The organism is Thermobifida fusca NBRC 14071 = JCM 3263 (assembly GCF_001592045.1).
GTDB classification, from domain to species: Bacteria; Actinomycetota; Actinomycetes; order Streptosporangiales; family Streptosporangiaceae; genus Thermobifida; species Thermobifida fusca.
In genome coordinates this window covers 1-43,779 of the sequence record NZ_BCWB01000018.1, presented here as the reverse complement: position 1 = coordinate 43,779, position 43,779 = coordinate 1, and the positions used below count along the sequence as shown (strand labels likewise).

31 protein-coding genes and 2 CRISPR repeat arrays are annotated in these 43,779 nt (G+C 63.8%); of the genes, 17 read left to right on the top strand and 14 right to left on the bottom strand.

Going from position 1 to position 43,779, the window contains the following annotated elements:
• Positions 1-33: 33 nt before the first annotated feature.
• Positions 34-367: direct repeats of the CRISPR family, unit length 29 nt; unit sequence CGGTCCATCCCCACGTGCGTGGGGCTCTC.
• 163 nt (positions 368-530) lie between these two features.
• The 8 genes from TF1_RS04280 (at position 531) to cas2e (ending at position 10,224) form a co-directional block, all read left to right on the top strand.
• Positions 531-3,365, top strand: a complete 2,835-nt coding sequence (locus TF1_RS04280) for a CRISPR-associated helicase/endonuclease Cas3 (RefSeq protein WP_061783661.1) — start codon at positions 531-533, stop codon at positions 3,363-3,365.
• 644 nt (positions 3,366-4,009) lie between these two features.
• Positions 4,010-5,599: a type I-E CRISPR-associated protein Cse1/CasA gene (gene casA / locus TF1_RS04275; protein WP_255266138.1), complete on the top strand. Its 1,590-nt coding sequence runs from the start codon at positions 4,010-4,012 to the stop codon at positions 5,597-5,599.
• Positions 5,596-6,330, top strand: a complete 735-nt coding sequence (gene casB, locus TF1_RS04270; protein WP_061783659.1) for a type I-E CRISPR-associated protein Cse2/CasB — start codon at positions 5,596-5,598, stop codon at positions 6,328-6,330. Before casA ends, casB begins: the two co-directional genes overlap by 4 nt.
• The gene (cas7e, locus tag TF1_RS04265; protein ID WP_061783658.1) at positions 6,327-7,448 is read left to right on the top strand and encodes a type I-E CRISPR-associated protein Cas7/Cse4/CasC; all 1,122 of its coding nucleotides are present in this window, start codon (positions 6,327-6,329) and stop codon (positions 7,446-7,448) included. Before casB ends, cas7e begins: the two co-directional genes overlap by 4 nt.
• Entirely contained in the window at positions 7,445-8,209 is a 765-nt protein-coding gene (cas5e, locus tag TF1_RS04260; RefSeq protein ID WP_061783657.1) for a type I-E CRISPR-associated protein Cas5/CasD, read from the top strand. Before cas7e ends, cas5e begins: the two co-directional genes overlap by 4 nt.
• The gene (gene cas6e, locus TF1_RS04255) at positions 8,206-8,904 is read left to right on the top strand and encodes a type I-E CRISPR-associated protein Cas6/Cse3/CasE (protein ID WP_061783656.1); all 699 of its coding nucleotides are present in this window, start codon (positions 8,206-8,208) and stop codon (positions 8,902-8,904) included. Before cas5e ends, cas6e begins: the two co-directional genes overlap by 4 nt.
• A complete protein-coding gene (gene cas1e, locus TF1_RS04250) occupies positions 8,897-9,895 on the top strand; it encodes a type I-E CRISPR-associated endonuclease Cas1e (RefSeq protein WP_061783655.1) in 999 nt (332 codons plus the stop codon). The genes cas6e and cas1e overlap by 8 nt, the downstream gene beginning before the upstream one ends.
• Positions 9,895-10,224: a type I-E CRISPR-associated endoribonuclease Cas2e gene (gene cas2e, locus TF1_RS15755; protein WP_081430411.1), complete on the top strand. Its 330-nt coding sequence runs from the start codon at positions 9,895-9,897 to the stop codon at positions 10,222-10,224. The genes cas1e and cas2e overlap by 1 nt, the downstream gene beginning before the upstream one ends.
• A 39-nt stretch (positions 10,225-10,263) precedes the next feature.
• A CRISPR array of direct repeats spans positions 10,264-10,902; the repeat unit is 28 nt; unit sequence GTGAGCCCCACGCACGTGGGGATGGACC.
• 746 nt (positions 10,903-11,648) lie between these two features.
• On the opposite strand, the gene cmr1 is transcribed toward cas2e, so the two are convergent.
• The 7 genes from cmr1 to TF1_RS04215 form a co-directional block, all read right to left on the bottom strand.
• Entirely contained in the window at positions 11,649-12,884 is a 1,236-nt protein-coding gene (gene cmr1, locus TF1_RS04245; protein ID WP_061783654.1) for a type III-B CRISPR module RAMP protein Cmr1, read from the bottom strand.
• Positions 12,885-13,243: 359 nt separating this feature from the next.
• Positions 13,244-14,131 (bottom strand): type III-B CRISPR module RAMP protein Cmr6, encoded by an 888-nt coding sequence (cmr6, locus tag TF1_RS04240; protein WP_255266137.1) that lies wholly within the window; start codon positions 14,129-14,131, stop codon positions 13,244-13,246.
• Positions 14,132-14,241: 110 nt separating this feature from the next.
• The gene (locus TF1_RS04235) at positions 14,242-14,721 is read right to left on the bottom strand and encodes a type III-B CRISPR module-associated protein Cmr5 (protein WP_011292012.1); all 480 of its coding nucleotides are present in this window, start codon (positions 14,719-14,721) and stop codon (positions 14,242-14,244) included.
• Entirely contained in the window at positions 14,714-15,616 is a 903-nt protein-coding gene (gene cmr4, locus TF1_RS04230) for a type III-B CRISPR module RAMP protein Cmr4 (RefSeq protein WP_061783652.1), read from the bottom strand. Before cmr4 ends, TF1_RS04235 begins: the two co-directional genes overlap by 8 nt.
• Positions 15,613-16,761, bottom strand: a complete 1,149-nt coding sequence (locus tag TF1_RS04225) for a type III-B CRISPR module-associated Cmr3 family protein (protein ID WP_061783651.1) — start codon at positions 16,759-16,761, stop codon at positions 15,613-15,615. The genes cmr4 and TF1_RS04225 overlap by 4 nt, the downstream gene beginning before the upstream one ends.
• Positions 16,758-18,521, bottom strand: coding sequence for a type III-B CRISPR-associated protein Cas10/Cmr2 (gene cas10 / locus TF1_RS04220; RefSeq protein WP_255266139.1), 1,764 nt, complete (start codon positions 18,519-18,521; stop codon positions 16,758-16,760). The genes TF1_RS04225 and cas10 overlap by 4 nt, the downstream gene beginning before the upstream one ends.
• Before the next feature lie 1,199 nt (positions 18,522-19,720).
• Positions 19,721-21,028 carry an SUKH-4 family immunity protein gene (locus TF1_RS04215; RefSeq protein WP_061783649.1) on the bottom strand — a complete coding sequence of 436 codons (1,308 nt, stop codon included), beginning with the start codon at positions 21,026-21,028 and terminating at the stop codon, positions 19,721-19,723.
• 246 nt (positions 21,029-21,274) lie between these two features.
• On the opposite strand from TF1_RS04215, the gene TF1_RS04210 reads away from it, so the two are divergent.
• From TF1_RS04210 to TF1_RS04195, 4 genes are all read left to right on the top strand, one after another.
• Positions 21,275-23,611 (top strand): lysylphosphatidylglycerol synthase transmembrane domain-containing protein, encoded by a 2,337-nt coding sequence (locus tag TF1_RS04210; RefSeq protein ID WP_082797690.1) that lies wholly within the window; start codon positions 21,275-21,277, stop codon positions 23,609-23,611.
• Between the two features lie 31 nt (positions 23,612-23,642).
• Positions 23,643-25,079, top strand: coding sequence for a xylulokinase (locus TF1_RS04205; RefSeq protein WP_016188712.1), 1,437 nt, complete (start codon positions 23,643-23,645; stop codon positions 25,077-25,079).
• Positions 25,080-25,169: 90 nt separating this feature from the next.
• Positions 25,170-25,913, top strand: coding sequence for a hypothetical protein (locus TF1_RS04200; RefSeq protein ID WP_011292005.1), 744 nt, complete (start codon positions 25,170-25,172; stop codon positions 25,911-25,913).
• A 206-nt stretch (positions 25,914-26,119) separates the two neighbouring features.
• Positions 26,120-26,494 carry a DUF1330 domain-containing protein gene (locus TF1_RS04195; RefSeq protein WP_011292004.1) on the top strand — a complete coding sequence of 125 codons (375 nt, stop codon included), beginning with the start codon at positions 26,120-26,122 and terminating at the stop codon, positions 26,492-26,494.
• 152 nt (positions 26,495-26,646) lie between these two features.
• Here TF1_RS04195 and TF1_RS04190 read toward each other — a convergent pair whose 3' ends face one another.
• The 4 genes from TF1_RS04190 to TF1_RS04175 form a co-directional block, all read right to left on the bottom strand.
• Positions 26,647-27,873, bottom strand: coding sequence for an amidase family protein (locus TF1_RS04190; protein WP_218016128.1), 1,227 nt, complete (start codon positions 27,871-27,873; stop codon positions 26,647-26,649).
• Between the two features lie 754 nt (positions 27,874-28,627).
• A complete protein-coding gene (locus tag TF1_RS04185) occupies positions 28,628-29,041 on the bottom strand; it encodes a methyltransferase family protein (protein ID WP_255266136.1) in 414 nt (137 codons plus the stop codon).
• 411 nt (positions 29,042-29,452) lie between these two features.
• A complete protein-coding gene (locus tag TF1_RS04180; protein WP_041428026.1) occupies positions 29,453-30,040 on the bottom strand; it encodes a hypothetical protein in 588 nt (195 codons plus the stop codon).
• A gap of 480 nt (positions 30,041-30,520) precedes the next feature.
• Positions 30,521-31,492: an arsenic resistance protein gene (locus TF1_RS04175; RefSeq protein WP_011292000.1), complete on the bottom strand. Its 972-nt coding sequence runs from the start codon at positions 31,490-31,492 to the stop codon at positions 30,521-30,523.
• Positions 31,493-31,624: 132 nt separating this feature from the next.
• Here TF1_RS04175 and TF1_RS04170 point away from each other — a divergent pair, with 132 nt between their 5' ends.
• Positions 31,625-32,008, top strand: coding sequence for an ArsR/SmtB family transcription factor (locus TF1_RS04170; protein WP_016188710.1), 384 nt, complete (start codon positions 31,625-31,627; stop codon positions 32,006-32,008).
• A gap of 900 nt (positions 32,009-32,908) precedes the next feature.
• Here TF1_RS04170 and TF1_RS04165 read toward each other — a convergent pair.
• Complete coding sequence (locus tag TF1_RS04165; protein ID WP_011291997.1) at positions 32,909-34,000, bottom strand: NAD(P)-binding domain-containing protein; 1,092 nt, start codon at positions 33,998-34,000, stop codon at positions 32,909-32,911.
• A 142-nt stretch (positions 34,001-34,142) separates the two neighbouring features.
• Here TF1_RS04165 and TF1_RS04160 point away from each other — a divergent pair, with 142 nt between their 5' ends.
• Entirely contained in the window at positions 34,143-35,414 is a 1,272-nt protein-coding gene (locus TF1_RS04160) for an FAD-dependent oxidoreductase (RefSeq protein WP_051122466.1), read from the top strand.
• Between the two features lie 242 nt (positions 35,415-35,656).
• On the top strand, positions 35,657-37,222 hold the full coding sequence (locus tag TF1_RS04155; protein WP_011291995.1) for an OmpA family protein: 1,566 nt from the start codon (positions 35,657-35,659) through the stop codon (positions 37,220-37,222).
• 63 nt (positions 37,223-37,285) lie between these two features.
• Here the strand turns inward: TF1_RS04155 and TF1_RS04150 are convergent, their stop codons facing one another.
• Positions 37,286-37,927, bottom strand: coding sequence for a hypothetical protein (locus tag TF1_RS04150; RefSeq protein WP_016188706.1), 642 nt, complete (start codon positions 37,925-37,927; stop codon positions 37,286-37,288).
• Positions 37,928-38,439: 512 nt separating this feature from the next.
• Here TF1_RS04150 and TF1_RS04145 point away from each other — a divergent pair.
• Together TF1_RS04145 and TF1_RS04140 are read left to right on the top strand one after the other, a co-directional pair.
• A complete protein-coding gene (locus tag TF1_RS04145; RefSeq protein ID WP_038043712.1) occupies positions 38,440-38,832 on the top strand; it encodes a DUF488 domain-containing protein in 393 nt (130 codons plus the stop codon).
• Positions 38,833-39,163: 331 nt separating this feature from the next.
• Positions 39,164-41,554: an ATP-binding cassette domain-containing protein gene (locus TF1_RS04140; RefSeq protein ID WP_061783648.1), complete on the top strand. Its 2,391-nt coding sequence runs from the start codon at positions 39,164-39,166 to the stop codon at positions 41,552-41,554.
• A gap of 87 nt (positions 41,555-41,641) precedes the next feature.
• Here TF1_RS04140 and TF1_RS04135 read toward each other — a convergent pair whose 3' ends face one another.
• Positions 41,642-42,682, bottom strand: coding sequence for an alpha/beta hydrolase (locus TF1_RS04135; RefSeq protein ID WP_016188703.1), 1,041 nt, complete (start codon positions 42,680-42,682; stop codon positions 41,642-41,644).
• Between the last annotated feature and the right edge of the window lie 1,097 nt (positions 42,683-43,779).

Below are 43,779 nucleotides of genomic sequence, written 5' to 3'. Positions count from 1 at the left end.
CCTCCTCGGCGTGGGAGTAGTAGGTCTCTACCTCGGTCCATCCCCACGTGCGTGGGGCTCTCTCATCTAGGTCGCTAGCCATCCTGACCACGCGCGGTCCATCCCCACGTGCGTGGGGCTCTCAACTATTCTGTGTGACGTGGGTCACAAAAACCCGGTCCATCCCCACGTGCGTGGGGCTCTCCCACCGCCGATTTCTACCGGCCTGCCCACCAGCGGTCCATCCCCACGTGCGTGGGGCTCTCCGACCCGATCACCCGGGCGGCGTTCGGTGAGGCGGTCCATCCCCACGTGCGTGGGGCTCTCACCCGCGGCGGTGCATCCGGATCCGCTGGATCCGGTCCATCCCCACGTGCGTGGGGCTCTCAGTTGTTGACCTGCAGTTTTGTGGGCTGTTATCTTCGCGTTATCTGTCTGGTGGGCGTGCTTCCCTCTGCGGGCACTCTAATCCAATTTTGTGGAATTGCCTCACTCAAGTTGCTTGGAACGCTATGTTCTGCGTGCTAAGGCAGCAGAACTCAGGAGGAAACGTGCCCGAACACGATTCTACAGATGACAAGCACGGTATCCCACCGCTCGACTTGAGGTTCTGGGCGAAAGAACGCGGCCTTCGCGGCAAGACCTACCCCTTGGTGTGCCATTCCCTCGACGCTGCTGCCGCGGCATTGGTGTTGTGGAACGAATATCTCTCTCCCGGGCTGCGAGACACGATCGCTTCGTCTATGGAGACTGACGAAGAGCACGCGGGACACTGCATCGCTTTCTGGGCGGGGTTGCATGACATAGGGAAACTAACCCGAGAGTTCCAACAGCAGATCGCTATCGACCTTTCCGCTTATCCCGGGGAGGAGCTCAGTGGGGAACAAAGGTCCCATGCTGCCGCGACCGGTAAATGGCTGCCGTTCGCGCTTCCTTCACTCGGCTATCCCAACGGAGGACTAGTCACCGGCCTCGTTGCCCAGATGCTTGGGGGCCATCACGGTACGTTCCACCCACACCCCTCTTTTCAAAGCCGCAATCCGCTAGCGGAGTTCGGCTTTTCCTCGCCGCACTGGGAGAAGCAGCGCCACGCCCTGCTGCACGCAGTTTTTGATGCGACGGGGCGTCCCACACCTCCTGACATGCTTGACGGGCCTACAGCATCGGTCGTGTGCGGCCTGGTCATCCTTGCTGACTGGCTGGTCAGCCAGGAGGATTTTCTCCTGGAACGTCTCACCTCCCTGCCCGCAGACGGTTCCGCGTCTGCACTGCGCGCCCACTTTGAAACGTCGCTACGGCGCATCCCCTCACTTCTCGACGCCGCGGGTCTACGGCCGATCACAGTTCCTCCGGCCACGTTCACTGAGTCGTTTCCGCACCTGAGCAAGCCCAACGGCCTTCAAGCATCGTTGGCGAAACACCTTCCTTGCCTGTGCACCGGTCCGGGATTAGTGCTGATCACCGCGCCCATGGGTGAGGGCAAGACCGAAGCCGCCTACCATGTGGCGGATCTGCTGGGGAAGGCAACGGGGCGCCCTGGACGTTTTCTTGCGCTTCCCACCATGGCCACTGCTGACCAGATGCACACCCGGCTCAAGGAGTACGCACGCTACCGGGTGGAGAACACAGACCTTCCGCGCTCCTCCACGCTGGCCCTCCTGCATTCAATGGCGTGGCTGAATCCCGACTACGCCCCCGCCGACCTGCCAGGCGTGTCGAAAGTGCTCTCTAATCTCGGGCACCGCGATCCGTTTGCCGCAACTGACTGGCTGATGGGGCGTAAACGGGGCCTACTCGCTCCCTGGGCAGTCGGCACAATCGACCAAGCACTCATGGCGGTGCTGCGTGCGAAACACAACGCGCTGCGCCTGTTCGGGCTTGCTGGGAAAGTGGTGGTTGTCGACGAGGCGCACGCGGTCGACCCTTACATGCAGGTCCTCTTGGAACAGTTGCTGCGCTGGCTGGGCACGCTTGATGTGCCGGTAGTGCTGCTGTCGGCGACCTTGCATCACAGCATCGCGAACTCACTTGTCAAGGCGTACCTGGAAGGTGCCCGAGGCAGAAGGTGGAACAGGTCTGAACCGCAGCCTGTTTCGGAGGTCTCCTACCCTGGCTGGCTGCACGTTGACGCTCGGATCGGAAAAGTGACTCGCAGCAGCGACGTCGACCCCTTGCCTATCGCTACGACTCCCCGCAAGCCCTTGGAGGTGCGGCTTGTGGACGTGCCGGTCAAGGAGGGAGCCCTAAACCGGTCCACGGTGCTCGCTAAGGAGCTGACTCCACTAGTGAAGCAGGGAGGATGCGCAGCGATCATCTGCACCACGGTTGCTGAAGCCCAGGGAGTCTACGATCTGCTTTCCCAGTGGTTTGCGACGCTCGGTGAGGACGCCCCCGACCTTTACCTGCTGCATTCGCGGTTCCCTAACCGGCAGCGCACGGAGATCACCGCGACCATCGTTGACCTGTTCGGTAAAGAAGGTGCACAGAGCGGACGGAGACCCACTCGCGGCGCTGTCCTGGTAGCCACCCAAGTGGTGGAGCAGTCCCTCGACTTGGACGTGGATTTGATGATCAGCGACCTCGCTCCAGTGTCGCTGTTGCTGCAACGGGCGGGACGCTGCTGGCGGCACGAACACCTGGGCATCATCAACCGTCCCCAATGGGCCAAACAGCCCGAGCTTGTGGTACTCACCCCGGAACAGAACGGCGACGCTGATGGGGCTCCGTGGTTTCCGCGTTCCTGGACATCGGTGTACCCGCTGGCATTGCTCCAGCGCACGTACACACTGCTGCGCCGCAGGAACGGGGCCCCGGTGCAGATTCCTGAAGACGTGCAGCAGCTTGTGGACGACGTGTATGACGACGACTCGCTCGCTGAAGATCTAGAAGCAGACATGGAGCGCATGGGGGAGGAGCTGGCACAACGCGGCTTGGCGCGCAACGCGGTCATCCCCGACCCAGACGATGTGGAAGACAACCTGAACGGGCTCACCGAGTTCAGCTTTGATGTGGACGAGCACGTGCTCGCGACCCGGTTCGGTGCCGGTTCAGTCCGGGTGTTGTGCTACTACGTGGACACGGCGGGGAACCGCTGGCTTGACCCTGAATGCACGGTCGAGTTTCCTGAACAGGGCACGGGGCGAGAGGGCCGGTTCACCATGGCAGACTGCCGCGACCTGGTGGCCCGCACGATCCCGGTGCGTATGGGTCCCTGGGCGAGTCAACTCACCGAGGACAACCATCCTCCTGAGGCATGGCGGGAGTCGTTCTACCTTCGCGACCTGGTTCTTATACCTCAACGTGTGACAGACGAGGGCGCGGTGCTCCCCACTGAAACCGGTGGACGAGAGTGGTTGCTTGATCCCTGTAAGGGGCTGATCTTTTGACCCTAGAAGTGGGTGTGGTGCCGTGGCCTGGTTGGCCGGAGGATTGACCGCGGCACCGTGCCCTACCGCCTTCCGCCCTTTCGGGCTCAGGAGTTGGGCCTCGGACGTCCAGTCGAAGGTGTCCTCCAGTGTGGGTGTCTGGGCGTGTGGGGGGAGACAAGGAAGGGTCCGGGGCAGCCGTCCTGCCTCGCCTGTGGACAGCTGACTTTCTGAGTTCTAGGAATCTCGGACTGCGAGTAGTAGCAGGGAAAATCGCTCCGTAGCTAGCACGTCAAGAACACCCTCGAAAAATAACTCTCCGCAAAAAGAAAATCACATTCAGCGAGAGAATGGGATTCTCAAGATAAGGGATTAGGTCCCGATCTGGAAGAACGGAGCAAACCGTTCCTCGCAGGTCTATCTATCACAACAAATTCCCATTTTTTGCTGTCCGCTTCTGTGGCAGTCTGGCAGTGCAGAGAGACTTCTTAGTCAAGTCAGATGATTTTTTGCTGTTGTCCATGATTTCAGAGAGATTCATGCTATTCTAGTCGCTACTAGAAGCTACGATGCTGGCCTGTCCTTAGTCGGTCTAGCCGACAGTGCTGTCGGTTGCCCTGTGTTTTCTTGTGGGAGGAGCCATTCCTTCACCGCCGTCATTTGATGTGACCATCGCTCCTTGGCTGATTGCGCGCAGCCGCGACGTCCTGGCCGCACCCGAAATGCTGGGACTGCGTGACGTTCTCATCCGCTCCCACGAACTCTCCGACGTGGAGATTCCGCTTCCGCCTGGCGCGGCAGTACTGTGGCGGATACTCGCACTGATCACCGCCCGCATCACCGGCCTCGACCAGCCGCCAAACAAGAATCCGAAGCGGAAATGGCAGGCTCGCCGCAGCCAGATCCTCAGCAAAGGACGACTCGACCCGGAAGCGGTCGACGCCTACTTCGCCGACTACTCGGAGCGCTTCGACCTGTTCCACCCTGAGCGGCCCTGGTTGCAAGATCCTCGCCTGCGTGAAGAGTGTCCGAAAACCTCGGGTGTCAACAAGCTGGCATGGGGGCGCACCGCGGGAGAGAACCAGGTGTGGCTCGGCGGCCACCACCATGACCTCGACCCGCACCCCCTCGACTCCGCTGAGGCTGTCTGGCACCTGCTGGCAACTCTCGGCTACGGGCCTTCAGGGACGTGCACGCCTCGCGTTGTCCGGGGAAGAAGCGAAGGCAACGTCACCGCGGGGCCGCTGCGCGGCACCGTCTCCTACCACCCGTTGGGCCGCACCCTGTTCGAAAGCCTGATCCTCAACATTCCCTACCCCGGCACTGGTGCAGCCGACCTCGCCTTCTGGGAACAGCCAGAGCTCAACGACCCGCTCGGTCTTCCCGAAGAATCCGCGGGACTCGCCGGGATTCTGAGGCTCGACCACTTCCGCCATGCTGTCCTGCTGCACCCCTCGCCAGATGGTTCACACGTCGTGGATGCATGGGTGACCTGGGCGTGGCGGGAACGCAACATTTCGCCAGAACTCGACCCTTACCTCATCTACCAGACAAGCAAGGAAGGCAGTGTCCGTCCGCGGCCAGCCAAAGCGGAACGGGCCATATGGCGGGACCTCGACGCCTTGCTGCACTACGGCGAAGACGGCAACTACCGGCCGACAATTTTGGACAACTGCACGCCTTTGGCGCAGGTTCCCCAAGAAGTCCTGGACTCCCTGCGGCTGCGCGCCTTCGGGTTCGACCAGGACCGTCGTCAGGCCCGTGACAAACAGTGGTTCACCGCCACCACCCCGGCCGTGCTGCGCTGGCTAGCAGACCGGGAAACCGACGACAACGAGAACGCCCGAATCGTGCGTCGTATCACCCTGGCTCGCAAAGCCGCGGAAGCACTCGGCCGCCGCCTAGAAAAAGCGTGCAAAGAAGCGTGGAAGGAAAGTAACAGCCCTAGCTCCACTAGCTCCGGCACCAACGCTAAGACCGAGACCGGTGTCGGACCCTGGGTGCAGCACGGCATGAGCCGCTACTGGGCGAAAGCCGAGCCGGTCTTCTGGAACATCGTCTACGACCGGCCCGCTCAAGGCTACACCCCCGGCATGGCAGGCCCCGGAAACGCCTTCAACCTGGTCGCGTTAGCTGCCTACGACGAGGTGACCGGTCCCTACTGTGAACGGCCCCGCGTGGCCAAAGTCGTGGAGCGGCACCGCAGCACCCTGTTCAGCAACTGGACACCGAAACAGGACAAGGAAGCCGCGTGAACAGCGACTACATACTCCAGCACGCTGATGCCCTCGTGAAACAGGTGAGCAAGCTCATTGTCAACGAACCAGCGGCACGGGCCGCACTGCGGCGCGGTGTGGGACTGGCCCCCGAGGATCCGCGCATGCTGGCCGCTCACCGCGTGGTCGCCCCTTACGTTCCCGTCCCCACCGACTACGACGTCGACCGTCGCCGGGCCGCGTCCCTATGGGACGTCCACGCTGTGGAGCGCGCCTTCTACGCAGTCGCAGCAATCATGGCCGCACAGCCCAGAAGCGCCCGCGACCAGGAAGCGGAAGCTACCGAAGAACAAACCGGAGAACCACAGGACAGCGAGGCACTCACTGAGCCAACCCCTGCCGAAGAAAGCAGCGCCACCAAGGATGGAAAGCCGGACCGGCGGCCCAACCTGGGAGTATCCCTCGCTCAAGCCGTCTTCGACAAAAGGCTCAACGCTGACAGCACCGAGCAGCGCCTGCACCTGATCGCCCGCCAGAACCTCGACGGCGTCCACCGCCACCTGCCGCGCCTGGTCCTATACCTGCGCAGCGACCAAGTCCACATCGACTGGGGGATCCTCATCCGAGACCTGGCCCGCTGGGGCCACACCCCCCGCCACGTCGCCCGCGAATGGGTCCAGGACTACCACCGCACCCTCGAAACCCTGACCCGTCAAGCAGAGCAGAAAAACAAGAACAACACCACCGATGAGGAGGCCGAAGCAGCATGACTTTCGTTGACATTCACGCCATCCAGACCCTGCCCTACTCCAACATCAACCGCGACGACTTGGGCTCCCCCAAGACGGTCGTCTACGGCGGCAAGGAACGCACTCGCGTGTCCAGCCAGAGCTGGAAGCGCGCCGTCCGCCACGAAGTGGAAGCCCGGCTCGGCGACAAGGCGGTCCGCACCCGCCGTATCATCAGCGAGATCGCCAAGCGGCTTCGGGAACGCGGCTGGGACGCTGACCTCGCTGACGCCGGAGCACGCCAAGTCGTGCTGTCTGTCGGTAAGAAGAGCCGCATCAGACTGGAAAAGGAGAAAGACGGCGAGGCCCCTGCCACTTCTGTCCTGTTCTACCTCCCGGTCCCCGCAATCGACGAACTCGCCGCCATCGCCGATGAGCACCGGGACGCCGTCGCCAAAGAAGCAGCCAAGAAGACTCCCAAGGGAATCCTCCCCGCTGACCGCATCACCGAAGTACTGAAGAGCCGCAACGTCTCAGTCAACTTGTTCGGTCGGATGCTCGCTGAACTGCCCTCCACCGAGGTCGACGGCGCAGTGCAGTTCGCGCACGCGTTCACCGTGCACGGCACCACCGTAGAAGTCGACTTCTTCACCGCTGTCGACGACATCCCCAAAGAAAACGACCACGGTAGTGGCCACATGAACGCGGGCCAGTTCAGTGCCGGAACGTTCTACCGCTACGCCAACGTCAACCTCGACCGACTGGTGGAAAACACCGGTGACGCCCAAACCGCCCGCACCGCCGTGGCCGAGTTCCTCCGCGCTTTCCTGAGCACGGTCCCCTCCGGGAAACAGAACGCTACCGCTGCCATGACCCTGCCCGACCTGGTACACATCGCGGTACGCTTCGACCGACCCATCTCTTTCGCTCCCGCGTTCGAAACCGCGCTATACGGCAGCGACGGCTACACCCTCCGCGCCTGCCAGGAACTCAACAACTACGCCGAACGGCTCCGCGAAGTCTGGCCCGACGACGCGATCCGCGGCTACGCGACCGTGGAAAACAAGACCGACCTCGCCGCGTTGGGGGAGCGGTACGACTCCTACCCGGCGCTCATCGACGCCATGGTCGCGGCAGCCTTCGAGGGGGAGCGGGAGTGAGTGGCTTCCTGCTGCGGCTAGCTGGCCCCATGCAAAGCTGGGGCGAACACAGCATGTTCGGGGAACGCGACACCCTGCCTTACCCGAGCCGCTCCGGTCTGATCGGAATGTTCGCTGCCGCCCAGGGGGTGCGCCGCGGCGACCCTCTGGACCGCTACAAGGAACTGAAGTTCACCGTTCGCGTCGACCGGCCAGGGGTGCGGCTCGTCGACTTCCACACGATCGGCGGCGGCCTTCCCAAAGAGCGCACCGTGCCCACCGCTGCAGGTGAACGGCGCGACCTTAAGAAAGCCACCATCCTCACCAGCCGTTCCTACCTGGCCGACGCCGTGTTCACCGTCGCTGTCACCGGACCGGAAGCAGACACTATCGCCGACGCGTTAGCCGCCCCCTACTGGCAGCCCTACCTGGGGCGGCGCGCGTTCGTTCCTGACCCGCTACTGGTCCTGCGCCGCAGGGTCGCTGACCCGGTGCGAGAACTAGTGGAAGCGGTGCCGCTCCCCCATCGCAGGGTGGAAGAAGACGCTGCAACTGTGCTTGTGGACTTGATCTATGAAGAGGGCGAATACCCAGATACGCGCACTCTGACGGTGCTCAACGACGTTCCGCTCTCGTTCGACAGCAAGAGCCGCCGCTACTCCACCCGACAGATCCGAGTAGTTCCCACCGAGGTTCCCGCGACACTCGTGGCCGGTCCCGGCAGGGACTACCAGAACAAGCTTTTCACATACGTCAAGCAGTGCGCCGAGGAGGCAGCATGATGTGGCTGACCAAGATCGTTCCTGACCTGCGCTACCGCCAGACCCGAGCAGACTTCCGTACCGCTGGAAATCTACATCGTAAACTCATCCGGCTTTCTTCTGACCTCGGTGAGGAGCGGATCGCTAACCCCCGTCAGCAATCCGGCTTACTGTTCCGCATCGAAGAAACCAGAAACGAGCTCTACCTGCTGGTACAGAGTTACTCCCCCCTGCGGGTTGACCGGCTTGGCCCCGGATACCACGGGGTCCAGATGCGTAACCTCGACCCTTTCCTGGCTCGGCTAGACAAAGGCAGCCGTGTCCGCTACCGGATTGTGGCCAGTCCCACCAAACGACTCGGCCGGTCCGAGAACAACACCCAACGCCTTGGCCTGAAAGAGCCGCCGAAAAAACCAAGAGAGTACACCTGGGCTCTGCGCGGGGCCGCAGCCGAGGCGTGGTGGCATTCCCGTGCGGCAGCCAACGGACTGGAACTCCTCAGCACCTACGCGCAGACACTCGATGACGTCCGCGACCCTGGGACCGCTGACCGCAGCCGCAAAATCCGCCACCCAGCCGTGCGCTTCGACGGTGAAGCCGTCATCTCTGACGTCGACGCCGTGCGTCATGCGGTACTTAACGGCATCGGCCGCGGCAAATCCTACGGCTGCGGGCTGCTCAGCCTCGCCCTAATCGAGGAAGGAGAACATGGATAACCCCCGTAAGGCGCTAGCCCGTCCGACACTGGCGATGCTGCCCCGGGTATCGGACGGCCTCTCCTTCCTCTACGTGGATGTCTGCCGAATAGTGCAGACCGACACCGGCGTATGCGCGGAGGTCGAAACCGAAACCGGAAGAATACATCGAGTCCCAATCCCCACCGCTTCACTCGCATGCGTCCTACTGGGACCGGGAACCTCAATCACCAGTCCTGCCATGGCGACTTTCATGCGCCACAACACAACGGTCGTAACCTGCGGGGCGGGAGGCATCCTCAACTACGGAAGCTTTCCCGCCCCTAACCGCACCACGAAATGGACCGACCGGCAGGCACGCGCCTACTCCGACGACAGACGCCGACGAGACGTCGCCGTGCGGATGTACGAGATGCGCTTCGGAGAAGAACCTCCTCCCGGTGCGTCCATCGAAAGGCTGCGCCAGCTTGAAGGGGCACGGATGAAAGCCCTCTACCGAAGCCTGGCGGCTAAGAACAGGGTGAAACCATTCAAACGGAACTACAACCCGCATGACTGGGATGACCAAGACCCTGTCAACAAGGCGCTTTCGGCAAGCAACGCTGCCCTTTACGGGGTGGTGCACTCGGTACTGGCGCACCTGGGCTGCCACCCCGCGCTCGGGTTCATCCACTCCGGAAAACAAGACGCGTTCGTCTACGACATCGCCGATCTCTATAAAGCACGGACCACTATCCCGCTCGCGTTCTCCTTGAGCAGGACAGCCAACCCGGAGCAAGAAGCGCGCCTGCGGCTTCGTCGAGACCTAAAGCTGTACCGGCTGATTCCGCAAATTGTGCGGGATGTGCAGACCCTCCTCTCCTTAGACGACCCTGAGGAGGCCGTTTCGGAAGAGGAGCCGCCGAGCTCGGGAGGGCCGTGGCAAGTCGTTGACTTGTGGGACCCGGTGGTCGGGGCTGTCTCCGGCGGTGTGAACTATGCCAATCACATCGCGGACAGCGAGGAGCCCTGATGGCCAAGCTCGTCATGATTGCAACTACAGCGGTTCCTAATCATGTTCGGGGTGCGTTGTCACGATGGATGATCGAGCCGGTCGCCGGAGTGTATGTAGGAACGATGAGTGCCCGAGTCCGCGACGAGCTGTGGTCCGCGGTGAGTGCTTCAGTGGGGGACGGGGCTGCCCTATGCGTTCACCCCGACGATAACGAGCAGGGTTTCACCGTTCGCACAGCGGGGGAGCGTCGTCGTGCGATTGTGGACTTCGACGGGCTTCAACTTGTTCAACTATCGGCGTCGGAAGGTGCGGAACAAGAGATGCCGCCGATCCCGGAAGGGTGGTAACGAGAAGATAACGCCTTGCAAAGTTGCAGGTAAGTAACTGTGAGCCCCACGCACGTGGGGATGGACCGTGGTCAAGACACACGAGTCCACGCGTAAGCTTGTGAGCCCCACGCACGTGGGGATGGACCGTCCTCACGCAGCCGCTCGTTGGCCTCCAGTTCGTGAGCCCCACGCACGTGGGGATGGACCGGAGGACGAGAACACCGTCCTCGCAGCCGCCGCGTGAGCCCCACGCACGTGGGGATGGACCGTCACCTGCCACCAGTGCGGCGCCGTGGCCTACCGTGAGCCCCACGCACGTGGGGATGGACCGCCCGACCGCTGATTCGTGAGGCCGCCGGTCGGGTGAGCCCCACGCACGTGGGGATGGACCGGAGAACAGGTGAGCGAAACCGTTGGCAGCATCGTGAGCCCCACGCACGTGGGGATGGACCATCGCCAGTCCGGAGATAGATAGTCGCCTCAGTGTGAGCCCCACGCACGTGGGGATGGACCGACCCCTACTTCGACACCGACCCCGACGACTGGGTGAGCCCCACGCACGTGGGGATGGACCGACCGGGACCACCAGACTGCCCTGGAACTGCTGGTGAGCCCCACGCACGTGGGGATGGACCGCCCGACCGCTGATTCGTGAGGCCGCCGGTCGGGTGAGCCCCACGCACGTGGGGATGGACCGTGGGTGACCAGTCGCTGGGGCGTCCCTAAGTGCTGGTCTAATTTTGCTGTTGGACGAATTGCTAAGAAGGCGAAGGCTGGCATGCAGAAACACGATGAGATATGGATCCGCTATTTCAAGTCCCAAGGCTAACCCAATGCTGTGGGGCTGGCAGTAGGAATGGAGGGCGCCGCCTACGCCCTAAACGACGACTTGGTTGCAAAAGTTTGGAAAAAGCGATCGGGTGAAGAGCTGAGGCGGATTCAACTCTTCTATGAGGATCTCTCTGAAGCGCCACTGAGTTTTCATACACCGCGTATCAACGAGGTGTTGTACGTCAACGCTTGGCTCTCTGGTTGGTCGAATGCCTGCGGGAGAGTACAAGGAGGGAGAGGATACGCTGGCTCCTCTCTTTGATGCGAGGAACTCCCAAAGCTCCCAAGTGTCATAGCACCATGTTCAGGCTGGTGTGGACATGGATCCTGCGATGATCAGGCTTGGGGGGACCACAGAACAAGGAAGCGTTCGGGGCGTGCAGACCGTGAGTGTGCCCTGTGTGATGGCGAGGTGTGTGACAGCACTCCGTTTCTGGAGAACCGACACCCTTGGATCCCGCAACATCCCTGTTGTTGGGCTTCCACCTTCTGCCGGGGTGAGAGGCCTGCCTGCCCCGAAGCAGCATTCGTTTACGCTAAGCGCTTAGCTAGTAGATCCAGCCAATTCGCCTAGCTCCTGCAGAGCAGGGACACGGATTTTCACGGCACAGTTAGCCTTCTTCTCCAGGGAGACGGTAGGGGGCCGGATCGTGTCGCATGTGCTGAATCCAGTCACTGGTGCGGTTCACAACATCATCGTCCGTGATGATGACACTCTTGCGAATTTTTCCGCTGAGCCGAACTTCTGTCTCCGCCGGGAGGAAAGTGTTGTGGAAGGCGAATGAGAACAGCCGCCATTCTCCATCCTCCATAACGGGATGCATCCACAAGGGGGAGGCACGGCGTTCACCCACGGTCACTTTGTCTTTGCTGTAGACCACAGGCAAGCCTAGGGCGCCTAGGGGGAAGCGGTTGGAGTTTCCGTGGAGGACAGCGTCCCGTTCTGGGGTTTTGACTTTGGGCCAGTAGTTGGTCCTGGAAGCGCTGTTGTCGGCTGTCGCCCGTGACAGCCGGTACTGCCGCCCGACGTGGGCCAGCAGTTCTGCCCATGAAGAAGCGGAATAGGCGCTGAGCCCGGCGCACGTCCACTTACTGCTGAACACTGGATAGGTAGGTATCTCGTCGTCACGCCAAGGGCGAGCCTCATCAGGGGCGCCTATCTGCTTGAGCAGGTCATCGATGGGCTCCAGGCAGTCATCGAGAGGGCCAATGGGCTGCAGTCGTTGCCGATCGTCTAGCTCCTTGTAATGAGTGAGACCTGGAGTTTGAAGTGACGACTCTGTCCAGGGAGTAACCGATTTTTGGTCGTGGAGAGTCGCTCCAATGATGCGTATCTTGCCGAAACCACGCCGGACACGGGACCCCACCCCACCGTAGGCGCACACCATCCACAGTGACGCCAGGGTGAGGGCGTTGATGCGAGAGTCCTCCGACAGAGCCATCTTGAGTTCGAAGTATTTGTGGTCTGGGAATACGTAGGGGCGGGTGATCTGGTACCTGCCTTTGACGATGGTGCCGAGGCCTTGCCCCATCAGATAGCCGATGGCGGGTTCTTTCCGCAGCTGGTCAGGAAACCGTGTCGAGTCAAGGAACGAAAGGCAGGGATTCCTGCGGGTTTGGGGCAGTTTGCCCAGTCGCATCCGTACCGGGGATGGATTGGTGGTGCTGCCGAAAACTTCGTCTTCGAGGCGACGCAGAGTCCGAATACTGGGGCCGACCTTGGTTCCGGCGAGTGCGCGGAACCAGTAGCGCATGGCTCCCCGCAGGGAACTGACTCGGAGAGGTTCGTCGTCATGTCCGTTGAACAGCGGGGTGGTGACACGTAGGCGCAGGGTGATCCAAGACATGAGTGTGCTCCTTAACGAATGTTTGCCGCGCTGATGCGTGTGCCGAGGTACGCGAAGACTCGCTCAGAGGCCGAGACCAAGGCACGGAAAACAGGGCTGCGGAGCAGACACGATCAGCGCGGTGAACAAGGAATGCTCGAGACATCCGGCATGCTGGCGCTGGCAGGGTTGGCCAGTTTCGTCGCAACTGGCCAACCCTGCCAGCACAGGTGGACACCTCAGGACGGCGCCAGCGGGTAGGGCTCCGCTACTGTGTCCCACCACACGAGGATCGCTGATGGGAGACCGAAATATGCCCGCGCGGCAAGCGTCCGCCACGTGCTTCAGCGGGATGACCGTGGTGTGGCCCGGAGAGAAGGTCACGGGGAGTCCCATTGATCGGTGATGTTGACGGTGAAGTAGCCGTAGCCTGCCGTGGTGCGTGCACCGATTCCGTACTCTTCACAAGCCTGCTTGAGCCAGTCAGCTGCCTTGGCGGTGAGGTCGGGGTCCTCCCCGATGAGGTGAGTGACGAAAGTACCGCTGAGGGAGAGGAAAGGCAGCGGCACAGGCTGATGGTGTTCCCCGGGGGCGCACGGTTCCGCGGACTGATCGGTGTGGTAGGCGTGCTGGTGCGGGGTGATCACATCACTATGGACGCGCAGACCTTTGCGGTGGTTACGGGGATCGGATAGGGGAAGGGCGTCAAAGAAACGCACTCCGCACCGGGGGTTGTCTCGGTCCTCCTCGTCTTCAGGGGAGGGCAGGGGCCCGAAGACCAATGTGTAGAGTTCAGAGGGAACCTTTTGCCGAGAAGCCCAGGCCGCTGCGGCTCCTTTGAGTGTGGAAGCGGGGATGAGCGGCCAACCGTAGGTGCCGTGCAGGCTGAGCCCGAATTCGTGGTCTCCGGTCTGCTCTCCTAGTCCGGTCACGAAGCGCCAGTCTGCGGTCAGTTCCACCCGGTAGATGTGCCGTTTTCGGGCGTTGAGAATGCTTAGAGCGTGCGCGCGGCGTTGCTCAACTGCCTGTGCCCACTCCTTCTGGTAGCCGAGGCAGTACTCGCTTGCCCAGCCGAGCACGGGATCCTCGGGGCGCGCATCCGCGGTGGGGGGAGAGACGTCGCTGATAGCTAAACGTCGCAGGATGATCAGCGAATTCGCGGAAGCGTCGAGCGTAGAGCGCTGATCGTAGCGGATTTTTTTGACGTATTTCGGCGAGACGCTCTTGCAATGGTGGGCATCCTGCGCACTGTCTGGCTTCTGGGTCACTCTTCCGCAGAGGACTCGGCCTATCGCCCCAGAGTAGGAGACGCACAGGATTTCTTTCGGTTCTTCCTGCGAGAAGGTGTCCTGAGCTCCCCGTCGACCGTGGGGAAAGGTCATTCTCGCTCCTCTCCCGTATCGCTGTCAGCGGACTCGCCGGGGTTTTCCTGGTTGGCGTGCTCCGTAGCAGCGGCCGCCAGTTTGCCGTAGCGGGCTTCTGCGATTCGGCTGAGCCATCCGGCGAGCAGGTCGATTTCGGCGCTGAGTCGACTATGGGTGGGAAGGTCCGCTTTGGTGAGCACGTCCAGGAATTCGCGGGGGGTGGACTGGGGGGTGAGGCCAGGGAGAAGCTTACGTTTAGCAGCGTGCTCGATGATGGCCTTGCACAGTCGGCTATAGGCCTGCTCGAGGGGGTCGGCGCTTCCGCTTTTGCTTTCAGCGAATGCGAACGCAGCAACCAAACCTGAAGAGCGCAGCCGCATCGGGAATTGGCGCATCCGGGTACGGATGCGCTGGGCGAGTTGCGGGTCGGTCACCAAAGGCCCGATGACTTTCTCCGCTTGGGCGGCCATCTGCTGGTCTACTCGCTCAGCCATTGCGTTCTCCTTCGACGATCCGGGTCCACACCAGCCCTTTGCCGAGGGTTTCGTCTCCGCCCACTTGGAGGAGGGAATGGTTCACCAGGTCCCGCAGCTGCTGGACTTCTTCCGGAGCGTATTTCCCACGCAGGGTCAGCACGGAGGCGAGAATCGTTTCGGCAGGGAGGTATTCGCTGACGAAGGGACCGTTTTGAACCAGCTTCTGTTGACGGTGGAGTTGGACCCGTACCGCGAACTCGGTGCACTCGCGCAGGAGAACAGACATCGGCTCGGAGCCGACAACCAGCAGGTCTTCTGCGAGTTTGCTAGCGAAAGGGCGCAAATGGGGGGCGTCGCCAATAGCGTCGGCAGCCAAGAGCCGTGCCCAGTCAGTGACGGGATCAGGGGCGTCACCGCCTCCACGAGGATTGTGAAGCTTGATGAGGCATGGGCCGAGCACCTCCGGCGTTTCCCCGCCCCAGAACCCTCGACCGCAGGAGCCCTCCCCGTCGGCGGGGTTGGGGACTTCAGGAAGCACGACGTGGGGGCCGTTGATGATGGCGTATTTGCGGGCCAGACGGCTGAGAGCAAGCCGGGAAGTGACCCAGGCAAAGGAGCGGCGCAAGGTGGGGACCGGAAGCGCAACAAGTTGAGCATCGCCCACTGCGAGTTTTCCAGGGGTGGTTTCTTCTCCTTCGCCTGGCTCGGATCCGAACACCTCCTTCAAGGTGTCTTCGCTCCAGCCAGCGTCGCGGGCGGTCTGCCGCAGCGCACCCTTGAGGCTCTGCCCCCAGATGAGCGGATAGTTGGTGCTGCTTTCTCGTTGAATCGGCAGGTCGAGGACGCCGTCGCTGGCTGCGGCGCCGGCATGCAGCGGGGATTCCGCGTACAGGTACAGCAGAAAAGCGGTCATGTCCAGACTCCTGTGAGGACGACTCCGAATCCAGCAGTGTGGAGCGGGGGTGCATCAGTCGGCGGATGATCGCCTTCGTGGGTATGGATCCAGTCAGCGGAAGGGGCAAGGGCCCGGCCATGCCAGGAGGATGCAACGGCGGCAGCGGTCTCCTCATCAGGGAAGTGCAGGAGGTAGACCGAGCCGGGTGGGACCGCCCAGCGCAGGGTACGGGTACGGAAGAACCCTCGTTTGGGTGATGCAGTGGCCACGGGGAGTGGACTGCCTACAGCCGCTGCTACGAGAGTGGCTTCCGGTGGAAGAGGTGGACGCCAGCCGTCGTGCCACAACGCGGGTGTGGCCACATACAGCAGCATTCGCCCGCCGGGGAAGGAAGCAGGCCTTGACGGCCACGCCACAGAGCCGGCCGGGAGTTCGGCGACCTCGGCAAGCCGGGAGATTCCCCCCAGCGTCACTGTGGTGTGCTCCGGTTTCGGCCGTTCCGGGTGCGGAACGACCTCGGCGAGGAAAACCCACCCATCGCGAGGACGCAGGTGGGTGGCGTGGTACAGGTATCCCGAGCGTATCCGCCGGTCCTGAAGAGCGATGCCGATCCGGTGTTCGGGCACGAGCGGTTCCTCGCCGGCCAGCATGGTCTCCAGGTAGTCGGATGCCACAGTGGAGTCCTGGAACAGCGTGCCGTTGAGGTAGGACGACAGGCCTTCGCTGGAGATCCAGCCTTGGAGCGGCTCTGCTTTGGCCGTGACCTGTGGAGGGAGCTCCAGCAAGGACTCGGGGGCGCCAGGGACGTGGGCGAGATCGGTCCCGTCTACGGCGGATCCTTTGACAAGCCGGTAGTAGGCCCTTTCCTGCGCTGTGGTTTCTTTGCCTTCCACCACCACGATGTCTGAGGGGACAGGAAAGTAGGGGCACCACCTCCCGTCAGGGTTCTGCTTACCGAGGATGGGGCCACGCACAGCCGTCAGGTCGCCGCCGTAGGCGCTGGCGGCCGCCCCGGCAATGGTGCTGGGTCGGGGAATGACGGTCTCTGCCAGGGCCGTGTTGCTGTCTCGGGAACTGAACTGTCGACCGTCTCGTACGTGGACGGTGTCATGGGGCTCGAAGGCTATCCATGTGGTGGCGTTGTCTGCTTGGCCTGTGCTCATCGGCACTCCTGACGCAAGAACACTGCGACTCGAGCCGCCGCGATCAGTGATTGTTCGGAAATCTTTTCTGAGTCTTCTAGGGCGCTGGTGGGCCGTCCCAGAAGGCGGAGCTGCTCTGCAGCCTTGAGGGCAAATGCTTTTTGTTGCTCGCTGGTGGGCGCGAGAGTATGCCGGTGGACGAGGCGCTGGAGCTCAGCGGTAAAGAGGTCCAGACTGAGCGTGCATAGGGCGTGACTGTCGCGTTCCAGGTCCCGCAGTAGCCTGGGGGATAGCCGTGCTCCCGTCTCACTCCTGGTGAAGAGGGACAGGCGGTCACACACCAAGGCCTCGGGATCGTTGTGGTCAGGAAGAGCCCATTTCTGGACGTATGTTTCCTGGGTTCCGGAGCGGCGCAGGTAGCTCACGGCGAGAGCGTTCTTTCCAGGAACGTTTTTGGCGGCAGCCAGGGCTTCCCGGCTCGCGGCCAAGGCGAGCCGCAACGGGTATTTGCGGTGGAAGAACAGTAAGGCACTGCTCGCCGTGGGCAGTTCCGGGGATACTTCGGTGACTGCCTGTCTGCAGGCGCGTGCCCCCGCAAGGGCTGTCGCTGCGGGAAGGAACGCCAGCAGGTCGTCTCCGCCGGCATAGACTGCAACGCCCAGCAGCGCCGAGTCGTGCAGCAGTTCTGTCTGCCTTTCAGCGACTCTCCGCAACTGGTCAGAAATTTCGGTGTGCCGCTTGTGCGACAGGTTCTTTTCCTCGGAGAGGTAGGAGCCCATGCCGTCCAGGTCTTGGACAAGAATCGCCAGGTAGGAGGAGGGAGGCGCTACCTGGAACTTGTCCCGCATGATCTTTTGAAGATCAGCGGCAGCAATACGGCCTATCTCTACTGTTCTGGAGAAGTTGTCGAATGCTTCTCCAGAAGTCGGCTTCCTGAATTCGCGGGCCAGCGACTCTGCGGACCATGAGTCTGTGTAAACCCACTGTCCTCCGTGCCGCCACAGCCACTGGGCTAATTCTCCCTGAGGTTTCGGCATGCCTGGCAGTGGCCAGTTGGGGATATGTATGCCCGTATCTTCGTCCTGGACTACTTGATGCAAGTAGTCCACCTGTTCAGTTACATCCGGATCGTTGATATTTTTCAGAACTTCGATGCGGAATGGGGCCGACGCGATCCCGTAGGTCGAGGGGATCCCGTAAGGTGACACGCTCTCCTTATCATTGGGGCGGCCAAGCTTGCGTTTCAGCCAGTTGGCAGCGCTCAGCGTGTCACGCTCAAAAGAGGGAAGACCTTTCGGTGGCTTCGTGGTCGCGGGCCAGTGAGGACTCAGCTGGCAGGGGCCGTTGCGTGCCTCCAGGGCGGTGAAGTTCCGGACCTGTTTGCGTGCGGCTAGGCGACGTTGGGCTTCTTTCCACTGTTCGGGGTAGCCGCCTGGCCGTGGGGGAGCTACGGCCCACGTCACGGCGGGCATACCGGGGGTTTCTTCGATACGGCCAAGAGTCTTTTGCAACCACTCCTTCCACTTCTCATTCACCCGTGCGGTGGCTCGCTGAGCAAGTGTCGTCCCCTGCCCTGCGGGGGCGAGTGCCACCACCCGGTTAGGCATTCCCACGTCTTTCCTTTTCTTGCTCGGGGCGGGGAAGACGAGTTCGGCAGCGGACTCCTGGCACACGGACACGGCTTGTTCGGTGAGCTCAGCGATGATTCGGCTGCCTGCCCGCAGGTCCGAGGTGCTTCTGGATTCTTCGATGAATCGCTGGACTCCGGACAGTGCGATCACCACGAGGTCTTGGCCGTCCACGCAGTCTCCATCTGACGCCTTGTTTTCGCTGGAAACCGGGTATGTCCTCTGGTCTCCAGATCGGTGCTCCCTGTCTTGAGTGCGGCTTCGGGGGAGCAGCCGCTGTGGCAGAAGTCTCTTGAGGGGCAGCGCAGGAGTAACCACAAGCGCAGTGGCCCGAACATTCCTGCAGTTCCGTGCGAGAAACACCAAGTACTCAAGACAGCAGAAGGTGACATTAGCGGCAACTCACCTGATCCGTGGAGAGAATGCAGGTAATTAGTCAAACCTGGGGATAGGTGTCCTTGATGTGAAGTGTCTGAAGTAGGTGTTATTTCACGTCCGAAATTAACTCAGAGGTCAAGAAAAATCTAAACATTGTCAGAGTTTCTGGTGGGGGTAGCCTCAAGGCTTCATCTCTGGGCAGCACAGGACGGTACGTCAGGAAGGCTCAAGATGGAGCGTGTCCGCCTGGAAAGTGACGAAGGAGAACACTGCCACTAAGTGGAACATATGACAGGGCTTCCCTCGCTGAGAGCAGGTTCAACAGCACGTAGTGAATCGGCTTCTTTAGTTCTCTTTCGAGAAAGAAAAGCGCTGCGCATTTTCGTGCTTCTCAGGCTGTCCCAGCGAGACTAAACGGAGTGTGCGCCAGACTCCGCGCACGTAGATCCGAGGTGGAGCACTGTCACGGAGAGCAGCGGCAGGAAGCCGAAGATATCGAGATCGCCTGCAACCGCTTTGCCCCCACGCAAGCAGCATTGATGCCGCCTGTCAGCAGCGTTGTCGAGACCACTCCGGCTATTCCTTGAAGGCTGGGTTGATCGGGGATCCTTCGGACACTGGTGATCCCACTGTTGCGGGGAGTGGCGCGCCCGCGGGACTGTTGAAAAACGCCCGCACCTGGGTGAGAAACACCAGGTGACCGGACGCATTTATGCCCTGCCTGGTGAGGCAGCACAGTTGTCAAGGCGGTTCCCGGATGACACGGAGGTAGAAGAGCCCAGCGTCGCCTCACGACGTGATGGCGGCTTCGACCTGCCAGACAGAGAAAGAACTCACCACAATAGCTATCGGAGGGCTGCTGGCAGGGTCGAGCCGGGAAGTTCATGGGGACAGCGCGGCCGCAAAGCAGGGGAGAAGAACCGCTCAGTCAGCGAACCCCAATGCGAGGCACAGCTTCCGTGGATAGCAGCCGCTCACAGTAGACCGTCCCACATCTGCTCGACAATCACCGCCCACCAGTGCTCGGGGTCGGCAAACACGGAACCGTCGATGCCAGCCAGCGTCTCCTGGAACTTCGCAACTGTTTGGCCTGCGGCATAGGGGTTTTGGCCGCGCATCTTCGGCAAGGTGTACGCTAACACCACGAGGCAGTGGCTGAAGTCCGCCACTGACCGATTGATGTAGCGGGTCGCACCGCTGCGCATGTCGATCGCCCACACCGTGCCGGCATCCGGTTCAGCGCGGCGTACCGCGACCACACTGCCCCCGTCACTGCCGATACGTACATACTCGCCCAGGGTGGCGGCCAGCGTCGGATCGGATGCAGGGGTGCCGCGAGCATGCAGGTGGGTGGCAGCGTCGCAGAACAGCCCGCCAGCAGGAGGCTGGTGCGGGGGATCAGCGACGAAGAAGTGGGGGATAAGACTGGGAAGCCCGAACCGGGTCAACGCGTCGTGCGTGGCTTCAGGAAGTCCGCTTTCAGCCACCGCATCGGCGTCGTACCGCTGCACGGGGAGACGGGTGTCCGCGAGCAGCTGGTCCAGTACGTCGTCGGCGAGGGGGGAGCCGTCGTGGTGTGCCGCAGGGAACGGGATCCGGTTGGGGCGGGGAAGCGGCGGGGTCCCCGAAAGCCGGTGCGCCGCCTCGGCGTGGTCGAGGAGCGCCGCCATGCCTTGGGCACGGACCACTCGCGTGGGCCCGTAGTCGTGGGAACAGGACAGGTCAGCGTCAGCGAAGGTGGTGCGTAGGAACTGGCCGCGGTAGCCGCCGGGCAGGTCAGCAGGGTACAGGTCGGAGTGGATGGCAATGACGTCTTCGGGTCGCACCCCCATCCACCGCAGTTCTGTCCACACTTGGATTTCCGGCGGGGGAAGGCCGGGACCGGAGGAGCGGCTGAGGGACATTTCGTCTCCGCCCGCGTCGCGGTAGGTGAAGACCACGGTGTTGCCGGGGCCGACGATCGGGGGGAGTGAAGGGTCGTAGGGGTGGGGGAAGTGGGTGCCGGAATGCTTGTCGCGGTACATCCGCACCACTTCCTCCAGCGACGTCGACGGCCAGGTGCTCAATTCACCGGTGTGCCGGTCTACTACCCCGTAAGGGCTGCCGACGTCGTCGGGGGGAGACGAGCCGGGCAGCGGGTCATGGGTGACAGCGGCGGGAACGGCCCAAACGACCCAGCCCAGGTCGAATTCGTGGGTCCGCACCTCCAGGCGCTGCCCCGGAGGGGCGGAACCGTTGAGCCACGCGTCCGCGATCGCGAGCGCCTGCTCATAGGTGACCATGTCTCTCCTTGCCGGGAAAGCGACGTAAAGCGTGCTTTCGGTGAGATTACCGCTTGTGCGCCTAGGGTGATTCTGCCGTTCCGCTATGGCACGTTGATACCAAGTTTTCCGGACTGTGGATAACGCGCGGAGCACGTACTCCCACCAGCAGGGTTGGTCTTTTCCCACCCGCGCAACGCGACAACAGACTGCTGTCAGGGCAGGGTAGAGAGCGTGAAAGCGGCAGAGAGCACCAGCAGAACCAGGATGGATGCCACGGGGGGCATCGCCCGGCGGCCGGTCGATTTGATGGTCGCGGTGATCGGGGGCGCGCTACTGGTCATGGTTCTCTTGGCGATCGCACTCGCCGCTGAACCGTCAGCCGTGGGCGATCCCGCAGAACTGCGTTCCCTGCTGCCGCCGTCACTGTTCGGGCTTGCTGCTGGGCTCGCGAACCTCGCCGTGCTGCTGCTGGGCGGCATCATCGTGGCGGAACGCTTGATCCGCCGCGACATACGCCACGTGGTGCGGGTGTTGACTGCGGCCGGGGCCGGCTACGGGACGACCGTGGCACTCAACCTGGGGTTTGCTGCCCTGCTCGGCGCGGAGACACCGACGATCCTCAACGCGTCTGCGGGGGGCCCGGCCAGCAACCCGTTGCACGCCTATCTCGCCGCGGCATTCGCCTACCTGCACGCCACCCGCCCGGTCCACTTGCCTCGGGTCACCGGTCCTATGGCAGTGAGTGTCGCTGTGACAGCCGCCTCAGTGCTGCTGTCCGGTTACACCACCGCGCTCGCGTTGCTCCTGACTCTGCTGGTGGGGGCGGTGTGTGCGTCGTTGACGAATTACGCCATAGGGGTGAGTATTCCGCGGCTCGCGGTGGGGCGGCTGCTGTACGAGCTGGAGCGTCTCGGCTGGGAGCCGTCGCGCCTGGCGTTTGCGGGAACTGACTCGGAAGGCAACCGGTGTTTTATGGCGGAGACCGCTACTCGCCGCCTGCAGGTGACGGTTCTTGACTCTGATCCGACGAGCGGAGTGGTACGGCGGTTGTTCTCCCGGATCGTGCTGCGGAACGCCGCAGCCCCGCCTTTGCTGTGGAGCCTGCGGGACCGGGTGGAGCACACGGCTTTGCTGGAGTATGCCGCCGCGGCGGCCGGTGCGGCGACGCCGCGTCTGCTGGCTGTGGGAGAGCTCGGTCCTTCCGCAGCCTTTCTCGTCCGGGAGCATGTCGCAGTGCGGCCACTCACGGAATTGGGGGACAGCGAGCTCACCGACGAGTTCGTGGACAAGGTGTGGGCGCAGTTGCGACTGCTGCACCGCCACCGGGTCGCCCACCGGGGCATCAGCCCCGGAACTGTCGTGCAACGCGCCGACGGGCATGCCGCGTTCACAGCCTTGTCCACGGGGAGCATCGCCGCCGGACCGTGGGCACTCTCGTTGGACCAGGCAGCTCTTCTCGTGACGTTGGCGCTGCACGTGGGCCCGTACCGCTCGGTAGAGTCCGCGGTCCGGAATCTGGGTGCGGATGCGGTCGCCGCCATCCTGCCGTTCCTGCAGAGCGTCGGCCTGCCCCCGCCCTTGCGGCAAGCAGTACGGGGCCACCGCGACCTGTTGCGGGAAGTGCGCCAGGAGATTGTGCGTGTCGTCCCGCACGCCCCCGCTCAACCAGTGCAGTTGGAGCGGATGCCGCCGCGGACCGTGGTCACGGTCGCGGTGGCGACCGTCGTGGGGCTCGCCCTGGTCTACCAGCTCACCGGGGTGGCCTGGAATACGCTCAGCGACCCTGATCCGGGGTGGACGAGCGCGGCCGCGGTGTTGTCGCTGCTGTGTGTGCTGGCTCCCGCGGTAGCGCTGCTCGGGTTTTCGCCGGTGCGACTGCGGCTATGGCGTACCGTGCTCGTGCAGTACGCTTCGTGTTTCGTGCGTATCGCCACTCCAGCAGGCGTGGGATCGTTGGCGTTGAATACCCGCTATCTGATCCGGGCAGGGGCCAGCACCGCCCAGGCAGTGTCCGCGGTGGGTGTGTCCCAGGTGGCAGGGCTGGTGACGCTAGTGCCGCTGCTGGTGGTGTGCGCCTACCTGTCGAACATGGACTATCCCGGCGATTTTTCTCCGTCGTTCACGCTACTGCTGGTCGTGGGGGTGCTTTCTGTGTTGGCCGCGGCCGTGCTCGCGGTGCCGCGGCTGCGCCGCGCCGCAGTGGGGCGGCTTCGCCCCCACCTGCACGGGGTGCTGCCGCACCTGCTTGATCTCGTCCAGCATCCGAGCCGTCTCGTGCTGGGGATGGGCGGCACTGTGCTGCTCACGGTGAGCCTGGTGTTGTGCCTGTACACCAGCATCCTGGCGTTTGATGCGACCCCATCGCTGGCCGCGGTCGGGATGGTCTACCTAGCGGGGAATGCGCTCGGCTCGGCAGCGCCGTCTCCTGGCGGCCTGGGCGCTGTTGAGGCGGCGCTCATCGGCGGGTTGACCGCAATCGCTGGGGTTCCCGCGGCCGCCGCTTTGCCCGGAGTGTTGTTGTTCCGATTGCTGACATTCTGGCTTCCGGTGCTGCCAGGGTGGCTGGCGTTCACCCGGCTGCAGCGCCGCAGGGCGATCTGATCGACTCGTCTGCACAAGGGAAGGCGTCGGAATGGCACGGGACGCATGGCTCGGCGTGGACTTGGGCACCAGCGGGGTCAAGGTCGTGGTGGTGGACTCAGAGTCCGCCGTGGTGGGGGAGGGCGAAGCCTCCTACCCGGTGCGTTCACCCCGTCCGGGGTGGGCGGAGAGCGATCCGGGTGACTGGTGGGAGGCAACGGTGGCCGCGGTGCGGCAGGCGCTCGCTGCTGCCGGGCAGCCTCGGATCAGGGCGGTCGGGGTGGACGGGCAGATGCACGGCCTGGTTCTCGCCCGCGAGGACGCGACGCCGCTGCGTTCCGCTCTCTTGTGGGCGGACCGGCGTGCCGCGGCTGAGCTCGCCGCGTGGCGTGGGCTTGCCGACACCGAGCGGGAGGCGCTCGCTAACCCGCTGGTGCCGGGGATGACCGGTCCCCTGCTGGCGTGGATAGCACGCCATGAACCACGGCTGTTGGCTGAGGCACGGTGGGCGTTGCTGCCCAAGGACTGGCTGCGGCTGCGGTTGACGGGGAAAGCTGCGACCGATCCGTCTGACGCGTCAGCGACCCTGCTGTGGGATGTGCCCGCGGACACGTGGTCGCTGCCGGCACTTCGTGCCGCGCAGCTCCCCGCGGACCTGCTGCCGCCGCTGGCGGCTTCCGACGACGTCGCAGGGGTCCTGACCGGGGACGCTGCCGCAGAACTGGGGATGGATCCGGGGACTCCCGTGGCTGTCGGTGCGGGCGACACCCCGGCAGCGCTCTTAGCTACCGCGGCGGGCGAGGAGCAGGCGCAGCTCACCGTGGGCAGCGGCGCGCAGATTGTTGCGGCCACTACTGATCCCAGCCCGGTGCCGGGCGTTCACGTCTACCGCACCGCGGAACGTGCCGGCTGGTATCGGATGGCTGCCGTGCAGAATGTCGGGGTTGTTGTGGAGTGGGTGCGCACCCTGCTGGGCGCAACGTGGGAGGAGGTGTATGCCGCGGCAGGGGAGGAGCCGGATCGTGGGGGAGTGGTGTTCCTGCCGCATTTGACGGGGGAACGCACCCCCGTGCTGGGGATGACCGGAGTGCTGGCAGGGCTGCGGTTGGACACTGACCGCACAGCGGTTCTGCGCGCCGCAGTGGAAGGAGTGGCTTTCACGATCCGGCATGCCGCCATGATGCTTCCCGGTGGCTTGCCGCCGGTGGTGCGTCTTGCCGGGGGAGGGAGCCGAGACCCGCGTTTCCGTGCACTGCTCGCCAACGTGTTAGGGGTGGAGTTACGTCCGGTGCGGCTGCGGAGCGCGTCGGCGGTGGGGGCGGCGCATCTTGCCGCCCGGGCGGTGGGGGCGGGGGTCGCTCGCCCAGAGCTTCACTACGAGCCGGTGGTATCCCCCACCCACCATAAGGAAATCTACGATGTAAAGTTCGAGGTTTATCTTCATCATCTCCGCAGGAACAACCACCCCACCCCCGAAAACAAACACTAAGGACACCTCATGACCACAATGACAATCACCGTGCGTGCCATACCACAGGGGAGATGACAGGGGGAATGGATTTTGTGAGATGCTTAAGGGGTGTCCTCCTCCCTGAACACGGTGCTGCGCCGCCACACAAGAAGCATCATCGTCCTGCTGTTCTCCACCGCCTTGATAGCGATCGTTGTCGGACACGTTCGAGCGGCGATCCTCGACGGCAACAGGGAGCTCCACGCCTATGAAGCGGCACAACCCTGCTCTGCTGCCCCCGAGTCTCCTGCGGACTGCATCTGGCAGCAGGAGTTCACTGTCACCGACATCTACCTGACGAACGCCAGAAACAAGGACAACAGTGCGGTCCTCATCGCCGAGGACGGCACGGAACGGGAGACGTACTTCTCCTCCAAAGGACCAGTGCTCCTCAAAGTAGACGAAGGCGGACAGGTCACCGGAACCCTGTGGCGGGGCCGCATCACCGAGATCTCAGCCCACGGCACCACCCAGGAGACCACCGACGCCCCCACCGACGTGATCGGAGGCAGTCTCGCTTTCGCGCTGGTGACGGGGCCGCCCGCCTTGCTCGTCATGGTGACGTGCGTGTGGCGGCTGATCCGCCACGCGGAACCAAAACCCACCCGGGGCATGGCCGCCACCCTCGGCCTGGCTGGTGGACTGTTCCTCGCTGGCCTTTTCGCCGCGCTCATGGTCGACGCTAGCTTCGAACGCTTCGGGGTGCTTCTCGCTGTCTGGGCTGGCCTCGCCGCTCTCGCCGCTGTCACCGTGTACATTACGGCGACCTACAAAGAAGCCGCTCCTGGCGCTGGGACGGATGAGAACAACTGAGGGAAACGACGCAGATCTCCCCTGCGGGCTTTCCGTCATGCATGGGATCCCTCCGCTGGCAGGGGTGGCTGCTCCTTACTGCCGGAAAGGACCCAACCGCCCCAGCACCCATACATACCGACCATGCGGTATGTCATAGTGGTGGGGCTACTGCCTTCTCCAGAAGGCCACCCGCCCTTCATCCTGACAGCAAAGGAGCCCTCCCCATGGCAGTTGACCCCACGCGCGCGGACCTTGCCCGCTTCCTCGACGAGGATCCCGGCGGCCCTATTGTCATGCTCAACCTGCTGCGCTTCGCCCCAGAAGGCCGAGCCTCCTACGCGGAGTACACTCGGCGGGCACGCCAGATCCTCCACAAGTACGGGGCTGAACTGGTCTACGCCGGCGACGGCGCTACTCCCCTGGTCGCTGAGGAAGGACAAGCGTGGGACGCGGTGCTGCTCGTCCGCTACCCCAGCCGGGAAGCATTCATCCGTATGGTTGAGGACCCCGAATATCAGCAGATCACAGAGTTCCGCACTCAGGCTCTGAGCGAAGCCGTGCTCCAACCCACCACTCCGTGGCCGACCCGCAGCGCCTGACCCCGTATCCGCCACCGGAACTGGTCGTCCGCACGCCACCCGTGGAACAGGCCTTCCAGCCGCACACCAGAAAACCCACCGGATGAGCCTTTCCCACGGGTGGCAGCATCGTGGCCGCGAGATCCGCGTGCTTCTCCTGCGCGCCTCGGCGACTATTCAAGTTCGGCGACGAGAGCGCTGAGAGCACGGTCGCTTCCGGCAGCCGCGAGCAGACTCAGCCCGATCGGGCCAGCCGACGTGCGCACCCCGGGAAGAGTGAGTACGGGCAAGCCCGCCATGCTCGCCGCGCACACGAACATCACGGTCGTTGTGAGCAGGTCGAGGTCGCTCATGGCCTGCTCAGGTGGGGGAGGTGTGGTCGGTGCTGCTGGCTGCACCAGCGCGGTGTCGGGCGGAACCAGTTCAGCGAGGAGACGCCGCCCGCGGCAGGCCGTCTCCTGCGCCCACTCCAGGTAGTCTTCGGGAATAGCTTCCCCAGCGGCGATGGCGTCGGCGACAAGGGAAGACACCGCGCCGGCGTGCTCCCGCAGCCAGCGGCCGTGAGTCTGCCACATCTCCACGGCTTGGATGATGCCCACCGCTTCCGCCCACTCTTCCAGGTGCGCAGCACAGGTGGAGTCCACAGGGTGCAAGGGGAGACCGGTCTGCTGCGCCCACTCGTGGGCTTCGTCCACCAGCATGTCCCGCACCGCAGGTTCAACCAGATCAAACAGGTCGACCGCCAAGAGGAGTCGGCGGATCGGTGGCGCGGAGCGCTGCGGTAGAAGCACGTCAGAGACTCGGTTGAGCAGCCGTGGTGTCCGGGTGATCCACCCGACAGTGTCGAGAGAGGGAGCCAACCCGATGCTTCCGGCAGTGGGGACCATGCCGTGGGTGGGGCGCAGACTGCACAGCCCACAGTAGGAGGCTGGTATGCGGATCGAGCCTGCCGTGTCGCTTCCCAAGCCGATATCGGCCAGCCCGAGGGCGACGGCGCTGGCTGACCCGCTCGATGATCCTCCAGGAACCCGACCGGGGGAGGCGGGATTCGGCGGTGTCCCATAGTGCTGGTTGATGCCGGTCAGACCGTAGGCGAACTCAGCGGTCTGCACGATTCCCACAATGTCGGCCCCTGCGTGCAGGAGGGCCCGAACAGCCGGGGCGTGGTCTGTTTCCACCGGGGCTTCATGGAGCCAGGTCGGGTTTCCCGCTCCGATCGCGTATCCGGCGACCGCGAAGAGATCCTTCACTGCAACCCGAAACCCGGAGAGCGCACCCTCGCGGATGGCGGGGATAAGCGGATCACCTGCCACCCGCCACAGCGATGGGTGGTCACCACGAGGGTCCGAAATACCACCGGAAGAGCTCGGCGGCAGGGCAGATATGGAAGACCTCGACATGAAGGCAGTCAACCATGGATGACCACCACTGCCGCAGCGGCTGGGCGCGGTTGCCCCTCTCACGCACACGATGGGGCCGTCTGGCGCTCGGCTCGTGAGCTGATGCGGCGACCGCCACGTAGTGGGGGAGTTGTGGGGAGGAGAAAAGGGGCGCAGCTCAAGGAAGTGGGCTCAGCGCTGCCTCCTTGCGCGAGTTTGATGGGAGAAGGAGGAGAAGCGGTGAGTCCGCCCAGCAAGAAACAGGGAGAGAAAGAGAAGGAGAAGGCGTTCCCTGCTTTCACTTGTTTTGATCTACATTGTAAAGGTGATGCTTAAATGAACATAAAACCCACCGTCGAAAAACCAACCAAAACCCACCAAAATCAATAAACACAAATCAGCTAACTATGTAACCGTTTCTCATAGCCGGCTTGGTATCCGGGATTCTGAAACGAAAGAGCGTAGTCCTCTAGCGTGATGCATGATGATGGTGCTGGTGGCGAGCGGTTTCATGTCCAAAGGGTTGGCGCAATGGTGAGACGCTCCCCTGGCTTCTGCGGAGACTGTCCTGGCGATCATGGCTCAGTACGCCGCTCCGCAGAACGGGGATCCCTCGGCCCCTGACATTCTCGAGTTTTCTTACGGTGCGGGTCAGGACTGCCGAGTAGTTGCGTCGATCGATGGGTGTTTCTTTTTCATGGAGATGGGGTCTTTTGCTGGCGCGTGCTGGGGATGTATGCGAACCGGGGGCGGCCGAGCTCGGCTTCGTCGTGTGTCACTTGTCGGTGGGGCGCCATCGGCCGATGAGCGGGAGGAAGCGTCCGGTGCGGGCTGCGTAGGAGCGGTAGGCCTCTCCGTGAGTGCGGAGGAGGTAGGGCTCTTCGATAGCGCGGACTTGAATTTGGACTGCTGCGGTGAAAGCTGCGAGGGCGGCTGCGGCGGTGAGTGAGGGGACGGCGAGGAGCTGGCCGACGAGTACTACGCCCATTCCCGTGAAGATGGGGTTGCGGATGAGCGCGAAGACACCGTGGGTGACGAGGGCGGTGTGCTCGGTTTCGTCTACGCCGATACGCCAGGATTCGCCCATTGCTGCTTGGGAGATGAGGACGAGGATGAGTCCGAGGAGCATGGTGGCGAGTCCGGCGATTCCTATTGCTGTGGGTGGTCTTACCGCTGCGAGTTCGAGCATTCCGGTTACGGGAGCGAGCAGGCCGAGGACGAGTGCGCTGGTGAACAGGACGGTTCCCCACCATGGGGCGGTGAAGGGGGCGGTGTTGGGTTTGCGGAATCCGGTGTCGCCGGTGCGCCGTCATGTGGTAAGGGTGCGTATGCCGAATGCGGTGATGAGGCCGATGAGGTAGAGGATGAGTGCGGCTGTGGCCATGGTGGGCCCCTCCCCCAGGGTTCGTTGCTAGCTCTCTCAATTGGGACGTTAACAAAAACCAGCCCCGCATCCCGGCACACCCACCGGAGCTGCCGTGGTCCCGAACGTTTCTTGTACCTCGGGGCCTTCTCCTGGGTGGTCCACCCTGCCGGAAAAGACATCGGGAACAGGCGTGCTCTTACCCCTGCCCTCTCAGTTCTCGTCTCCGTTGTGGGGCTATTCGTCCCTAGTGGCAGCGAGGGCTTCTGCTCTTCTTCGGCGGAGCCACCGGAGTCCCAGTCCGTAGACGGCGGCAGTGGCGGTACCGGTCACGAGTCCACCGAGCAGGACGGGCGTGACATAGTCGGTGTTTCGGCAGGTGTTCTCCGGCGGTACCGCTCCCGTCCAGGAGTTCACGCAGACGATGTCGAAGTTCTGGACGATGGCGAGTCCCGCCGCACCCCCCAGAAAGAAGGCCGCAGCGAACAGCACCACCCCCGCCAGGGTGAGGACAACGCCGAGCAGCACTCCGGCCACGGCTTCTGTGAGAGGCCGGGCACGAAACCACCGCAGCAGCAGGACGTAGGCGACAAACACGACCAGGCCAACAAGGAACCCGCCGAGCAGAACGGGAATCACATAGCCCATGTAGTCGCAGTCGTACTCGGGCGGATCGGTATCGGGCCAATAAACACAACCAGCACCGGAAAGCCGCAGAGTATAGAACGTGACCACACCTCCGAAGAAGAAAGCCAGGGCAGGCAGTACCACGCCACCAACCGCAGCCAACAGGGCAAGAACTATCTTGGCGACCACGCGCACCATGGGCCTGCTTCCATATGAGTTGGGGGCCGACGCCATCTTCGAAGCGTCGGCCCCCAACGTCAAGCGAGAGTCTCGAACCTGAGGCCCATTTGAGCGTCAGAAGCACCAGTGTTCAATAAAGTCGTCCCAGTCTCCGGGATTGGGACCTGCGCGGTGGGTGCCCTGTGCCCAGGTGTCGGGCGTTCCGTACATGAACTCGCTGCTATCGGAGTCAGCGGGTTTGCTTCGGTCCAGGGTGCCGCCGATGCACAGCGGAGTCAGGTTCGCTTCATTGTTCGTAATGATTCTTTTTAGTGAATGTCATCGCTTTATGGCGATTGATAGCACGGTGGGTGGGGGTGGGCAATGGGTGCGCGGAGACACTTGCGTGGTTTTCGGGTTGGGGTGCGGCTGGACGTCGAGTGGCTTCTTGCTTGGCGGGGTGGCGTTCACGCTCTCCACGGTGATCTGGCAGGGGTGTGGTGGCGGGCTGCTCCAGCTTTAGCGGGGTGAGGAGGTGGTGTGGGGAGGGCGTATCCGCACGAGTTGGGTGAGGAGGGTGAGAACGGGGATTTCCAGGAGCGGGCCGATGACGAGGGCGACGGCGATGAGGGGGCGGTCGGGGAACGCGGCGACTGCGATGGCGAGGGCGGTGGGTGAATTGCGGGCCGTGGTGGTCATGACCAGGGTGACGCGTTGGTCGGGGGGAAGTCGCAGGATTCGGGCGGTGGCGGTGGCGGTGGCGGGGAGGGCGGTGAAGAAGATTGCCAAGGGTGGTAGCAGAGCGATGAGGTCGGGGGCGTGGGTCACGACGGTGCGGGCCTGTCCGGCGAACATGGCGAATACTGCGGCATACAGCAGAGGGAGGACGAGGCGGCTGGCGGGGGTGGTGAGGAAGCGGTGTCTCCAGTGGGCTCCTTTGAGGCGGGTTGCGATCCAGCGCAGTCCTAGGGCGGTGGTGAGGGGGAGGGCGAGGACGAGGAGTACTGATTCGGTGAGGGTGGTGGCGTCGACCATGGCTGCGTTGCCGCCGAGCAGGAGGACATAGCCGGGGAGTAAGGCGAGTTGCAGGAGGAGGTTGACGGGGAGGAGGGCGGTGGCGAGGCCGGTGTGGCCGTGGGCAAGGGCGGTGAAGACGAGGTACCAGTCGGTGCAGGGGGTGACGAGCAGGAGGAGGAGTCCGATGCGTAGGTCGGGGTGTGTGGTGAGGAGTCCGGCACCTAGAGTCCAGGCAAGGGCGGGTGTGACGGCGAAGTTGAGGATCAGGCTGGTGGTGACCAGGCGGGTGGCGTGGCGTGCTTCGCCTAGGCGGGCGAAGTTCATTTGGAGGAAGACGGCGGTGAGCATGAGGATGAGGGCGGGCAGTACTGCGTGGGCGGCTGTTGGTCCGATGGGGAGTAGGAGGCCGGTTGCGAGTCCTGTGAGGGCGGCGAGGGCGACGAAGAGGCTTTGAAGGCGTTCGGCTAGCGGCATGTCGGTTCTTTGGAGCGGGTGGCAGTCGGGTGTGGTGGTATCGGTGTCACGTTAGCTGTGGTGGTGGGGTGGGGTTAGGACGGGGTGTTTTCGCTCTTTTTAGTGATTCGATTTCGGCGATATTATCGCCTTATGGCGATGGTTAATGGGCGGAGTGGTGATTCTCCCGCGGATTCGGATCTGAGAGCGGCTCAGGCACTGTTCCACAGTCTTTCCGATGTCACCCGGCTGGCGATCGTGCGTCGGCTGGCGCAGGGGGAGGCGCGGGTGGCTGATCTGGTGGCCCAGTTGGGACTGGCCCAGTCCACGGTGTCGAAGCATGTGGCGTGCCTGCGGGATTGCGGGCTGGTGAAGGGTCGGCCGGAGGGGCGGCAGGTGTTTTATTCCCTGGCGCATCGGGAGCTGTTCGATCTGCTCGCTGCGGCCGAGGTGGTGCTGGCTGCCACGGGTAATGCGGTCGCGTTGTGCCCTAATTACGGGGGCGAGGATGCCGTGGCGGAAGCGTGCGGTGAGTGAGGCGTGCGGGTGCGAGGAGATGGGCGAGCGTGAACCCTGGAGAAGCTGTGGTAGGCCCGGGGAGCTGCGTTTCGCCGCGGGGTATGGCGGCGGCTGGGTGAGTGTTCCCGAGGTGGTGCCGCCGGTGTTGTGTACTGCAGTACTGGTAGTGGGGTGTGGGCGTTTGTTCTGAGCACGCCGTGTTGCTCGGTGCGGGGCAGCGTGGGCGTGGGCACCCTGATGACGATCGCCGCGGTGAGGGCTTGAGGAGTTCTTGGTTGCGCGTACGCGGCGGGGGTTGCTGCGCTGCTGGGTTTGGCGCCTGTCCGTGCCAGGGTGGTCCGGGAGGGGATGGAGCGGGCCTTGGTGGTGTTGGTTGCGGCTCCGCCGTGCGCGTTGGGGTTCTCGGTTCCGGTGGTTGCGGTGGGTGGGCTTCCCGGCACGGCATTGTGATCGGGGGCGGGCGGCGTTGGAGGTTTTGGGTCGGGTGGCGACGGTGGCCGTGGACAAGACTGGAACGCTCACCGATAACCGTCTGGCGGTGATTGGGGTGGCGACTGGTGTCGGGGTGGCGCGCGAGCGGGTGTTGGGGGTTGCGGCCGCGTGGAGGAGCGTGGTGGGCACTCGCTGGCCCGTGCCTGCGTCCCGAGGGTGTGTAGGCGGTTGCTGCGTTGCGGGGCTCGGGGTGTCGCGTGGTGATGGTGACGGGTCATCGGCGTGCTGCTGCTGTTGTGGCTGAGCAGGCCGGTGTGGAGGGGTCCGTTGTCGAGGTGCGTCAGCTTTAGTGGTGGTTGGGGGTGGGGAGGGCGTATCCCGTCTCGGTGGATCTCACCTTAGGTTGAGGTTTCATTCTCGACTTAAGTCGAGGTCAGGGGCGGGGGTGGTGGTGCTCAGCTTCGTGGAGTTGAAGTTTGGTTGAGGTTAGGTCGTTGGTTGGGGGCGGCTGGCGGCTAGGACGCGGGCGGCGGTGGCGGCGGCGCGGTGGACGCTGATCATGCTGGCGGAGGGGCCGTAGCCGACGAGGTGGATGCGGGGGTCGATGGCGGCGTGGGTGTCGGCGAGGGCGATACCGCCGTGGGGGGAGCGGAGGCGGAGGGGTGCTAGGTGGGCGAGGACGGGGCGGAAGCCGGTGGCCCACAGGATGGTGTCGGCGTGTTCGGTGGTGCCGTCGTTCCAGGCCACCCCGTGGGGGGTGATGCGGTGGAACATGGGTCGGGGGTTGAGGGCGCCGCGTTCGCGGGCTGCGGCTACTTCAGGGGTTTCGATGAGTTTGGTGTAGCTGACGACGCTGCGCAGTGGGCGGCCGCTGGCGGCGTGGGCGGCGACGGCTCGGGTGATTCCGACGAGTTCTGCTTCGGTGAGTGGGGTGGTGCGGAATTCGGGTGGGCGGCGGGTGACCCAGAGGGTGTCGGCGACGGTGGAGAGTTCCGCGAGGATTTGGAGCGCGGAGTGGCCGCCGCCGACGACGATGACGCGGTGGCCGGCGAACTCGTGGGGGGTGTCGTAGTGGGCGGCGTGGAGTTGGCGGCCGCGGAAGTCGCCGATTCCGGGGACGGCGGGGATGAAGGGGGCGTCCCAGGTTCCGGTGGCGTTGATGATGGCCCGTGCCCGCCACGTGCCCTGGTCGGTGGTGATGAGGAGCGGGGTGGTGCGGGTGATGGTGGGATCGGGGCCGTCGTTGGTGACTTGGTGGACGGTGGCGGGCCGGAGCACGGGAAGTTGGAAGTGCTGTTCGTAGTGGGCGAGGTAGTCGGCAACTTCGTCTCCGCTGGGTGGCCCGTGGAAGGGGCGTTCCCACGGTAGTCCGGGTAGGCGGGTGTAGTGGGGTGGGGAGATGAGGCGGACGGAGCGCCACACGTGTTGCCAGGCTCCGCCGGGGCGCGGGGAGCGGTCGAAGATGACGAAGTCGCGGTGGGGGCGGTAGCCGCGTTTGGTGAGGAAGTAGCCGGAGGCGAGGCCTGCTTGTCCGCCACCGATGACGGCGACGTCGACCTCGTGGATCGTCTCAGTCATGGAGGCCCCCTTTCGTGATGCGTTGCGGTGGGGTGCGGGTCTTATCAAGGGCAAGGGTGGGAGGGGGTGGGGTATTCCCTGAGAAAGGGGAATGGTCCCTTTCGGGGGTGGATGCGTTAGGTGTGCCGGTAAGGGGAGGGAAATGGCGGGTAGTGGCGGGGATGCTGGCCGTGGTGTGACGCTACGCACCACGTGTGCTGTCGTGGGCGGTGGGCCGGCCGGGCTGGTGTTGGGGCTGTTGTTGGCCCGTGCCGGGATTGACGTGGTGGTGCTGGAAAAGCACGCGGATTTCCTGCGGGATTTCCGGGGTGACACGGTCCACCCTTCCACCATGGCGCTTTTGGATGACCTGGGGTTGTTTGAGCGTTTTGACGCGTTGCCGCAGTCGCGGTTGCGGCGCGCGGTTTTTTCTACCCCGGAGGGCCGTGAGGTGACGTTCGCTAGTTTCGAGCGGTTGCCTTTGCGGCACCCCTACATCGCGATGGTCCCCCAGTGGGACTTGTTGACCTTGCTTGCGGAGGAGGCGAGCAGGGAGCCGACGTTTCGGCTGTGTATGGAGCATGAGGTGACCGGCGTGGTGTGGGAGGGGGACCGAGTGGCGGGGGTGGACTTCCGGTCTCCTTCAGGGTCGGGTCGGCTGCGGGCTGACCTCGTGGTCGCCTGTGATGGGCGCTGGTCGGTGGTGCGGCGCGCAGTGGGTTTGCCGGTCAAAGAGTTTCCGGTGGGGATCGATGTGTGGTGGTATCGCATTCCCACGCAGCGGCGGCTGGAGTCGCTGCTGCCGCGCATGAGCCGCGGGAAGATCATCATTGCTATTCCGCGGGAGGGCTATGCGCAGGTGGCGTATGTGGGGCGGAAAGGGGCGGATGCGCAGTTGCGGGCGCGGGGGATTGCGGCGTTGCGGGCGGACACGGCTGAGCTGCTTCCTGAGCTTGCCGACGGGGCTGCCCGGCTTGAGTCTATGGATGATGTGAAGCATTTGAATGTGCGGGTGGACCGGTTGCGGCGCTGGTATGCCCCGGGGGTGCTGTGTATTGGGGATGCTGCCCATGCGATGTCGCCGATCGGTGGGGTGGGGATCAATCTTGCCGTGCAGGATGCGGTGGCGGCGGCGCGGATTCTTGCCCGTCCGCTGCGTGAGGGAAGGCTGGCTTCCCCGGGTGGGGAACGGTGGTTGGCTCGGGTGCAGCGGCGCCGCATGCTGCCGACGGTGGTGATTCAAGCGTTGCAGCGGGTCATGCATCAGCGGGTGATTATGCCCGTGCTTGAGGGTAGAGCCCGTGGACTTCCGGGCGGGGTGCTGGGGTTGATGGGGCGGATGCCGGTGATGACCGCGGTGCCGGCCGCAGTCTTGGGTGTGGGGCCGCGGCCGGAGAAAGCCCCAGTGTGGGCGCGCCGCACTCCTGCCAGGTAGGGGCGGCGGGTTTGTGACGGTGGCGGTGTCAACGGTCCACACAGCCGTGCTCGTTTGTGGCGGCCGGTGAGACGGCGTTGACTCTTATCCCCCGGGGGTGCGTGGGCTGGTTCTGGTCATGCCTCTCCCCCGTGCGCCGGTGGTCGAGTAGTTGCGGTGTGACGTGCGCGTTTCGCACTTGTCCGGGGATTCGAGCAGGATGTTGCCCGAACAGATTCCCCCAATGATCGGAGATGTCCCCCATGGCGCGGAACAGGCGCGTCTTGTCGTTTGTGGCATTAGCGGCCAGCGGCTGCTTGTTTGCGAGTGGCTGCAGCGTGGTGATGTCGTGGGTGTCCGGGGATGGCCCGCCGGTCGTCCGCGAAGAGTTCCCGTACGTCAAGGAAGGCGTGATCTTCCAGGACACGGGGCAGGATGCGACGATGCGGTTCGCTATCACCGGCCTGGAGCGCACCGACGACTACACCGTGCTCCACTATGAGATCACCTATCCGGACGAGTTTGAGGGTGCGAACCGCAACCTGAGCATGACCTACACCCTGGTCGATCCCATGACGGGGCGGGTGTATCGGCCGTATGTGGACGACGAGGGGATGAAGTACGGGTCGGTGAGTCCCACCGGTAACGGCATGTACCCGGTGTTTCCTGGGGTGACTAACGAGTACCGGCGCTATTTTCCGCCGCTTCCCCCGCACGTGCGGCAGGTGACGTTCGTGGGCAGTGGTTTGGGTGCGATGACGGGGATTCCCGTCCAGGACGTGGACGAGGAGCGGCCCGAGCCGGAGAACCCCAACGGCGGCCAGCACCTGTCGGTGGACCAGCCGCCTGCGGCTGGGGAGAAACTCACCTTCGACAACCGGCGGCCTGATGAGGACGCGGTGGCGGTCGAAGGCTGGGTGGAAAGCTTTGTGGACTCGGAGATCGCGTCGGTGACCAGGGACGGGACCACGGAGACGATCTCGCTGCACTCTGACGTGATGTTCGAGTTTGACCGGGCTGATTTGACGCCGGAAGCCGAAGCCGTGGTGCGGCGGGCCGCGGAAACCCTGGAACGCAACGTCGACCCTGATCATCCGGAGATCATCATCATCGGCCACACCGACGGTATCGGCACTGACGCCTACAACGACGATTTGTCGGTGCGGCGGGCTGAGACGGTGCGTAACCTGCTGGTGGAGGAGATGGGCACCGGCTACACCTATGTGGTGGAAGGCCGCGGTAGCCGGGAGCCGATTGCGCGGGAAGGCGGCCCGGATGACGAGCAGGCGCGGGCCCGTAACCGGCGTGTGGAGTTCTCCTACACCATCCGGATGCCCGGGGGTGGCGAGGAAGAGACCGATGACGGGCTGGGGGTGGCCGGGCAGCACGTGTCGTGGCCGGCGCCGTTCACCGACGACCCGGGTGAAGTGGTGGCCAGTGTGGAGCGGGACGGGGTGCGGTTGGACGTCTATCCGCTCCGCCGCGATGGTGCTTTTGTAGTGGGAACGGTGACGTTCACCAACCTCACGGATACGCCCGTGGATCCCGGGTTGACGGGTTTTGCGGTGGCTGGCGGGCCGGAACGGTTCAGTAAGGGAACCTTGGGCGGTTTCCAAGTGGTGGAGCCGGAAAGCGGCCTGGTGCGGTATGTGGCCCAGATGAACTTCGGGGACGGGGTCTACAGCGCGTTCGCTGAGGAGGTGCACCGGTTGCAGCCGGACCGCACCTACGAGCTGGTGGCGGTGTTTTCTGCGCCTAGTTCGGAGGTGGAGTCGGTGACTTTGCGTGCTGGACCGTTCGGGGAGATCCCTGACGTTCCCATCGAATAACCGCCTGAGCATGCGTGTGTGGGGGGCAGGAGTTCCTGCCCCCCACACACGCGTTAGAGAAGGCTAGTTTTGAAGCTGTTGGGCGGCGGTGATGAGGATGCGCTCCATGTCCTCTTGGCTGATGTCCATAGAGGAGGCGATGAGGGAGACGTGGACGTCTCCCGGCAGTTGCAGGGACAACTGCTGCAGGGAGCCGTCAACTGTGGTGAGGGTTTTCAGTTCGCCGCCCAGTTCATCGGTGTGGGTGTTTTGGTAGCTGTCGGTGGTGACGTCCACGTCGACTTCCCACCCCATTTCCCGGGTCTGCTGTTCCGCGTCGTTGAGGGAAACGACGGACACTCGGTCGCTGGGGTCGACGTTGACGGCGAAGACCAGGGTGAGGGACTGGCTGTCGGTGCTCCAGGTGCACGACAGTTGGCGGGCGTCGGCCTCGTCGATGGTCTCCACGTTTTCCACGAGGGTGGCGCCGGGCGGGGCAAGGTCGCCCACCAGTTCGGGGGCGTGAGCCTCAGCACAGGTGCCTGGCAGGGTGAAAGTGGCGTCCACCGGACTGGGGGTGGGCGCGGGAGAGGTGAGCGCGGTGACGGGAAGGGTGAACTCGTCGTCGGAAAAGTACTGGTAGCCGACGTAGCCCAGGCCACCGACCACCACGACTCCGACGGCGGCGGCAAGACATCCGGCGGGTGTGGAGGGGATCAGTCGCATAGAAAACTTTCCACGAGTGTGGTTAGGGGATCCTGTACGCCCCACGGAGGGCATTGGGCGCAGACGCCAGAACGTTAGCAAGAAAAAGTCTGGTTCGGTGGCGCGGCCGCCCCACCCCCTTCCCCGCCTGCGTGGGGGACGATCATCCGATTGCTTCTCGTCCCGCGGGTGGGCCGGTGGTGTTTTCTGAAACCCTCAGCGAGAGTGTGCGGCACAAAGGGGAAAAGATCGCCGTGGCCGTGCACGTCGGTGGGAGCAGGGCGATGCTGGTCTGGCTGGGGCAGCGATGTTTCGGTGGCTAACGCTGCGTGAGCGGGTCCGGTCGAGGAGCTGACGAACGTCCGGGGCGTCGCTGTTGAGAAACCGGGAGGTGTGTGGCTCACCGTGGTCCGTTCCGTGGCAGCAGCCGCTGCGGTGGCGTGTGCGGTGCTTTAGGTGCCCTGTTCGGCTGATCCCGCGCAGGAGAGGGAGGGTGGGGTGAACGGGGCGGGGAAGTGGGCAGTAGGCATCCCATGGATGCCACACAGGTTGACATTGAGGTGCGTCGTGTTTACGACGCGGAGGTTCGGGACGGTTCAGCCACCCGTGGGCGGCGGGTGTTTCTCGTGGACCGGATGTGGCCGAGAGGGATTCGGAAAAACGAGGTGCACGTGGACGGGTGGCTCAGGCAGGTGGCGCCAAGCAGTGAGCTGCGTCGCTGGTTCGGTCACCTTCCCGAGCGGTGGGAGGAGTTTCAGGACCGCTACCGGGATGAGCTGGCGCGCGACCCTGAAGGGATTGATGTGCTGGTGGATGCTGCACGGCACGCCCCGGTCACGCTGCTGTATTCCGCTGCTGACACGGAGCGGAACAATGCCGTGGTGCTCCGCTCCTATGTGATAGAGCAGCTTGGAGCCCGCGACTAAACCACCAGGGCTTGAAAGGGTGCGGCAGCAGGGCCGTGACGGGAAGAGTTTTCTGGCCCACTTGTGGCAGAAGCTGTGCTGTGCACAGTGCCTGAAGAGGCCGTGAAGGGTGGTCGACTAGGCCGCGTGCTCGCAAAACCCTAGGAACAGCACAGTCTTTTCCCCTCCCCCGCGGGTGTGGCCATGCCCCGCAGTCCTGGCCGGGGTCATCCTGCGTGACTTTCCTGGGAGGCGGCTTAGGGGCGTGGAGAGAAAAGCATTTTTGTCACTGGGGGTTGTTTGGCTTGACTACACCGTATACGTCCCTGTTGCAGAACCAGGTGGAGATCGTATGGGCAAGAGTGCCGGAGCGGATCCGCGGCAGTCCGCGGGTCACGCTGCTGACAGCCATACCCTCATCCGGGTGCGGGGCGCCCGCGAGAACAACCTCAAAAACATCAACGTGGACATCCCGAAGCGCCGGCTCACCGTTTTCACCGGAGTGTCCGGTTCGGGAAAGAGTTCGCTGGTGTTCGACACGATCGCCGCAGAATCGCAGCGGTTGATCAACGAAACCTACAGCGCCTTCATTCAAGGGTTCATGCCGTCTCTGGCGCGCCCCGACGTTGACCTGCTGGAAGGGTTGACGACCGCGATCATCGTCGACCAGGAGCGTATCGGCGCCAACGCCCGCTCCACCGTGGGCACGGTCACCGACGCCAACGCGCTGCTGCGGATTCTGTTCAGCCGGCTCGGACAACCCTATGTGGGTCCGCCTAACGCGTTTTCGTTCAACATTGCCTCCGTGCACGGCGGTGGCGCGCTCACCGTGGACCGGGGCCCGGAGCAGAAAACCGTGCGGCGGACTTTTTCGCTCGCGGGAGGCATGTGTCCCCGGTGCGAAGGCAGGGGGCAGGTGACGGACATTGACGTGACCCAGTTGTATGACCCTGATAAGTCGGTCAACGAAGGTGCGATCACTGTTCCCGGCTACAAGCCCACCAGTTGGCCGGTGCAGATCATCGTTGCGTCAGGGTTGATCGACCCGGACAAGCCGATCCGTGACTACACCGACACCGAGCTGCACAATTTCTTGTACCGGGAGGCCACCAAGGTCCGGATCAGCAACACGAATCAGACTTATGAGGGCCTGGTGGTGCGGGTGCGCCGGTCGTTTCTGTCGAAGGACCGTGACGCGTTGCAGCCGCACATTCGGGCTTTTGTGGACCGGGCAGTAACGTTCCGCACCTGTCCTGACTGTGACGGCACCCGGTTGAATGAGGCGGCTCGGTCGTCGAAAATCCGCGGGATCAGTATCGCGGACGCGTGCGCGATGCAGATCAGCGATCTTGCGGAATGGGTGCGCAGCCTGGATGAGCCGTCGGTGGCGCCGTTGGTGGCGACGTTGCAGCACACGTTGGACTCGTTCGTGGAGATCGGACTGGGCTATCTGTCGTTGGATCGGCCCTCAGGAACCCTGTCCGGTGGTGAGGCGCAGCGGGTGCGGATGGTCCGCCATCTCGGCTCCAGTCTGACGGATGTCACCTATGTTTTCGATGAGCCGACGATCGGGCTGCACCCGCATGACATTCAGCGGATGAACGAATTGCTGCTGCGGCTGCGCGACAAAGGCAACACGGTGCTGGTGGTGGAGCACAAGCCTGAGGTGATCGCCATTGCCGACCATGTCATCGACTTGGGTCCGGGAGCTGGCGCGCAGGGCGGCACGGTTTGTTTTGCCGGCACGGTGGACGGGTTGCGAGCCAGTTCCACGTTGACGGGTCGGCATTTGGGGGACCGGGTCGCGTTGAAAGACACGGTGCGCACCCCTGTGGGCAAGTTGGAGATCCGGGGCGCTACCACCCACAACTTGAAGAACGTGGACGTGGACATTCCCCTCGGGGTGCTGGTGGTGGTCACCGGGGTGGCTGGTTCGGGCAAGAGTTCGCTGGTGCACGGGTCGATTCCGGCTGAGGCGGGCGTGGTCTCGATCGACCAGAGCGCGATCCGGGGATCGCGGCGCAGCAACCCCGCCACCTACACGGGCTTGTTGGATCCGATCCGTAAAGCGTTTGCGAAAGCCAACGGGGTGAAGCCTTCGCTGTTCAGCGCGAATTCGGAGGGGGCGTGCCCTGCGTGTAACGGGGCAGGCGTGATCTACACCGATTTAGCGATGATGGCGGGGGTGGCCACGGTGTGTGAGACGTGTGAGGGCAAACGGTTCCAGGCTTCCGTGCTGAAGTACACGTTGGGTGGCCGCACGATCAGTGACGTGTTGGAGATGTCGGTGCGGGAGGCTGAAGAGTTCTTCCGCGCAGGTGAGGCCCGTCTTCCTGCGGCGCACGCGATCCTCACCCGGCTCGCTGATGTGGGGTTGGGGTATCTCAGCTTGGGACAGCCGTTGACGACCTTGTCGGGTGGGGAGCGGCAGCGGCTCAAGCTCGCCACCCACATGGGGGACAAGGGCGGCATTTATGTGCTGGATGAGCCGACCACCGGTTTGCATTTGGCGGATGTGGCCCAACTGTTGGCGTTGTTGGACCGGATTGTTGATTCGGGGAAGTCGGTGATCGTCATCGAACACCACCAGGCGGTGATGGCGCACGCCGACTGGATCATCGACCTAGGCCCCGGGGCAGGGCATGAGGGCGGCCGGGTTGTTTTCGAGGGCACTCCCACGGAGCTGGTCGCCGCGCGTTCCACGCTGACCGGGCAGCATCTTGCCGACTACGTCGGCGCCTAGGCCTTTCTTCTTCTGTGTGGGGCGGGCCGCGGCCCGCCCCACACATGGTCGAGAGTGGGGGCTGTGTGGTGGTGGGAGGGCTGCCGGTCAGGAGGCTGCAGGGGTGATTCCGCCTTCCGCAGCGGGTTTGTCGTCGCCTGCCGGGCGGGTGGAGAGTCCGTGCTGGTCCAGCCAGGACCCCAGAACCTGGTAGGCATGCTCCCGGGGCTGCGGGAGGGACAGGAACACGTCGTGGCGCGCCCCCGGAATGGGTACTACGGTGGTTTCTCCGCCCAGGCAGCCGGCCCACCGGGCAATGTGGGTGACGTCCAGGACCGTGTCGGTGCGGTCGCTCAGCTCAGAGTAGACACCGGACAGGTCGGAGCGGTCTGAGCGCAGCACCAGCGACGGCACTCCGACGTCCAGGCCGCGGTGGAGGCGAGCATGTCCGCGGCGTACCGCGTTCAACCAGCCCACGGTCACGGGGAATCCGGTCAACGGTTTGAGGGTGAGGTCGAAGTCCCACTCGCCGGTGCCGCTGGTGTGGATGGTTTGCCCGTAGACGCCGGGCAGGGTGGAAAGCTGGCGGAACGGCGCTATTTTGGCGAGCACGCGCAGCAGTTGGGTGAGGATCCCGCGGTGGGACGGTTTGCCTTGCAGGTCAAACCAGGGGCTGTTGAGGACGAGGCCGGCTACTGGGGGCACGCGTCCGGCAGCGCGGCGGCGGTCCAGCCACAGTGAGGTGATCAGCCCGCCGGTGGAGTGGGCGAGCACGACGACGGGCAGGCCGGGGTGGGCGGCGCTGATGATGCCGAGGGCACGGTCGAGCTCGGTGTCGTAGAGCGCAAGGTCGGACACGTAGTGGGCGGTGTGCCCTTCGCGGCGTGCGCGGCCTGATTTTCTCAGGTCAAGGGCGTAGAAGACGAGGCCGTGGGCGGCGAGGAAGTCTGCGAGCGGGGTTTGGAAGAAGTAGTCGGAAAACCCGTGGACGTACAGGACGGCGCCGTGCACGGTTTCTCCGGGTTGGATGTCGCGGCGGACGAGGACGGCCACGATGCGGCCTTCACCGTCCGGGTCGGCGCCAAGGTCGAGAACATGCTGGCGGTAGCCGTCACCGAGGATGTCGGGTTGCCAGTGCGGGCTGCTCATGAACACCTCCATTGCGGTGAGGGTGCGGGGTGCCGGGCGGGGGGAGGGCAGGTCCTGGGTGGTGCGCAACGTGGGGGATGTGGGCGGGCTTGTGACCGTTGCTGGGGTGGTGGTCCGGAGAGGATACGCCGGATCGGGGTGTGAAGACGGTGACATGCCTGCCGTCCATCCAGGTGATGCGTGTGCGGTGTGCTGTCTGACCTGCTTTCCCCCATTGTGTCACCAAAAGTAACGATGGTGGTGCGGTGCGAAAAGCAGGGGCGTGGCGGGCCAGGGGCTGTCGTGTTGTGTGTTGTCTGGGGTGTGCCACCATCCCCTTTAATTTCGTATCGTTGCAAACGTTATTAAATAACGTAAACAAACGCAGCCAACAGAACCCAAGGAAGCCGACAAAACGGACATGACGCCTGGATGGGCTTCTGGTTTTCTATAAGCTTCCCTTATCGAAAACCAGAAAACGGGGGTACGCCCCCTCGAAACCCCGCCCCAACCCCCTTCTCCACCGCGGCCGCCATAACGTTGCAAACCCCCTGCAACGATTCACCCCGGCCCCGGCAGCCCGCACCCCCGACCACCCCACACCCTCTTCAGACCAGGCAAAACACAAGAAAACCCGACAGAAGAGAAGAAGCACCCCACCCTGCCCGGCAGGGAGAACAGCAACCAAACAGACGCGGGAAACGCGGCTCCTCCCCTCCACCCCGCGACCCACGGAGCAGGGGCGCGACGCCTCCCGATCACAACAGGGCGACAGCAAGTGGGGCGGGACACGGAAACACGCCCGTGCCCGCCCCATAGCCTCAGCGACAGCAGCAATCTGCAGCCCAAAACGATACGGACATCGGATATCTATCCCCACGTGCGTGGGGCTCACGACGGGGGCTCGTCGGTGCGATCAGACGTGGACGGTCCATCCCCACGTGCGTGGGGCTCACGTCTCCGATATGCTGCTTGACTTCCTCCCCACGGCTGAAGCCGGGGGATTCCAACCCGTCACTGGGTCGGGCTTCCTGTTTCATCGGGCCGCGCCTCCCCGGAAGACTCCGGGGCCGGTCTTACCGGCCCTCCGCAGGCGTTTTACCTCTCCGCCAGCCCAG

What these genes read in the sequence shown, in the direction of transcription:
- TF1_RS04185 (WP_255266136.1), bottom strand. Translation starts at nt 29,041, where the DNA reads ATGCTCGAACTCGCAGCGGTAAGACCACCCACAGCAATAGGAATCGCC.
- TF1_RS04210 (WP_082797690.1), top strand. Translation starts at nt 21,275, where the DNA reads ATGGATGCCACGGGGGGCATCGCCCGGCGGCCGGTCGATTTGATGGTC.
- TF1_RS04195 (WP_011292004.1), top strand. Translation starts at nt 26,120, where the DNA reads ATGGCAGTTGACCCCACGCGCGCGGACCTTGCCCGCTTCCTCGACGAG.
- TF1_RS04160 (WP_051122466.1), top strand. Translation starts at nt 34,143, where the DNA reads ATGGCGGGTAGTGGCGGGGATGCTGGCCGTGGTGTGACGCTACGCACC.
- TF1_RS04155 (WP_011291995.1), top strand. Translation starts at nt 35,657, where the DNA reads ATGGCGCGGAACAGGCGCGTCTTGTCGTTTGTGGCATTAGCGGCCAGC.
- TF1_RS04205 (WP_016188712.1), top strand. Translation starts at nt 23,643, where the DNA reads ATGGCACGGGACGCATGGCTCGGCGTGGACTTGGGCACCAGCGGGGTC.
- cas1e (WP_061783655.1), top strand. Translation starts at nt 8,897, where the DNA reads ATGGATAACCCCCGTAAGGCGCTAGCCCGTCCGACACTGGCGATGCTG.
- cas7e (WP_061783658.1), top strand. Translation starts at nt 6,327, where the DNA reads ATGACTTTCGTTGACATTCACGCCATCCAGACCCTGCCCTACTCCAAC.
- TF1_RS04150 (WP_016188706.1), bottom strand. Translation starts at nt 37,927, where the DNA reads ATGCGACTGATCCCCTCCACACCCGCCGGATGTCTTGCCGCCGCCGTC.
- cas6e (WP_061783656.1), top strand. Translation starts at nt 8,206, where the DNA reads ATGATGTGGCTGACCAAGATCGTTCCTGACCTGCGCTACCGCCAGACC.
- TF1_RS04175 (WP_011292000.1), bottom strand. Translation starts at nt 31,492, where the DNA reads ATGCCGCTAGCCGAACGCCTTCAAAGCCTCTTCGTCGCCCTCGCCGCC.
- cas2e (WP_081430411.1), top strand. Translation starts at nt 9,895, where the DNA reads ATGGCCAAGCTCGTCATGATTGCAACTACAGCGGTTCCTAATCATGTT.
- TF1_RS04135 (WP_016188703.1), bottom strand. Translation starts at nt 42,682, where the DNA reads ATGAGCAGCCCGCACTGGCAACCCGACATCCTCGGTGACGGCTACCGC.
- cmr4 (WP_061783652.1), bottom strand. Translation starts at nt 15,616, where the DNA reads ATGACCGCTTTTCTGCTGTACCTGTACGCGGAATCCCCGCTGCATGCC.
- TF1_RS04170 (WP_016188710.1), top strand. Translation starts at nt 31,625, where the DNA reads ATGGCGATGGTTAATGGGCGGAGTGGTGATTCTCCCGCGGATTCGGAT.
- TF1_RS04235 (WP_011292012.1), bottom strand. Translation starts at nt 14,721, where the DNA reads ATGGCTGAGCGAGTAGACCAGCAGATGGCCGCCCAAGCGGAGAAAGTC.
- cmr1 (WP_061783654.1), bottom strand. Translation starts at nt 12,884, where the DNA reads ATGTCTTGGATCACCCTGCGCCTACGTGTCACCACCCCGCTGTTCAAC.
- TF1_RS04190 (WP_218016128.1), bottom strand. Translation starts at nt 27,873, where the DNA reads ATGTCGAGGTCTTCCATATCTGCCCTGCCGCCGAGCTCTTCCGGTGGT.
- TF1_RS04225 (WP_061783651.1), bottom strand. Translation starts at nt 16,761, where the DNA reads ATGAGCACAGGCCAAGCAGACAACGCCACCACATGGATAGCCTTCGAG.
- TF1_RS04165 (WP_011291997.1), bottom strand. Translation starts at nt 34,000, where the DNA reads ATGACTGAGACGATCCACGAGGTCGACGTCGCCGTCATCGGTGGCGGA.
- TF1_RS04145 (WP_038043712.1), top strand. Translation starts at nt 38,440, where the DNA reads ATGGATGCCACACAGGTTGACATTGAGGTGCGTCGTGTTTACGACGCG.
- TF1_RS04215 (WP_061783649.1), bottom strand. Translation starts at nt 21,028, where the DNA reads ATGGTCACCTATGAGCAGGCGCTCGCGATCGCGGACGCGTGGCTCAAC.
- TF1_RS04140 (WP_061783648.1), top strand. Translation starts at nt 39,164, where the DNA reads ATGGGCAAGAGTGCCGGAGCGGATCCGCGGCAGTCCGCGGGTCACGCT.
- TF1_RS04180 (WP_041428026.1), bottom strand. Translation starts at nt 30,040, where the DNA reads ATGGTGCGCGTGGTCGCCAAGATAGTTCTTGCCCTGTTGGCTGCGGTT.